41 protein-coding genes, 2 tRNA genes, 1 other RNA gene and 2 pseudogenes (1 of these 46 running past the window's edge) are annotated in these 57,671 nt (G+C 72.4%); 19 read left to right on the forward strand and 27 right to left on the reverse strand.

Annotation, left to right across the window (positions count from 1 at the left end):
* Positions 1–749, reverse strand: a 749-nt coding sequence (locus tag AB0N90_RS34555) for a glycosyltransferase (RefSeq protein WP_365203145.1), incomplete at its 3' end; no start/stop codon positions are given.
* A gap of 413 nt (positions 750–1,162) precedes the next feature.
* Between AB0N90_RS34555 and AB0N90_RS34560 the strand changes: the two genes are divergently transcribed.
* A tRNA-Cys gene (locus AB0N90_RS34560) sits at positions 1,163–1,237 on the forward strand.
* Between the two features lie 16 nt (positions 1,238–1,253).
* Positions 1,254–1,340: transfer RNA gene (locus AB0N90_RS34565), tRNA-OTHER, on the forward strand.
* Between the two features lie 24 nt (positions 1,341–1,364).
* Here the strand turns inward: AB0N90_RS34565 and AB0N90_RS34570 are convergent.
* The 7 genes from AB0N90_RS34570 to AB0N90_RS34600 form a co-directional block, all read right to left on the reverse strand.
* On the reverse strand, positions 1,365–2,525 hold the full coding sequence (locus AB0N90_RS34570; protein WP_365203146.1) for an SUKH-4 family immunity protein: 1,161 nt from the start codon (positions 2,523–2,525) through the stop codon (positions 1,365–1,367).
* Between the two features lie 148 nt (positions 2,526–2,673).
* A complete protein-coding gene (locus AB0N90_RS34575; protein WP_365203148.1) occupies positions 2,674–4,977 on the reverse strand; it encodes a molybdopterin cofactor-binding domain-containing protein in 2,304 nt (767 codons plus the stop codon).
* Positions 4,974–7,859: a 2Fe-2S iron-sulfur cluster-binding protein gene (locus AB0N90_RS34580; protein WP_365203150.1), complete on the reverse strand. Its 2,886-nt coding sequence runs from the start codon at positions 7,857–7,859 to the stop codon at positions 4,974–4,976. Before AB0N90_RS34580 ends, AB0N90_RS34575 begins: the two co-directional genes overlap by 4 nt.
* Positions 7,856–8,749: a xanthine dehydrogenase family protein subunit M gene (locus AB0N90_RS34585; RefSeq protein WP_086807616.1), complete on the reverse strand. Its 894-nt coding sequence runs from the start codon at positions 8,747–8,749 to the stop codon at positions 7,856–7,858. The genes AB0N90_RS34580 and AB0N90_RS34585 overlap by 4 nt, the downstream gene beginning before the upstream one ends.
* Positions 8,750–9,041: 292 nt before the next feature.
* Positions 9,042–10,739 carry a beta-N-acetylhexosaminidase gene (locus AB0N90_RS34590; RefSeq protein WP_365203152.1) on the reverse strand — a complete coding sequence of 566 codons (1,698 nt, stop codon included), beginning with the start codon at positions 10,737–10,739 and terminating at the stop codon, positions 9,042–9,044.
* Between the two features lie 201 nt (positions 10,740–10,940).
* Positions 10,941–11,234 (reverse strand): DUF3039 domain-containing protein, encoded by a 294-nt coding sequence (locus AB0N90_RS34595; RefSeq protein ID WP_037651876.1) that lies wholly within the window; start codon positions 11,232–11,234, stop codon positions 10,941–10,943.
* Between the two features lie 29 nt (positions 11,235–11,263).
* Positions 11,264–11,836 (reverse strand): YqgE/AlgH family protein, encoded by a 573-nt coding sequence (locus AB0N90_RS34600; RefSeq protein WP_361668741.1) that lies wholly within the window; start codon positions 11,834–11,836, stop codon positions 11,264–11,266.
* A gap of 271 nt (positions 11,837–12,107) precedes the next feature.
* On the opposite strand from AB0N90_RS34600, the gene murA reads away from it, so the two are divergent.
* Complete coding sequence (murA, locus tag AB0N90_RS34605) at positions 12,108–13,448, forward strand: UDP-N-acetylglucosamine 1-carboxyvinyltransferase (protein ID WP_085564978.1); 1,341 nt, start codon at positions 12,108–12,110, stop codon at positions 13,446–13,448.
* Between the two features lie 205 nt (positions 13,449–13,653).
* Here the strand turns inward: murA and AB0N90_RS34610 are convergent, their stop codons facing one another.
* The 5 genes and pseudogenes from AB0N90_RS34610 to AB0N90_RS34630 all read right to left on the reverse strand — a co-directional run bounded on the left by AB0N90_RS34610 (position 13,654) and on the right by AB0N90_RS34630 (position 20,606).
* Entirely contained in the window at positions 13,654–13,935 is a 282-nt protein-coding gene (locus AB0N90_RS34610; protein ID WP_014673024.1) for an HU family DNA-binding protein, read from the reverse strand.
* 309 nt (positions 13,936–14,244) lie between these two features.
* Positions 14,245–15,660: an NAD-dependent malic enzyme gene (locus AB0N90_RS34615; RefSeq protein WP_365203155.1), complete on the reverse strand. Its 1,416-nt coding sequence runs from the start codon at positions 15,658–15,660 to the stop codon at positions 14,245–14,247.
* 366 nt (positions 15,661–16,026) lie between these two features.
* A complete protein-coding gene (locus tag AB0N90_RS34620; RefSeq protein WP_365203157.1) occupies positions 16,027–18,384 on the reverse strand; it encodes a UvrD-helicase domain-containing protein in 2,358 nt (785 codons plus the stop codon).
* Between the two features lie 139 nt (positions 18,385–18,523).
* Positions 18,524–19,087 carry a CGNR zinc finger domain-containing protein gene (locus AB0N90_RS34625; RefSeq protein WP_365203158.1) on the reverse strand — a complete coding sequence of 188 codons (564 nt, stop codon included), beginning with the start codon at positions 19,085–19,087 and terminating at the stop codon, positions 18,524–18,526.
* A 105-nt stretch (positions 19,088–19,192) separates the two neighbouring features.
* Positions 19,193–20,606: pseudogene (locus AB0N90_RS34630) on the reverse strand (FAD-binding oxidoreductase).
* A gap of 120 nt (positions 20,607–20,726) precedes the next feature.
* Here AB0N90_RS34630 and AB0N90_RS34635 point away from each other — a divergent pair.
* Positions 20,727–21,551, forward strand: a complete 825-nt coding sequence (locus tag AB0N90_RS34635) for a class I SAM-dependent methyltransferase (RefSeq protein ID WP_365203160.1) — start codon at positions 20,727–20,729, stop codon at positions 21,549–21,551.
* On the opposite strand, the gene AB0N90_RS34640 is transcribed toward AB0N90_RS34635, so the two are convergent.
* From AB0N90_RS34640 to ftsE, 6 genes are all read right to left on the reverse strand, one after another.
* Positions 21,535–21,969 carry an ankyrin repeat domain-containing protein gene (locus AB0N90_RS34640; RefSeq protein ID WP_365203162.1) on the reverse strand — a complete coding sequence of 145 codons (435 nt, stop codon included), beginning with the start codon at positions 21,967–21,969 and terminating at the stop codon, positions 21,535–21,537. The two genes, AB0N90_RS34635 and AB0N90_RS34640, sit on opposite strands and share 17 nt — an antisense overlap.
* 135 nt (positions 21,970–22,104) lie before the next feature.
* Positions 22,105–22,473: a transfer-messenger RNA gene (gene ssrA, locus AB0N90_RS34645) on the reverse strand.
* 92 nt (positions 22,474–22,565) lie between these two features.
* A complete protein-coding gene (gene smpB, locus AB0N90_RS34650) occupies positions 22,566–23,108 on the reverse strand; it encodes an SsrA-binding protein SmpB (protein WP_365203255.1) in 543 nt (180 codons plus the stop codon).
* 57 nt (positions 23,109–23,165) lie between these two features.
* A complete protein-coding gene (locus AB0N90_RS34655) occupies positions 23,166–24,332 on the reverse strand; it encodes a S41 family peptidase (protein ID WP_365203164.1) in 1,167 nt (388 codons plus the stop codon).
* Positions 24,333–24,399: 67 nt separating this feature from the next.
* Positions 24,400–25,317 carry a permease-like cell division protein FtsX gene (gene ftsX / locus AB0N90_RS34660; protein ID WP_037651393.1) on the reverse strand — a complete coding sequence of 306 codons (918 nt, stop codon included), beginning with the start codon at positions 25,315–25,317 and terminating at the stop codon, positions 24,400–24,402.
* Between the two features lie 43 nt (positions 25,318–25,360).
* Positions 25,361–26,050 (reverse strand): cell division ATP-binding protein FtsE, encoded by a 690-nt coding sequence (gene ftsE / locus AB0N90_RS34665; protein WP_037651391.1) that lies wholly within the window; start codon positions 26,048–26,050, stop codon positions 25,361–25,363.
* Between the two features lie 284 nt (positions 26,051–26,334).
* Between ftsE and AB0N90_RS34670 the strand changes: the two genes are divergently transcribed.
* On the forward strand, positions 26,335–26,526 hold the full coding sequence (locus AB0N90_RS34670) for a hypothetical protein (protein WP_365203165.1): 192 nt from the start codon (positions 26,335–26,337) through the stop codon (positions 26,524–26,526).
* Positions 26,527–26,666: 140 nt separating this feature from the next.
* Here AB0N90_RS34670 and AB0N90_RS34675 read toward each other — a convergent pair whose 3' ends face one another.
* The 4 genes from AB0N90_RS34675 to AB0N90_RS34690 form a co-directional block, all read right to left on the reverse strand.
* A complete protein-coding gene (locus AB0N90_RS34675) occupies positions 26,667–27,560 on the reverse strand; it encodes a hypothetical protein (protein ID WP_365203167.1) in 894 nt (297 codons plus the stop codon).
* Between the two features lie 306 nt (positions 27,561–27,866).
* Positions 27,867–28,973 carry a peptide chain release factor 2 gene (gene prfB / locus AB0N90_RS34680; protein WP_037651385.1) on the reverse strand — a complete coding sequence of 369 codons (1,107 nt, stop codon included), beginning with the start codon at positions 28,971–28,973 and terminating at the stop codon, positions 27,867–27,869.
* A gap of 90 nt (positions 28,974–29,063) precedes the next feature.
* Positions 29,064–30,296 carry a serine/threonine-protein kinase gene (locus AB0N90_RS34685; RefSeq protein WP_361668765.1) on the reverse strand — a complete coding sequence of 411 codons (1,233 nt, stop codon included), beginning with the start codon at positions 30,294–30,296 and terminating at the stop codon, positions 29,064–29,066.
* A 112-nt stretch (positions 30,297–30,408) separates the two neighbouring features.
* Positions 30,409–32,127: a protein kinase gene (locus AB0N90_RS34690; RefSeq protein ID WP_365203170.1), complete on the reverse strand. Its 1,719-nt coding sequence runs from the start codon at positions 32,125–32,127 to the stop codon at positions 30,409–30,411.
* 436 nt (positions 32,128–32,563) lie between these two features.
* Between AB0N90_RS34690 and AB0N90_RS34695 the strand changes: the two genes are divergently transcribed.
* The 4 genes from AB0N90_RS34695 (at position 32,564) to AB0N90_RS34710 (ending at position 39,744) form a co-directional block, all read left to right on the forward strand.
* On the forward strand, positions 32,564–35,896 hold the full coding sequence (locus AB0N90_RS34695; protein ID WP_365203171.1) for an FHA domain-containing protein: 3,333 nt from the start codon (positions 32,564–32,566) through the stop codon (positions 35,894–35,896).
* A gap of 218 nt (positions 35,897–36,114) precedes the next feature.
* Positions 36,115–37,491 (forward strand): ABC transporter substrate-binding protein, encoded by a 1,377-nt coding sequence (locus AB0N90_RS34700; protein WP_365203173.1) that lies wholly within the window; start codon positions 36,115–36,117, stop codon positions 37,489–37,491.
* A gap of 7 nt (positions 37,492–37,498) precedes the next feature.
* Positions 37,499–38,842 (forward strand): sugar ABC transporter permease, encoded by a 1,344-nt coding sequence (locus AB0N90_RS34705; RefSeq protein WP_365203175.1) that lies wholly within the window; start codon positions 37,499–37,501, stop codon positions 38,840–38,842.
* Positions 38,839–39,744 (forward strand): carbohydrate ABC transporter permease, encoded by a 906-nt coding sequence (locus tag AB0N90_RS34710; RefSeq protein WP_365203177.1) that lies wholly within the window; start codon positions 38,839–38,841, stop codon positions 39,742–39,744. Before AB0N90_RS34705 ends, AB0N90_RS34710 begins: the two co-directional genes overlap by 4 nt.
* 56 nt (positions 39,745–39,800) lie before the next feature.
* Here AB0N90_RS34710 and AB0N90_RS34715 read toward each other — a convergent pair whose 3' ends face one another.
* A complete protein-coding gene (locus AB0N90_RS34715) occupies positions 39,801–41,051 on the reverse strand; it encodes a transcriptional regulator (protein ID WP_365203178.1) in 1,251 nt (416 codons plus the stop codon).
* Positions 41,052–41,305: 254 nt separating this feature from the next.
* On the opposite strand from AB0N90_RS34715, the gene AB0N90_RS34720 reads away from it, so the two are divergent.
* Genes AB0N90_RS34720 through AB0N90_RS34735 form a run of 4 tightly spaced genes read left to right on the forward strand, consistent with a single transcriptional unit; the run spans position 41,306 to position 44,753 of the window.
* Positions 41,306–42,109: a hypothetical protein gene (locus tag AB0N90_RS34720; RefSeq protein WP_365203180.1), complete on the forward strand. Its 804-nt coding sequence runs from the start codon at positions 41,306–41,308 to the stop codon at positions 42,107–42,109.
* A 12-nt stretch (positions 42,110–42,121) separates the two neighbouring features.
* Positions 42,122–43,657 (forward strand): radical SAM protein, encoded by a 1,536-nt coding sequence (locus AB0N90_RS34725; RefSeq protein ID WP_365203182.1) that lies wholly within the window; start codon positions 42,122–42,124, stop codon positions 43,655–43,657.
* On the forward strand, positions 43,654–44,313 hold the full coding sequence (locus AB0N90_RS34730; protein ID WP_365203184.1) for a dTMP kinase: 660 nt from the start codon (positions 43,654–43,656) through the stop codon (positions 44,311–44,313). The genes AB0N90_RS34725 and AB0N90_RS34730 overlap by 4 nt, the downstream gene beginning before the upstream one ends.
* Positions 44,310–44,753, forward strand: a complete 444-nt coding sequence (locus AB0N90_RS34735; protein ID WP_365203186.1) for an NUDIX domain-containing protein — start codon at positions 44,310–44,312, stop codon at positions 44,751–44,753. The genes AB0N90_RS34730 and AB0N90_RS34735 overlap by 4 nt, the downstream gene beginning before the upstream one ends.
* Positions 44,754–44,834: 81 nt before the next feature.
* Here AB0N90_RS34735 and AB0N90_RS34740 read toward each other — a convergent pair.
* Positions 44,835–45,303: pseudogene (locus AB0N90_RS34740) on the reverse strand (DUF6879 family protein).
* A gap of 294 nt (positions 45,304–45,597) precedes the next feature.
* On the opposite strand from AB0N90_RS34740, the gene AB0N90_RS34745 reads away from it, so the two are divergent.
* The 4 genes from AB0N90_RS34745 to AB0N90_RS34760 all read left to right on the forward strand — a co-directional run bounded on the left by AB0N90_RS34745 (position 45,598) and on the right by AB0N90_RS34760 (position 53,658).
* Complete coding sequence (locus tag AB0N90_RS34745; RefSeq protein WP_365203187.1) at positions 45,598–46,587, forward strand: hypothetical protein; 990 nt, start codon at positions 45,598–45,600, stop codon at positions 46,585–46,587.
* Between the two features lie 183 nt (positions 46,588–46,770).
* On the forward strand, positions 46,771–49,020 hold the full coding sequence (locus AB0N90_RS34750) for a bifunctional glycosyltransferase family 2 protein/CDP-glycerol:glycerophosphate glycerophosphotransferase (RefSeq protein ID WP_365203189.1): 2,250 nt from the start codon (positions 46,771–46,773) through the stop codon (positions 49,018–49,020).
* A 229-nt stretch (positions 49,021–49,249) separates the two neighbouring features.
* Positions 49,250–51,451, forward strand: a complete 2,202-nt coding sequence (locus AB0N90_RS34755; RefSeq protein ID WP_365203190.1) for a CDP-glycerol glycerophosphotransferase family protein — start codon at positions 49,250–49,252, stop codon at positions 51,449–51,451.
* A gap of 2 nt (positions 51,452–51,453) precedes the next feature.
* Positions 51,454–53,658 carry a CDP-glycerol glycerophosphotransferase family protein gene (locus AB0N90_RS34760; protein WP_365203192.1) on the forward strand — a complete coding sequence of 735 codons (2,205 nt, stop codon included), beginning with the start codon at positions 51,454–51,456 and terminating at the stop codon, positions 53,656–53,658.
* A 148-nt stretch (positions 53,659–53,806) separates the two neighbouring features.
* On the opposite strand, the gene AB0N90_RS34765 is transcribed toward AB0N90_RS34760, so the two are convergent.
* Positions 53,807–54,220, reverse strand: coding sequence for an organic hydroperoxide resistance protein (locus AB0N90_RS34765; protein ID WP_085564997.1), 414 nt, complete (start codon positions 54,218–54,220; stop codon positions 53,807–53,809).
* Positions 54,221–54,343: 123 nt separating this feature from the next.
* Between AB0N90_RS34765 and AB0N90_RS34770 the strand changes: the two genes are divergently transcribed.
* On the forward strand, positions 54,344–54,829 hold the full coding sequence (locus tag AB0N90_RS34770; protein ID WP_128790287.1) for a MarR family transcriptional regulator: 486 nt from the start codon (positions 54,344–54,346) through the stop codon (positions 54,827–54,829).
* On the opposite strand, the gene AB0N90_RS34775 is transcribed toward AB0N90_RS34770, so the two are convergent.
* The gene (locus AB0N90_RS34775; protein WP_365203257.1) at positions 54,774–57,011 is read right to left on the reverse strand and encodes a glycosyltransferase family 39 protein; all 2,238 of its coding nucleotides are present in this window, start codon (positions 57,009–57,011) and stop codon (positions 54,774–54,776) included. The two genes, AB0N90_RS34770 and AB0N90_RS34775, sit on opposite strands and share 56 nt — an antisense overlap.
* Positions 57,012–57,215: 204 nt before the next feature.
* Here AB0N90_RS34775 and AB0N90_RS34780 point away from each other — a divergent pair, with 204 nt between their 5' ends.
* Positions 57,216–57,671: the start of a glycosyltransferase 87 family protein gene (locus tag AB0N90_RS34780; protein ID WP_365203195.1), read on the forward strand. The gene runs 816 nt beyond the window's last position; the window shows 456 of its 1,272 coding nt (coding positions 1–456); the start codon lies at positions 57,216–57,218; its stop codon lies beyond the right edge, outside the window.

Consider the following 57,671-nt stretch of genomic DNA (forward strand, 5'->3'; position numbering starts at 1 on the left):
CCCGCCTCGTTCGCCGGGCCGCACTGATGGATGACGTTCGCCCGCCCCAGCAGCCACTGCACCGACTCGCCGACCAACTCGTTGATCTGCTGCGAGCCCTGCGCCCCACCGGTCACATACACGGTCGGCAGCCGCCGGTCGAAGCCCCACAGACCCAGCGCCTGGACGGCTTTGTCCGCCTGCCCGGACAGCACCTCGGGCCGCACCGGATTCCCGGTCACCACCGCGATCGCGCGCGCCGACTCCGACAGCAGCCCGAGCGTCGAATCCGACGACACGCAGATCCGCGCCGCCGCCGACGCGAGCTTCCGGTTCGCCAGACCCAGCCGCACCGTCTGCTCGTGCAGCACGAGCGGCCGGTGGCACATCCGCGCCGCCAGCCCGGCCGGAACCGCCACATAGCCACCCGTCGCGAGGACGACATCCGGCCGGAAACCGTCGATGGCCCGCCGCGCCTGCAGTACGCCGAGCGGCACCCGGGCCATGTCCCGCACGTTCGCCGGTGACGCCATCTTGAGCGGGTTCTTCGAACGGCGGATCTTGCCGGTCGCCACCGTGGTGAAGGCGATGCCCGCAGCCGGGGCGACGCGCGCCTCCAGGCCGTCGGCCGTCCCGATCCACAGGACTTCGAGCGCCCGTCCCTCGGCGGCGAGCCGGGCCTTCAGCGTGCGCACCGCGGTCAGCGCGGGATACGTGTGTCCACCGGTACCGCCGCCCGTGACGACAAGACGGAAAGGCGCGCTGTGCATCGGGCTGCTCCTCGGCGAAAGGAAGATCAGACGACGCCACGGTAGCGGCTACACGTGCCCCGCCCGCCTGGCTCGCACGAATCCACGCCACGCGGTCACCGCACCCAGGTCACCGTGCACACCGCGTGCCGCGTCGTCCCCGCCGGCACCTCCACCAAAATGTCCGTCGCCGTCGCGGTGCAGGCGTCTCCCGCCGACGTCCTCGCTCGCCCCGTCACCGCGGCCGCTAGGACCTCTCGTTTGGATCAAGTCGGGCCCGCGAGCCCCGGCATCGCGCCCTGATCCGGCCTGGTCCAAACGGAAGACCCTGGCTAGTCCGCCCTCCCATGAACGCCGTATGGCAGTCACATTGCAGCCACGCCGGATCGCTTGAGCACCCCTTCTCTCCCGGCCTACGGTCTTCTCATCAACACGGCCGTGTGCCCGAGTGGTTCAGGGGCTCGCCTGCAAAGCGAGTCACGCGGGTTCAATTCCCGCCACGGCCTCCAAACGCCAGCCGAGCGCGCCCGAGTGGTTCAGGGGCTCGCCTGCGCTGTATCCATCAGCGAGCTCCGCTCGCGGGGAGTCACGCGGGTTCGAATCCCGCCACGGCCTCTTTCAGCGGGCGGGGTGTTCTCAGAGCACCCCGCCCGCCTCGTCCTGGAAGGCGTCCGTCCAGTAGTGCCAGGTCGTGCCCGGGAGGGTGGCGGTGGGGTCGAGGGTGGTCAGGGTGTGGAGCATGGCGGCGGCCAGTTGGTCGTAGGAGGTCGTCGTCAGTTCGTGGGAGAGGTGTTGGTCGATGGTGCGTTCGTGGTGGAGGAGCCAGAGGGCGAACGCGAGGGTGGAGACGTCGGTGTTGAGGGGGTAGAGGGCGGCCTCGGGGGCGGAGAAGGTCAGTACCGCGCCCGTGCGGCCGTCGACGACCAGGCTGTGGTCCTCGACCAGGTGGCCGAGGCGGATCAAGTGGTCGCAGTGGGCCGGGAGTTCGGCGAGGGGGTAGTCGGCGCGCTCCTGGGTGAAGTACTCGCGCAGCGTCGGCAGCGGGGCGTCCGGGTCGGTGAAGAAGAGCACCGCCTCCTCGGGCAGCCCGGTCTCGCACAGGAAGCGGCGGGTCGGCTCATGGGTGAGCGTGGCCGGGAAGTCGACGTCCTCGAAGCGGGCCACCCTGCCGTGCCCGAACTCCTGGTCGAGGACGCGCGCGGGGATGTCCAGGGTGAGCCCGGACGTCGCGCCGGGGCCCGCGGCGAGCGCGAGCGGGCGGATCAGGGCCGCCGCCTTCCAGTACGGCGGCACCCGGCCGTCCGTGCCCTCCTCGAAGAGGGCGAGCAGCCGGCGGGACGCCTCGGCGACCGTCCTCGGTCCGTACTGCCCGGCCAGCGAGGCGAACCGGCCGCGCAGGCCCGCCAGTTCCTCGGTGACGGCGGCGAACCGCAGCAGCGTGTCGAGGGACGGCGCGAAGGGGCGCCATTCGGCGGGGTCGCGGAGATACGCCGTCGTGATCTCGCCCGTGTCGCCGTCGAGCAGGATCGACTCCCGCTCCATGCCGGCCGGATTGAGCAGCTCGCCTATCACCAGGCGGTCCCGCAGCTCCTCCGCCAGCTGGAAGGGGCCGTCCGCCGCGTCCGCGAGGGTGCGCAGACCGTGGGCGCGCAGCGGCGAGAAGGTCAGCACATCGGTGACGGCGGGCAGCCCGGGGCCCGCGAGCAGCCCGCGCGTCGCGGCATGCGTGACATGGCGGTCCAGCTCGGCCTCGGTCAGCGTGATCGCCGCTGTCCCGGCATCCGTCGTCGTACCCATCGCTCCCCCGCGATCGTGCCCGTGCGTGCCCAGGTACGGGCGCCCGCACCGGCGGCTCCCCCACCGCTGAGCACACTACGCCGCCCCACTGACAACGCCCCCGCGGTGGAAAGACGCCGGGCGGCCCCGGCGCGTTGCGCGGCGACGGTCAGCGGTCGGTGACCACGGCCGCCTGGGGGCGGATCGGGAGCCGGTTGACCGGGCGCCCGGTGGCCGCGCGGACGGCGGAGGCGATGGCCGCCGGGGACGTCACCACCGGCACCGCGCTGACCGACTTGGCACCGAACGGCGCGACCACGTCCCGCTCCTCCACCAGCTTGACGATCCGGATGTCCGGCACGTCCAGGGCGGTCGGCAGGGCGTACCCGGTCAGATCGGGGTGCCGGATCAGCCCGCGCGGGGTGCGCAGGTTCTCGGTGAGCGCGATGCCCACGCCCTGGGTGACGCCCGCCTCGATCCGGGCCGCCAGCTGGGCGGGGTTGAGCACCCGGCCCACGTCCTGGGCGACGGCCAGCTCCACCACCCGCACCGAGCCCAGCTCGATGTCCACGTCCACCACCGCGCGGATCGCGCAGAACGCCAGGCCCACGAACGCGTCGCCCTGCCCGGCCGCGTCCAGCGGCTCGGTGGGGTGCGGGCGGCACTGCGCGGTGGCCCACAGCTCCTTGCCGTCCAGCGCCTCGGTGACGGTGGTCGAGAGCACCCCGTCGTACGAGGTGATCTTGCCGTCGTCGATCTGGAGCAGCTCCGTCGACATGCCGAACTTGTGGGCCAGCGGCTGGAGAAGCTGGGTGCGGACCATCTTCGCGGCCCGCTCCACCGCACCGCCCGACACCCAGGTGTGCCGGCCCCGGCTGCCCGGTCCTGACGGCGGCTGGTCGGTGTCGACCGGGGCGACCCGGACCTCCTCGATGCCCAGGGTCTCCTGGACGATCTGCCGGGCCAGCGTGGTGAATCCCTGGCCGGCCTCCACGGCCGCGCACAGCACGGTCGCGATGCCGTCGTGGACCTTGACCGTCGCCGTGGACACCTCGTCGGCGCCCTCCCCGCCGAGCATGTGCACCATGCCGAGGCCGTAGCCGACGCCCCGGCGCACCGCGCCCGGCTCCCCCGCGCCCTCGGGTCCGCCGGGCAGCAGCCAGTCCTCCTCGGGGGTGTCCTTGGGCAGCTCCGGAAGCGGGAAGTCCCGTACGGCCTGGAGGAGTTCGGCGACCGGGGCCGGGCAGGTCACGGTCTGGCCGATGGGCAGCACATCGCCGGTCGCGAGCGCGTTGCGCAGCCGCAGTTCGGCCGGGTCCACGTCCAACTTGCGGGCCAGCTTGTCCATCTGGGCCTCGTACGCGGCACATACCTGCATCGCGCCCTCGCCGCGCACATGGCCGGAGGGCGGGTTGTTGGTGCGGACGGCCCAGCCCTCGATGAAGGCGTTCGGCACGACGTACGGCCCGCACGCGAAGGAGACGGCGGCCGCCAGCGCCTCGGCGGAGGTGTCGGCGTACGCGCCCGCGTCGAGGAGGATCTGCGCCTCCACCTTCACCAGGTTGCCCTCGGCGTCCGCGTGATGGCGGTAGCGCAGCAGGGTGGGGTGGCGGTGGGCGTGGCCGAGGAAGGACTCCTCGCGGCTCGCGGTGAGCTTCACCGGGAGGCCGGTGCGCAACGCCAGCAGGCCGAGCGGGAGTTGGAAACTGCCGTCCTCGCGGTCGGCGGTGGCGCCGGGCACCCCGGTGACCACGATCTTCACCCGATCCGGGGACAGTCCGAAGCAGGCCGCGGCGGTGTCGCGGTCGTGGTGCGGGTCGGTGGAGGCCAGGTACAGCTCCACCCCGCCGTCGGGGCGCGGCACCGCGAGTCCGGCCTCGGCGCCGATCGGGGCCGGGTCCTGGCGGCCGATCCGGTACAGCCCCTCGACCACGACCTCGCCGGCCGCGTCCGCGTCGCCGTGGCGCAGCGGGATGTGCCGGATCAAGTTGCCGTCGGGGTGCAGGGGTTCGGCCTCGAACGCCTGCTCGGGGTCGGTCACCGGGTCGAGGATCTCGTACTCGACGATGATCGCGGCGGCGGCCATCCGCGCGGTGTCCGGGTGGTCGGCGGCGACGGCGGCGATGGGCTCGCCGTGGTGCCGTACGACCTCGGCGGCGAACACCGGCCGGTCGGGGGTGCCCCGGCCGTGGCGGGGGGTGCCGGGCACGTCCTCGTGGGTGATGACGGCGCGCACGCCGGGCATCTCGCGGGCGTGGGAGGTGTCGATGGACACGATCCGGGCGTGCGCGTGCGGGGAGCGCAGGACGGCCGCCCAGAGCAGGCCCTCGGCCCACAGGTCGGCGGCGTACGGGAAGGTGCCCTCGGTCTTGGCGCGGGCGTCCGCGTGCGGCAGCGAGACGCCGAGGCCGTGCAGTACCTGCTCGGGCTCGGGGGCGGGTTCCGCGGTGGCGGTGGCGGCTTCGTCGCTCACGCCTGGCCTCCGTCCTGGCCGTAGTGCTGGTCGTACGGGCCGGGCGTGTCGCCGTAGCCGTCCGGGGTGGGTGGCGGCGTGTCGAAGACGCCCGGCGCCTCGAACACCGACGGGCCCGCGCCGCCGGAGCCGGGTCCCGCCTGGTGCGGTACGCGCGCGTCGTCGGCGTCCGCGGCCGTCTCCGCCTCGGGGGCGTGCGCGGTCTCGCGTTCGGCGACGACCTCCTGGACGGCCTGCACGACGCCCCGGTAGCCGGAGCAGCGGCACAGGTTGCCGCACAGGGCCTGCCGGGTCTCCAGCTCGGTCGGCGCGGGGTTGCCCTCCAGCAGGTCGTGCACGGTCATCGCCATGCCGGGCACGCAGAACCCGCACTGCACGGCGCCGCACCGGGCCAGCGCCCGCTGCACGTCCGAGGGGTGCCCGTCCTGGGCCAGCCCCTCCACGGTGCGCACCTCGGTGCCGGCCGCGGTGACCGCGGGCACCAGGCAGGAGGCCACGAGCCGCCCGTCGACCTGCACATTGCAGGCCCCGCACTCGCCCTGCGAGCAGCCGTCCTTGGCCCCGGCCAGGCCGAGCCGCTCGCGCAACACATAGAGCAGCGACTCCCCGATCCAGGCGTCGGTGACGGGCCGGTCGGCGCCGTTGACCCGCAGGACGTAGGAGGCGAGGGGGTGGTCGTCGTGGAGCGGGAGAGGTGCGGGCGCCGGCTCTTCGGGCGCCTCGGCCGCTTCGGGGGCCTCGGCCTGTTCGGGCTCGGCGTCGGCGTGTTCGGCCGCCTCCGGCGCGGGGGTCGGCGTGTCGCCGTCGTGCGCCGGAGCGGGCTCCGTGGGCACGGCGGGCGCGGGCACGGGCGTGTCGGACCGCTGCCCGGGAACGCCGGGCATGGCCGCGCCGGACCGCTGTTCGGGTACGACGGGTACGGCCGGGTCGCCGGTGGATGCCGGGGTGCCGTGCGCCGGCGTGGCGTCCTCGGGCGCCGTCTCCGGCCGCGCGGCGGTCTCGGGCGCGGCGTCCTGGCCCGTGGGTTCGGCGGGACCGTCGGCGGGAGGCGTGGCCGGGCCGTGCGCGTCCGGTCCCGCGGGGATGCCCGCGGGCGGCGTACGGTGCTCCGCCGCGTCGCCCCGCGGGTGCGCCGGGTGCCCGTCCGGGGAGGGGTACGACGGCTCGCCGGAGGGCGCGGGGAGGTGCGCGGCGGCGGGGTGGCCGCCGGGCCGGGTGCGGCCCGTCTCCAGGTCCGGGTCCCGCTCCGGGTCCGCTTCCGGGCGGGGCTCCAGCCCCTGCTCCGGGTGCGCCGAACCGGGGTGAACGGCCTGTTCCTGGCCCCCCTGGGCGTGCCCCATCCGCCCGTGCGCGCCCTGCTCGTGCGCGCCCTGCTCGTGTTCCGCGCCGCCGAGCGTGTCCTGCGGGTCGCCCGGCCGTTCCTGCGCGGGCTGCGGACGCGCGCCGGGTACGACACCGTCCCGCGGGTGCGCGCCGGGCGCCTGCCCCTGCGCGTGCCCCGCCTGCGGCACCTGGCCGCGCCCGGCGTCCGGGTACCCCTGCTGCCCGTGTCCGGCCCCGCCGAACGGGCCCTCTATGCGCCCGTCCCGGCCGTCCTGCCCGTCCTGGCCGTGCGCGGTGTGCTCCTGCGCCCCGGCCCCGTCCGGACCCGGTACGGCCGCGCCGTCCGCCTGCCCGGGCTGCTCGTACCCGCCCCGGCCGTACACGTCCTGCGCATGCCCACCGGCGTCGTGCGCGCCCTGCTCATCCGTGCCCCGCGCCTGCCCGGCCGGGTCGTACGCGCCCGGCGCCACCCCGGCGCCGCCCTGCTCGTACGCGTCGTGCCCCAGCGTGTCCTGGCCGTACGCGCCCGGCGTGGAACCGTTGTGCTCCGGCGCGCGGCCGGTCTGCTCGTGGGCGCCCGGGACGGGGCCGGTCTGCCCGTGGGCGGCAGGCCCGTAGGCGGCGCCCGGCTGTTCCCGCACGGCGTGTCCGTGACCCGCCGGGCCCTGCGCGGCCTGCTCGGGCCCCGCGTGCTCGTACCCGCCCTGCCCGGCCCCGGACTGGTCGTACCCGCCCGGTGCGGCCCCCGACTGCTCGTACGCGGCCTGGGCGCGGGCCTGGCGGCGCGCCCGTGCGCTGCCGACCCCTTCCGCCGTGCTCTGCGCGCGCCCGGCGCGGAATTCGCCGCTCCCGGGGTCGTACGCCTCGGCATGGCCGCCGGCCTCGGGGCCGAACGCCTCGCCCTCGGCGCGCGCTCCGGCCTCGGCGCCGTACGTCTCGTGCCCGTACGCCTCGCCGGATCCGTATGCGTCCGGACCCTGCGCGGCCTCTTGCGGCTCGCCCCACGGCTGGCCCGCGTTGGTCGCCCAGGGCGCCGGAGCGCCGCCCGGGAGGGTGGCGGGCGGGGTGCCGCCCCACTGCTCCACCAGGGACGACGTGGTGAACTCGCCCGATTCGTCCGGAAGTTCCCCACCGGCGACCGGGATGGACCACTGCCCGGTGACGTCATGGCCGGGCGCGGCGGGCGCGGGCTCCTCGAAGTTCCAGTGCTGGGTGGCCGCGGGGTCGTACGTGAAGCGGTCGCCGCCCTGCGTCGCCCCCTGCCCGGTGTCCGGGTCGGGCCACTGGCCGCCGCCCTGGCCGCCGTTCGGGTCGGGCCACTGGGCGGCGCCGTTCTCCGGCGCGGGCCAGCCGCCCTCGGCCGGGGCACCCGGGATGCGCGGCGGCACATAGCCGTGGCCCGGCGCGGCCAGCGGGCTGTTGCCGGACAGCAGGGCGTCTATGCCGCCCTCGGGGAGCTTGACGAAGGCGGTGGCGCCGTCGTCGTAGTCGCCCTGGGGCAGCGGGTTCCAGCGGCCGCCGCCCTCGGGCGCGCCCTCTCCGTGCCGGTCGTCGGTCACGACAGCGCCCTCCCCAGTGCTCGTCGGGCCAGCGCGGCGACGGTGCGCCGCAGGTGCAGTACGGCGGGCGGCAGCGACGGCACCGTGCCGTCCGCCTCCGGCGCCGGGTCGGGGATGCAGGCCGCGGCGACGTACTCGCCGAAGGCGCTGAGCGCCTCGGGGACGAGCGCGCGGTCGTTGTCCCAGTCGATGAGCCGCGCGACCCACTGCTCGGCCTCCAGCGGCCGCAGCGGCATCGGCGCGATGGCCCCGACCGCGCAGCGCACGCCGCGCCGGGCGGGGTCGAGGACGAGGGCCACGGAGGCGAGCGCGCGGCCGGGTCCGGTGCGTCCGGTCGCCTTCAGGAAGACCTGCGGGGCGTGCAGCAGCGGCACCCGCACGAAGCCGATGAGTTCACCGGCGCCCAGCATCTCCACGCCCGCCAGCAGGTGCGAGACCGGGACCTCCCGGCGCGCCCCGCCCGGTCCGGCGACGATCAGCGTCGCCTCCAGCGCGGCGAGCACCGGCAGCGCGTCCCCGGTGGGCGCGGCGGAGGCGATGTTGCCGCCCAGGGTGCCCGCGTTGCGGATGTGCGGCGGGCCCGCGGCGCGCGCGGCGGCGGCGAGCGCCGGGATCAGGGCCGCGAAGTCGGGGCGGCCCATGCGCGCGAGGGTGAGTCCGGCGCCGAGCAGCGCGTGGCCGTCCTGGTACTGCCAGCCGCGGATCTCGCTGATCCGGCCGAGGCCGACCAGGGCGGCGGGCCGCAGCTGCCCGGAGTTGACGGCGGCCATCAGGTCGGTGCCGCCCGCGACCGGGACCGCGGTGGGCATCGCGGCGAGTGCCGCCACCGCCTCGTCCAGCGTCGTGGGCAGCGTGACGGCCTGCCCCGCCTGCGGTGCGTGCGTGGTCAACCCGGCTGCCCCTTCCCGCTGCCCCACCTGGTCCCGCCTGTTGCGCCGTACGGTACGTGCTGACAGGGCGGACGTGGCAACTCTGGCACATCTTCGCAGGGCTCGAACGCGGGGGTCCGCTAGGAGGCATTCGCCCACCTCACCGAGGAGATGGTCCGGTTTCGCACCGCTTCACCGGTGCGCGCGAATTGCCACTCTTCGGTGAAACTGACGGGGTTTTCCACTATCTGTTCCATCCGCGTTGCGCGGCAGGCCCGTTGGGGTACATCTGGCGGGTTCCGGCCGTTCGGGATCACCTGTTGGGCGGCGGTCCGTCGAGCGGGCGGCCCGGCACGCCCGGTCGCCGCTGCCACGGCCGGGGTCCGGCCGGTGGCCGGTAGGCGACGCCCAGGGCGTCAAGTCGCCGGTAGTGCGCGGTCATCCGGCGCTCGAAGTCCGCGAAGTCCCGCTCCGGGGGCGCGGGCAGCCGGCTCCAGGCGACCTCCGCGAACGCGGCGAGCCGGGGAAACGCCTGGTAGTCCACGCGCCGGGCGTCCTCCAGGGCCTCGGTCCACACATTGGCCTGGGTGCCGAGCACATGGCGCGCCTCGGCCTCGGTGAGCGCGGCGGGAACGGGTTCGAACCGGTAGACGTCCTCCAGGGTGCGCACGAAGCCGATCGGCACGGGCTCCTCGTCGCCGGGGGCCTGCCGGTGGTCCAGGTACACGTGCTGCTCGGGGCACATGACGACGTCGTGTCCGGCGCGCGCGGCGGTGACCCCGCCCTCGTAGCCGCGCCAGGAGGAGACCGCGGCACCCGGGGCGAGCCCGCCCTGGAGGATCTCGTCCCAGCCGATCAGCCGGCGCCCGCGCGCCCCGAGCCAGGTGTCGAAATGCCGTACGAACCACGACTGGAGCTGGTCCTCGTCGGCGAGGCCGAGATCGGCGATGCGCTCCTGGGCGGCGGACGACTTCTGCCACTGGTCCTTCGGGCATTCGTCACCACCGATGTGGATGAACCGTGACGGGAACATCTCCAGGACCTCCTCGAACACCCCTTCGTAAAACCGGAGGGTGTTGTCAGTGGGGGCCAGTACGTTGGAGTTGATCCCCCAGGTGTCCCAGACGGAGAGCGCGGAGGTGTCGATGACGTCGGTGTTGCCGAGTTCCGGATACGCGGCGACGGCCGCCTGCGAATGCCCCGGCACATCGATTTCCGGCACGACGGTGATATGCCGCTCGGCCGCGTAGGCGACGATTTCCCGGATGTCGTCCTGGGTGTAGTAACCCCCGTGCGGCTTCTCCTCCCACAGCGGTGAGGCCCGGTGACCGAATTTCGTCCGGGCCCGCCAGGAGCCGGTCTCGGTCAGTCTCGGATAGCGCCTGATCTCGATCCGCCAGCCCTGGTCGTCCGTCAGATGCAGATGCAGCACATTGAGTTTGTGCGCGGCCATCAGATCGAGATAGCGCAGCACCCCGTCCTTGGGCATGAAGTGCCGGGCCACGTCGAGCAGCAGCCCGCGCCAGCCGAACCGTGGGCTGTCGTGCACGGTGAGCGCGGGGAATTCCCAGGTATCACGGCCGCTGACGGGGGCCCGCCGGAAGGCCTCGGGTCCGAGCAGCTGCCGGAAGGTGCCCGCGGCCCAGAACAGCCCGGCCTCGCTCGCCCCGTCCAGGGTGACCACCCTGTTTTCGGCGGTCAGCCGGTACGACTCCGGGCCGCCGAGTTCGTCCGCGAGCGCGGGCACGATCCGCAGCCGCACCCGGCCGTCCCGTATACGGCTTTCACCCTCGCGGTACGGCGCGAAGGGCAGCCCGGTCGCCGCGCCGACCGTCGACCGCAGCCAGCGGGCCACCCGTTCGGTGCCCTCGGCGGCCTCGATCCCGGTGTCCGCATCGACCACACAGCGTGCCCCGGCGGCCGCGCCGTCCGGCACCGAGATACGGCCCGGCGCCGGGATCAGCGCCGCCTCCCCGGCCGATGCCGTCTCCCCGCCGCCGATGTCACCCATGTGGCCTCCACGCCTCGCGTTGCACCCTGTGCAACAGCCGTTTCGTTCCGCACAACCAGTCGATCGGCAGGAAGGCTAGGACCCCCGGAACCGGCCCACAAGAGGTCTCGACCAATCGGGTATGCAATCGGGTACGCAAAGGGCCCCGGCGCACGCCGAAGCGCACCGGGGCCCTCGCGGGTCACAACGGGAGGCGGGGCCTTACTTGCCCTTGCCCTTGTCGCCGCCCTTGTCCTTGTCGCCGCCGCTGCCCATGGACTCGTAGATCTCCTTGCACATGGGGCACACGGGGTACTTCTTCGGGTCGCGGCCCGGCACCCAGACCTTGCCGCACAGCGCCACGACGGGGGTGCCGTCGAGGGCGCTCGCCATGATCTTGTCCTTCTGGACGTAGTGGGCGTAGCGCTCGTGGTCGCCGTCGCCGTGGGACACCTGCGGCGTCGGCTCTACGAGGGTCCCCGTACCAGTCCCGCGCTCGGGCTCAAGAGTGCTCATATTGCCCAGGGTACTGAAGCGGCCGGGCATCAGTTGAGCGAAGGGTCGTCCGGATACGTGGCCACCATCGCCAGTTCGCTGCGCTGGCGGCGCAGCACCTCGCGCCACAGCCGTTCGGGCTCCGGCGAGGACACGTCGCCGGGCTCGGACTCCACCACGTACCAGGCGCCCTCGGTCAGCTCCTCCTCCAGCTGGCCGGGCCCCCAGCCGGCGTACCCGGCGAAGATCCGCAGCGAGCCGACGGCCGGGGCGAGCAGCTCGGGCGGTGCCTCCAGGTCGACCAGGCCGATCGCGCCGTGCACCCGCCGCCAGCCCAGCGGGGCCTCTTCCCCGTTCGCCCCGCCCGGGATGACCGCCACGCCGAGCGCGGAGTCCAGCGAGACCGGTCCGCCCTGGAAGACGACGCCGGGCTCGCCGGTCAGCTCGGCCCAGCCCTCCAGGATGTCGCCGACGCCCACCGGGGTGGGGCGGTTGAGGACGACGCCGAGGGAACCCTCCTCGTCGTGGTCGAGGAGGAGGACCACCGCGCGGTCGAAGTTCGGGTCCGCCAGGGCGGGGGTGGCCACGAGCAGCCGTCCTGTGAGCGAGGACACCTCGGTCATGCCAGACATGATCCCGCATCTTCCCCCGGAGTGGGGAGCCAATCGGAGTGCCCGGGTGAACGCAGCTCAGGGTGCGTGGAAGCAGGCCCGGCGCACGCTCACGGTCGGTGACCCCATGTGTCCGATTGCAAACGGTTCGTGTTGTGACACACCCATGACGCGACAGGGCGGTACGCGGACTTACGGACGGGGGGTGATCGGCGATTACCCTGTCCCACGGCCCGCCCGTGATCGGCGGCCCCCATGCCCATCTGATCGGAACGCGAGATTCATGACCGTCAACGACGATGTCCTGCTTGTCCACGGCGGAAACCCGCTTGAGGGCGAGATCCGTGTCCGCGGTGCGAAGAACCTCGTGCCGAAGGCCATGGTCGCCGCGCTGCTCGGCAGCGCGCCGAGCCGGCTGCGCAATGTTCCGGACATCCGTGACGTACGCGTCGTGCGCGGGCTGCTCCAGCTGCACGGGGTGACGGTCCGTCCGGGTGAGGAGCCCGGCGAGCTGGTGCTCGACCCGACGCGCGTCGAGAGCGCCAACGTGGCCGACATCGACGCGCACGCCGGCTCCAGCCGTATCCCGATCCTGTTCTGCGGCCCGCTGCTGCACCGGCTCGGGCACGCGTTCATCCCCGGCCTCGGCGGCTGCGACATCGGCGGCCGGCCCATCGACTTCCACTTCGATGTGCTGCGGCAGTTCGGCGCGACCATCGAGAAGCGCGCGGACGGGCAGTACCTGGAGGCGCCGAAGGGCCTGCGCGGTACGAAGATCACGCTGCCGTACCCGTCGGTGGGCGCGACCGAGCAGGTGCTGCTGACGGCCGTACTGGCCGAGGGCGTCACGGAGCTGTCCAACGCGGCCGTCGAGCCGGAGATCGAGGACCTCATCTGCGTGCTGCAGAAGATGGGCGCGATCATCGCGATGGACACCGACCGGACCATCCGCATCACCGGTGTGGACCAGCTCGGCGGCTACACCCACCGGGCCCTGTCGGACCGTCTGGAGGCCGCGTCCTGGGCCTCGGCGGCGCTGGCGACCAGCGGCAACATCTACGTCCGGGGCGCCCAGCAGCGCTCGATGATGACGTTCCTGAACACCTACCGCAAGGTCGGCGGCGCCTTCGAGATCGACGACGAGGGCATCCGCTTCTGGCACCCGGGCGGCCAGCTGAAGTCCATCGCGCTGGAAACGGACGTGCACCCCGGTTTCCAGACCGACTGGCAGCAGCCGCTGGTGGTGGCGCTCACCCAGGCCACGGGCCTGTCGATCATCCACGAGACGGTCTACGAGTCCCGGCTGGGCTTCACCTCGGCGCTCAACCAGATGGGTGCGCACATCCAGCTCTACCGCGAGTGCCTGGGCGGCTCCGACTGCCGCTTCGGCCAGCGCAACTTCCTGCACTCCGCGGTCGTCTCGGGACCGACCCGGCTGCAGGGCGCCGACCTGGTCATCCCCGACCTGCGCGGCGGCTTCTCCTACCTGATCGCGGCCCTGGCCGCCGAGGGCACCTCCCGGGTCCACGGCATCGAGCTGATCAACCGCGGCTACGAGAACTTCATGGAGAAGCTCGTGGAACTGGGCGCCAAGGTCGAACTCCCGGGCAAGGCCCTCGGCTGACCCCGAGCAAACAAGCAAACAGGGCGGTCCCCCTCCTCGGAGGGGGACCGCCCTGTTTGACGTCGTCGGCCCTTTCGGCGCGGCCCACCGGGCCGCGCCCCAAAGGGGCGCGGGGAACTGCGCGACCAGCCACGACGGACTGTCAGCCACCCACGGCGCTCACCTCGAACGGCGCTCCAGTGGACCGGCGCTCAAAGCGGAGCGCTTACTTGCCCTTGGCCGCTTCCTTGAGCTTGGAGCCCGCGGTGACCTTCACGCTGAACCCGGCGGGGATGTTGATCGGCTCGCCGGTCTGCGGGTTGCGCGCGGTACGAGCGGCACGGTGGGTGCGCTCGAAGGTCAGGAAGCCGGGGATGGTGACCTTCTCGTCGCCCTTGGCGACGATCTCGCCGACGGTCTCGGCGAACGCGGCCAGCACGGCGTCGGCGTCCTTGCGGGTCACCTCGGCACGGTCGGCCAGCGCGGCCACCAGCTCACTGCGGTTCATGTTGTTACTCCCGTGTTTTCTTGCCGTTGGGGTGTGCCACGCGGCGGTTATGCCCGTGGCACTGCGATGCCGATGCGCTCGCGCCCAGGGACGCATCCTGCCCCTACCTGCGGCGGGAAAGCCAATCCGGCACCCGTAGGAGTCGTGAGAACACCCTGGGGAGTCACACGAAAAGCGCCTGATCGGCGTCACCCTAGAGGGCGCCCGGCGCCAGGTGGTTCCACGACGCGCCGGTGCGGGGGGCCACCGTGGTGATCCTCACAGCCCCCGGCACCGTACGACACGCCGTGGTCGGGCGATCCGCCCTGGTCAGATCGTTGCGCCGACCGCCTTGGCGGCCTCGCGGACCGCACCGGCGACGGCGCCCGCGACCTTGTCGTTGAAGACGCTCGGAATGATGTAGTTGGGGTTCAGCTCGTCCTCGCTGACCACATCGGCGAGTGCCTTCGCGGCGGCGAGCATCATCTCAGTGTTGACGGTACGGGACTGCGCGTCCAACAGGCCACGGAATACACCCGGGAAGACCAGCACATTGTTGATCTGATTGGGGAAGTCCGAGCGGCCGGTGGCCACCACCGCGGCCGTCTGGCGGGCGATCGCCGGGTCCACCTCGGGGTCCGGGTTCGCGAGCGCGAAGACGATCGCGCCGTCCGCCATGGCGGCCACGTCGTCGCCGTCCAGGACGTTCGGGGCCGAGACGCCGATGAAGACGTCCGCGCCGCGCACGGCCTCCTTCAGGGTGCCGGTGAGGCCCTCCGGGTTGGTGTTGTCGGCGATCCAGCGCAGCGGCGAGTCGGCCGGGGCGTTCACCAGGTCCTCGCGGCCCGCGTGCACCACACCGTGGATGTCGGCGACGACGGCGTTCTTCGCGCCCGCCGCGAGCAGCAGCTTGAGGATCGCCGTACCGGCCGCGCCGGCGCCGGACATCACGATCCGGATGTTCTCGATCGCCTTGCCGGTGACGCGCAGCGCGTTGGTCAGCGCGGCGAGCACCACGATGGCGGTGCCGTGCTGGTCGTCGTGGAAGACCGGGATGTCCAGGGCCTCGCGCAGCCGGGCCTCGATCTCGAAGCAGCGGGGCGCGGAGATGTCCTCCAGGTTGATGCCCGCGAAGCCGGGGGCGATCGCCTTGACGATCTCCACGATCGCGTCGGTGTCCTGGGTGTCCAGGCACAGCGGCCAGGCGTCGATGCCGGCGAAGCGCTTGAAGAGGGCCGCCTTGCCCTCCATCACGGGCAGCGCGGCCTTGGGGCCGATGTTGCCGAGTCCGAGCACCGCGGAGCCGTCCGTCACGACCGCAACCGAGTTGCGCTTGATGGTGAGGCGGCGGGCGTCCTCGGGGTTCTCGGCGATCGCCATGCACACGCGGGCCACACCGGGCGTGTAGACCATGGAGAGGTCGTCACGGTTGCGGATGGGGTGCTTGGACTGCATCTCGATCTTGCCGCCGAGGTGCATCAGGAACGTACGGTCGGAGACCTTGCCGAGGGTGACGCCCTCGATGCCGCGCAGCTTCTCGACGATCTCCTCGGCGTGGGCCGTGGAGGTGGCCGCGATGGTGACGTCGATACGGAGCTTCTCGTGCCCGGACGCGGTGACGTCGAGGCCGGTCACCGAGCCTCCGGAGGACTCCACGGCGTTGGTGAGCTGCGAGACGGCGGTTCCGCTCGCGGGCACCTCCAGCCGGATGGTCATCGAGTAGGAGACGCTGGGCGCCGTTGCCATGGCCGACTTCCTCTGCTTTCACCGTGTCGCTAGTTGTGCCGTCCGATCGTCGCACCTACCGATCAGTACGTGGTAGTCGCCCTCGGTTGCGGACGTTTTGTTCATGGACGACTACCGAGCGGTGCGCGCTTTCGGAAAACGACTTCCACCATACGAGAGTTGGCGGGCATAAGAAAGAGGCCCACGTCACTCTCGTGACGTGGGCCTCCCACGTTGATGACACCGACCCGCCATGCTCGCCTCGCGGCAAGTGGTCCCTCGAAGGGACGAAGGTTGGGCCCGGGGGCTTGGATCGAGCCGGTGCCGTACCCAGGCTAACAAACGGATGCCGGATGCCATTCCCCGCGCGGGGAGTTCGTCGAAAACTCAGTCGCGCAGCAGATCCGGCACCCCGTCCGCATCCGGCTCGTCCCGCTCCCCCGACACCACCGTGAGCTGCTGGGTCGCCCGGGTGAGCGCCACGTAGAGCACGCGCAGCCCGGCCGGGGACTCGTCGGCGATCTCCGCGGGCGAGACGACGACCGTCGCGTCGTACTCCAGTCCCTTGGCCTCCAGGCTGCCGAGCGCCACCACCCGGTCGCCGAGCCCGGCGAGCCAGCGTCTCGCCTCCTCGCGCCGGTTCATCGCGACGACCACGCCGACCGTGCCGTCCACGAGGTCCAGCAGCCGCTCCGCCTCGGCCCGCACGGTGGCCTGGAGGGACTCCTGTACGACGGTGAAGCGCGGCGCGACACCGGTGGACCGTACGGCGCGGGGCGACTCGGAGCCGGGCATGGCGAGCGCGAGCACCCTGGCGGCCAGCTCGGCGATCTCGGCGGGGTTGCGGTAGTTCACGGTGAGCTGGAAGCGGCGCCGGGGGCGGCTGCCCAGGGCCTCGTCGCGGGCCTCGGCCGCCTCGTCCGGGTCGGACCAGGAGGACTGGGCCGGGTCCCCGACGACCGTCCAGGTGGCGTGCCGGCCGCGGCGGCCGACCATCCGCCACTGCATCGGGGTGAGGTCCTGTGCCTCGTCCACGATGACGTGCGCGTACTCGGTGCGCTCCTGCGCGAGGCGCTCGGCCCGCTCCCGCTGGGTCTCCTCGCGCACCGGCATCAGCTCCTCCAGACCGGTGAGCTGGTCCAGCGGGTCGAGCTCCCGCTTCCTGCGGGGCCGGGCGGGGACGCCGAGGATCGCCTGGAGCTCGTCCAGCAGGGCGATGTCGTGCACCGTGCGGCCGTCGCGCTTGAGTGCACGGGCCACCTTGCGCACCTCGCCCGGGTTGAGGATCCGGCGCGCCCAGCGGCCGAGCCGCTTCTCGTCGGCCATGGCGTCGAGCACCCGCGCCGGGGTCAGCTCCGGCCACCAGGCGTCCAGGAAGCCGATGAAGGCGTCCTCGCCGGTGATGTCCTCGTCGAAGGAGGAGCGCAGCTCGGCGGCCAGCTCCGGGTCGGAGTGCCGGGACCCGGCGCCGGACTTCGCCCACAGGGCGTCCAGCAGCAGCTTGCGGGCGCGCGGGCGCAGCAGGTTGACGGGGGCGGTGCCGCCGAGGGCCGTATGGCGGATGCGGTCCAGCTCCTCGGCCTCCAGTTCGAGCCGGCGGCCGAAGGCGACGACGCGGAGCCGGGCGGGGTCGACGGCCTGGCGCGGCGTGTCGTCGTCGTCCTCCTCGTGGCCCGCCTGGACGGTCGCGCCCAGCTCCAGGGCTCCCCTGGCGGCCTTCCGCAGCACCTTGAGCATCCGGTACGAGCCCTTGGCGCGGGCCACGGACGGGGAGTCGTACAGCGTCGCCGTCACGCCGTCGACCAGCGAGCCGATCGCCCGGATCGCGACCTGGCCCTCCTCGCCGAGCGAGGGCAGCACGCCCTCGGTGTAGGCGACGAGCAGCGGGGTCGGGGAGACGATCAGGATGCCGCCCGCGTACCGCCTGCGGTCCTGGTAGAGCAGGTAGGCGGCGCGGTGCAGGGCGACGGCGGTCTTGCCGGTGCCGGGGCCGCCCTCCACGTACGTGATCGAGGCGGCGGGGGCCCGGATGACCAGGTCCTGCTCGGCCTGGATGGAGGAGACGATGTCCCGCATGGTGTGGCCGCGGGCCTGGCCGAGGGCGGCCATCAGGGCGCCGTCGCCGATGACGGCCAGTTCCCGCCCGTCGAGGCGGGCGGTGAGCGCGGGCCGCATCAGGTCGTCCTCGACGCCGAGCACCCGGCGTCCCTTGGACCGGATGACACGCCGGCGCACCACCCGTCCGGGCTCCACGGGGGTGGCCCGGTAGAAGGGCGCGGCGGCGGGGGCGCGCCAGTCGATGACGAGCGGGGCGTACTCCGCGTCGAGGACGCCGATCCGCCCGATGTGCAGGGTCTCGGCGATGTCGGCGGTGTTGTCCTCGCGCACGGCGCCCTCGGCCGGCTCGACCGCCGTGTAGGCCCCGTCGGGCCCCTTCTTGCCGTCCTTGCCGAGCAGCAGGTCGATGCGCCCGAAGAGGAAGTCCTCGAACTCGTTGTTGAGCCGGTTCAGGTGGACACCGGCGCGGAAGACCTGCGCGTCCCGTTCGGCGAGCGCGCCGGGGGTGCCGACCTGGCCGCGCTGGGCCGCGTCGTTCATCAGGAACTCGGCCTCGTGGATCTTCTCCTCCAGCCGCCGGTACACCCGGTCCAGATGTGCCTGTTCGACGCTGATCTCTCGGTCGCGCACAGAGTCCTGTGCGTCGTGTTCCGAGCCGACCGCGGAATGCTGAACCTGAGCGGCCACCGGGCCCCCTTCTGACGTGCTGGGCAGCCGTCAACCGTACGCGAAGGAAGGCGGGCGAGGCTACGGGACCCGGGCGCTTTGCCGGATACGGCGATCTTGTATGTGCGGGTGCCGACGGCTCACCCGCGGGCCCCAGGGCTCACGCGCGGGTCAGGGCGGCGGCGCGGCGGCGGTGGCGGGCCACTCGCTCCCGGTTGCCGCAGACCTCGCTGGAGCACCAGCGGCGGCGGCGGCCCCGGGAGGTGTCGAGGTAGAGGAGCGGGCAGTTGTCCCCCTCGCACTCGCGAAGGGCGGCCCGCGCGACGGGGTCGGTGAGCAGTTCCACGGCGTCCCGGGCGAGGAGCGCGAGCAGGGCCGCGGGTCCCGGCGGCGCGACCAGCTCCCGGACGAGCAGCCCGTCGCCACGCCGTACGGCACAGGGCACCGGCGGCGTCCCCCGGGCCACCTCGTTGACCCGCCCGAGCGCCCTCCCGTACGACACCGTCCCGCCGCCGCGCCGTACCAACTGCCCTATGTCCTCCCGCACTTCCCTGAACCGCAGGACCCAGGTCTCGTCGGCGTGCCCGAGACCCGTGCCGGCCGGCACCAGCCCGGCCTCCTCGATCCAGCCGCACAACGCCCGGACGGAGTCGAGCCGTTCACCCGGATGACCGGTCGCCAACAGATCCAGACAAACCCGTCCGGCATCGAACCGCAGCGCCATGTGCCTGTCACCGCCTAGGCATACGGGGAGTCGTACAGCCGTCTCCCTCCCACAGTGCCCGCCCGGCCGCCTCCCCGGAACCCCCCGCACCGGAGCCGGTCGTGCTCAGGCCGGTGGGATGTTCTGGTTGGCCCGGAAGAAGTTGGCCGGGTCGTAGGTGCGTTTGACCTCGGTCAGTCGGTCGTAGTGGGCGCGGTAGGTGCTCCGTACGCGGTCGGTGGGCTCTTCCTCGCCCAGGAAGTTGAGGGTAGCCGCCGCCCATGGAGTGGGGGTGCAGATCGCTCCAGTAGTCGACGCACCAGCGGCGGATCAGGGCGGCGTTGGCGGGGTCCGGGTCGATGCCCGCGATGACGCCGGACCACAGGGCGTCCCGGTAGGCCCAGGCCGTCTCGTCGGGGCCGGGGCGGTGGGCCGCTCCGTCCACCGGGTACAGGTGCATGGTGGACAGGCCGGTGGGGAGGTTCCGGCCGTACTTCTCGTGCACGGCGATGGCGTCGTCGGAGACGGCGTCGAAGAAGTCCCCGCGCCAGTACCACTGGAGCCCCGTGGGCAGCAGCTGGTCGAACATGGTCTGGAGGGCGGGGTAGGGCATGACCGTGGTGAAGTGGAAGGCGGGCGGCCCGGCGGCGGCCACGGCGGCGACGGCCTTCTCCAGCCGCGCCTGTTCTTCCTCCGCGGACACCTCGGGGCGCGCCGGTGTGTGGCACCACACCACCCCGCACATCTTCCTCCCGTGCAGCGGCTCGGGGAACGGCGGTCCGGGCGGGACCGTCAGCAGCGCGAAGAACCCGCTCAGCTCCTCCGGCGCGGCGGGCAGGAACTCCCGGTACCAGCACAGCACTTCACGCACCTGGTCGACGGGCCAGAGGGTGATCGCGACCCCGACGGTGTCCACCGGGTGCAGCCGGAAGGCGAAGGACGTGACCACGCCGAAGTTCCCGCCGCCGCCCCGCAGCGCCCAGAACAGCTCGGGGTGCTGGTCGGCGGAGGCGGTGACGAGGCTCCCGTCGGCGAGCACCACGTCCGCGGCGAGCAGACTGTCGATGGTCAGGCCGTAACGGCGGGTGAGATGTCCGTGCCCACCGCCGAGGGTGAGCCCGCCGACGCCGGTGGTCGACATGATCCCGGAGGGCACCCCCAGCCCGAAGGTGTGCGCCGCGTGGTCGAGATCGCCGAGCTGGCTGCCGCCGCCGACCCGGGCGGTCCGGGCCTCCGGCTCGATGTGCACCCAGCGCATGGGCGTCAGATCAAGGGTGAGCGCACCGTCCACCAGGCACAGCCCGGGTCCGCTGTGCCCGCCCCCGCGCACGGCCGTCGCGACGCCTTTGTCCCGCGCGAACGCGAGCACGGTCCGTACGTCCGCCACGTCCACGCACCGCGCGAACGCGGCAGGACGCCGGTCGATCATGGCGTTGTAGATGCCGCGGGCCCGGTCGTACCCGGGATCCGCCGGTCCTACGACGCCTCCCCGCAGAGCCCCCCGCAGAATGTCCAGAGCGGTCTCGTCGATGACGCTCATGGCCGAACACCTCGGTTCGCGCAGCGGAACCCCTGCCAAACGCCGCAAACATTGTCCGCCCGGGGCGGGGTCTTCGCACGCCGGGGCCGAGGGCGGCACGGGAAGCCGTAGGTTCGGGGGATGACGAGCAGCGCTGTGCAGGAGGAGTTCCTCCGGTCCTTTCACGCCGTCCGGCCCGCCGTGACCGCCGAGGCGTTCGGGCGGGGGCGGGGGCCGGACGGGCGGTCCAGTTACGAGCTGCTGCGCGACCGGGTGGCCGGGCACCGGCGGGTGCTCGATCTCGGCTGCGGGGACGGGCTGTTGCTCGAACTGCTCGCCCGGGACGGCGGCCGGGAGCTGGCCGGGGTGGACCTCTCGCCCCGGTCGCTGGCCCTCGCCCGGCTGCGGCCGGCGCTCTCCGCGGCGCGGCTCCACATCGGGCGGGCACAGGAACTGCCCTTCGCCGAGGGGAGTTTCGACGCCTGTGTCTCCCATCTCGCGCTGATGCTCATGGGCGACATCGAGCAGGTCGCGGCCGAGGTGGCGCGGGTGCTCGTACCGGGTGGGGTGCTCGCGTGCGTGATGGGCGGCGGGGCGGTCGGCGGGGAGGCGTACGAGCGGTTCGTGGGGCTGTTGCGGCGCGCGGGCGAGGAGACCCCGGCGCGCATCCCCGCGTTGGGGGACAAGCGGGCGCGCAGCCGGGAGGGGCTTGCGGAGGTACTGCGTCCGGTGGGGTTCGGGGAGGTCGAGTGGGAGACCGTGCCCATCGACATCGGCGGGACCCTGGAGCAGGTGTGGGAGTCCATGTCCGGGCTCTACGATCTCGCGCCGATGACGGAGGAGGCCGTCGCCCGGCTCCATCGGGACTTCCTCGCCGAGGTCGCGGACCTGGTCACGCCGGAGGGCATCGTGCCCTGCGGGTTCAAGGTGCACCTGGCCTCGGCGCGGCTCACCCGGCCGGTCTGACGCACACGGCTCCCGCCGCGGTCAGCCGGTCGGCGGTCTCGGTGTGCGGGCCGATCAGCGCCCATTGCAGAGGCGTACGGCCGGTGCCGTGATCCTCGCGGAGATTCGGGTCGGCGCCGTGGGCCAGCAGCGCGCGCACCGTCTCGGTATGGCCCCAGCACGCCGCCGCGCACAACGGCGTCCCCTCCGCTCCCGGCCCTGCGCTCTCGGTGTCGGGGCGGGCGCCGGCCGTCAGCAGGAGCAGGGCGATCTCGGCCTCGCCGTTCACGGACGCCGTGTAGAGGGGGGTGGTGCCGTCGCCGTCGGCGCCCGCGGGGTCGGCCCCGGAGCGCAGGGCCGCCCTCACACCGCCCGCGTCCCCCATCAGGATCGCGGTGAACAGGCGTCGGGAGAGCTTCTTGCGTCGCCGCTGATTCATGGGGGCAACGGTTGAGGCCACCCGCCGTGCGGTGCCTGCGATAAAGCGGTGCCGGCGATAAAGGCGCATGACAAAGGCCCCGCCGCGTGAAGCGACGGGGCCTTTGCCCACATGGGGTTACCTCCCGGAGGAGGTTCGTGGAGATGGCGGGAATCGAACCCGCGTCCAACGGTGCGGAATCAGGGCTTCTCCGTGTGCAGTTCGCTGTGATTTTCTCAGCCCCGGCGATCACGCGAACAAGTCGCCGACGGGCTCAGTCACTGTTTGATTTCCCTCTTCACCCCGTGACCGGGATCAAGGTTTAGTCCCCTAGCTGATGCCAGGATCCGGGTCGGGAACAGCCCCGGGCTGACACTTCGCAAGTCGCTACTTAGGCAGCGAGGGCGAAGGAATCGCGCTTGGTGTTGGCGATTATTGTTTTCGGCCTGTGGTTTACGAGATCATGGCCGCTTCCTCGACACGCTTCCCCTGCTTCGACATCCGCTGTCGAAACCGATCATCCCCATGTTGTTTTTTCAAGGTGCGCACCGGGCTCACGTCCGATGCTGCCGCCATCGTACGGGAACAACGCGGCTCCGTGCCACCGTATTCCCGGGCTACCCGCCGCGCTGCTTCCGCTTCGCCGCGGCGATGGCACGGTCCGACTCACGCCGGTCCTGCTTCTCCCGCAGGGTCTGCCGCTTGTCGTACTCCTTCTTGCCCCGGGCGAGCGCGATCTCGGCCTTCGCGCGGCCGTCCCGGAAGTACAGGGCGAGCGGCACGATGGTGTGACCGGTCTCCTGGGACTTGGACTCCAGCTTGTCGATCTCCTCGCGGTGCAGCAGCAGCTTGCGCTTGCGGCGCGCGGAGTGGTTGGTCCAGCTGCCCTGGTGGTACTCGGGGATGTGGGCGTTGTGCAGCCACGCCTCACCCCGGTCGATCTGGACGAAGCCGTCGGTCAGCGAGGTGCGGCCCTCGCGCAGCGACTTGACCTCGGTGCCGGTGAGGACGATGCCGGCCTCGTAGGTGTCGATGATCGCGTAGTCGTGCCGGGCCTTCTTGTTCTGGGCGACGATCTTGCGCTTGCCGCCCTTCTCACCGTCCCTGGCCTTGCCCGCCCCGCCGCCCTGCTTGGGCTGGGACTCCTTGGGTACGTACATTCCCTTGCTCATAGTGCCGTCCATTTTCGCACTACGCGGGGGGCTCGGGGCCAGCCCTTATTCGGCGTCGCCCAGGCCGGTGAGCACGGTCTCGGCGCGTTGCAGGACGCCGTCCCCGGCCTCCAGGTCGGGCGTGATGCCCCGGCCGTCGACCGCGTGCCCGGACGGGGTGCGGTAGTGGCCCACGGTCAGCTCGGCCACCGAGCCGTCGGGGAGGTTCGTCGGCATCTGGATGGAGCCCTTGCCGAAGGTGCGGGAGCCGATCACGACCGCGCGGCCGCGGTCCTGGAGGGCGCCGGTGAGCAGCTCGGCCGCGCTCATGGTGCCGCCGTCGACCAGGGCGACCAGGGGGCGGGCGGTGTCCCCGCCGGGCGTGGCGTGCAGGGCGCGCGGGGCGCCGTCGACGTCGTAGGTGGCGACCAGGCCGCCGTCGAGGAAGGCGGAGGCGGTGGCCACGGCCTCGGTGACCAGGCCGCCGGAGTTGCCGCGCAGGTCCAGCACGATCCCGTCGCCGGGCGGGGCGGCCCGCAGCGCCTCGCGGACCTGGGCGCCGGTGCCCTTGGTGAAGGCGGCGATCCTGATCAGGGTGGCCCGCACGGACAGCCGCCGGACGCTGACCGAGTCGGTGGTCAGGGTCGCCCGGCGCAGGGTCTCGGACCAGGCGCGGGTGCCGCGTTGGAGGCCGAGCGTGACGGTCGTGCCGGCGGGCGCGTCGTCGGCGTCGCCGCGCAGCCGGGCGACCACCTCGGTGACCGGGAGGCCGTCGGCGCGGGCGCCGTCGACGCTGCGCAGCCGGTCGCCGGTGCGGATGCCGGCCGCGGCGGCGGGTGAGCCCGGCCGCACCCCGGTGACCTCGATACGGCCGTCCTGCTCGCGCGCCGCGGAGAGGCCGACGCCGGTGTAGCGGCCGTCGAGGGAGTCCTGGAACTCCTGGTACTCGCCCTCGGAGTAGACGGCGCCCCAGCGGTCGCCGCTGCGGCTGACGGCCCGCTCGGCGGCCTCCATCGGGGACGTGCCGTCGGCCATCGCGCGGGCGGCGGCCTCCCGTACGTCCTCCTTGCGTACGGCACCCACGGGCACAGTCGTCGTACGGCGGGCCGGATGGTCCGGGTCCGGGAAGGCCCCGGTGATCGCTCCGGCGGCGAGGACTCCGGCGAAGACCAAGGTCAGCGCGGCCCCTTGGCGGGCGCGCCGAGGCGGACAGAGCGGGTCTCGGCCGGACATGGCGGTGAGTCTAGGACAACGGGCCTCTCGTCACGGCCCGTTGCCCCGCCCACCGTCTTGGTTTGCGTCACACCTTCAGGTACTTGCGCAACGCGAAGAACGCCGCCAAGGCCGGCATCAGCACGCTGGTCGCGAGGATCAGCGGCAGCTTGGTCAGCACCGAGTCCCAGCCGACGAAGTTGATCAGCGTCAGCTTGTGCGAGAGGTCCATGCCGTGGTCGATGGTGAAGTACCGGCCGACCACCAGGAAGACGCAGGCCAGGCCACCGCCGATGAGCCCGGCGACCGCGGCCTCGGCGATGAACGGCGCCTGGATGTAGAAGCCGGAGGCACCGACCAGGCGCATGATCCCGGTCTCACGCCGACGGCTGAACGCCGACACGCGCACGGTGTTGACGATCAGCAGCAGCGCCACGAACAGCATCAGCGCCATCACGCCGAGCGCGCCGCGGTTCATCAGGTTGAGCAGCTGGAAGAGGTTGTCCAGGATGCCCTTCTGGTCCTGCACCGACTGCACGCCGTCACGGCCGTTGAACGCGGTCGCGACCACCTGGTACTTCTGCGGGTCCTTGAGCTTGATCCGGTACGACTCCTGCATCTGGTCCGGCGTCAGCGAGCCGGCCAGCGGGGAGTTGCCGAACTGCTCCTTGTAGTGCTTGTACGCCTGGTCCTGCGACTCGTACGACACCTTCTCGACGATCGGCATCTTCTGCAGGTCGGAGAGGATCTGCTTCTTCTGGTCCTCGGTGACCGCGCCCTTGGCGCAGTGCACGTCCTGCTCGGCGTCGTGCTTGTTGCACAGGAAGATCGAGACGTTGACCTTGTCGTACCAGTAGCCCTTCATGGTGCTCACCTGGTCGCTCATCAGCAGGGAGCCGCCGAAGAGGGCCAGGGACAGGGCGACGGAGACGATGACCGCGAAGGTCATCGTCAGATTGCGGCGGAGACCGACACCGATCTCCGACAGGACGAACTGGGGGCGCATGGCGTCGGGTTGTGCCTTTCCGTGGACGAACTGGGGCGCGAGGTCAGTGCTGGTAGCCGTAGACGCCGCGGGTCTGGTCGCGGACGAGGCGGCCCTTCTCCAGCTCGATGACGCGCTTGCGCATCTGGTCCACGATGTTCTGGTCGTGCGTCGCCATGATGACGGTGGTGCCCGTCCGGTTGATCCGGTCGAGCAGCTTCATGATGCCGACGGAGGTCTGCGGGTCGAGGTTGCCGGTGGGCTCGTCGGCGATCAGCAGCTTGGGCCGGTTGACGAAGGCGCGCGCGATGGCCACGCGCTGCTGCTCACCACCGGACAGCTCGCCGGGCATCCGGTCCTCCTTGCCACCGAGGCCGACGAGGTCGAGCACCTGGGGCACGGACTTGCGGATCTCGCCGCGGGACTTGCCGATCACCTCCTGCGCGAAGGCCACGTTCTCCGCGACCGTCTTGTTGGGCAGCAGGCGGAAGTCCTGGAACACGGTCCCCAGCTGGCGGCGCATCTGCGGCACCTTCCAGTTGGAGAGGCGGGCGAGGTCCTTGCCCAGCACGTGCACCTGGCCGTGGCTGCACCGCTCCTCACGGAGGACCAGCCTCAGGAAGGTGGACTTTCCGGAGCCGGAGGACCCCACGAGGAAGACGAACTCGCCCTTTTCCACTTCCAGTGAGACATCCCTGAGTGCGGGACGGGTCTGCTTGGGGTAGACCTTGGAGACATTGTCGAATCGGATCACGGATGCACCACGGGTCGCCGGGGGTAGATGAGCGTGACCATACGCGAACCGGGTGCGCAAGCGCAGGCGCAGGCAGAGGTTGGGCAAGACTTGTACGCTTTTGCACCGGTCGCCGGTCCGGGCACGGAGAAGGGCGCGGCGACGGGCGCGGCGACGGCCTTCCCCGGCGCCGCGACACGGGCCCCGCGCACGGTGCGGCGGAAACTGGCACAGTGGGAGGGGAACGTTCGCGTTCCTGTGAGCGTTGTACGAAGTGATACGGCCGGTGCGAGGAGGGCGAGCGCATGACGTACGACCGGTTGGTGTGCGCGAACTGCGCGGCGCCCGTGAGCGAGGGCCGGTGCCCGGTGTGCCGTGCCAATCGCCAGCGCCTCCAGCAAGAGGGCTTCCTGGGCGGGATCAATCCGATGGCGCTGATCGCGCTGCTGGCGGTGCTGATCGCCGCGGTGGCGCTGCTGGCCCACCAGACCGTCTGACCGCGTAAGCCCGGCCAGGTAAGAGACGGTCGCGTAAGAGGCGGCCGAGAAAAACCCCAGAAACACGTCAGGGCCCGGAGCGCGAGCTCCGGGCCCTTGTGCGTACGCCGGGTACGCGGGCGGCTACCGCCCGGTCACCGTCAGGCGGCCGCGCCGCCCCGGCCCGCCAGGCGCGGCAGGACGCGGAAGCCGATACCGCCGGCGATCATCGTCGCGGCGCCGATGATCAGGAACGTGGTCTGCCCGGCACCGGTCTCGGCGAGCTGCTTGCCGCCGGTCTGCGGCTGCGGGTTGTCCGACCCGGTGTCGGTGAGGGCCGAGGAGCCCTCCTCCTGGGTGGCGTTGTCATTGCCGCCGCCCTGGGGGCTGTCGCCACCGGTGCCGGAGCCACCGCCGGTGCCGCCGCCGTGGTGACCGCCACCGCCGTTGCCGCCGGAGTTGCCACCGCCGGTGCCGTTGCCGCCGGAGTTGCCCTGGCCACCGCTGTTGCCCTGGCCGCCGGAGTTGCCGTTGCCGCCGGTCGTGGAGGGGTCGCCGCCCGTGGTGGACGGGTCCCCACCGGTCGTCGAGGGGTCCCCACCGGTGGTGGACGGGTCGCCACCGGTGGTGGACGGGTCCCCACCCGTGGTGGACGGGTCGCCACCGGTCGTGGACGGGTCACCGCCCGTCGTGGAGGGGTCGCCGCCCGTGGTGGACGGGTCCCCACCGGTCGTGGACGGGTCGCCACCGGTGGTGGACGGGTCACCGCCGGTCGTCGAGGGGTCGCCGCCCGTGGTGGACGGGTCCCCACCGGTCGTGGACGGGTCACCGCCCGTCGTGGACGGGTCACCACCCGTCGTGGAGGGGTCGCCACCGGTGGTGTCACAGACTCCCACCGGGTCACAGCCGTCGGCCTTCACACCGAGGCTGATCGGGCCCGCCTGGACATTGAGGTCCAGGGCGGAAGCCGCACCGGCGGCCGTCAGGGACGCACCGGCCGCGATCACGGCGCCCGCGGCTATCCGCGCGACCCGGATCCGCGTCTTCTTCGTCATATGGTTGCTACCCCCAGTAGCTGTTCGTCAGTGAGGCCGCGCGGTGGGGCTGGCCGTGATCGACGGAGGCAGCCGGCGAAGCCCGAATCAAGGTCGAGCGATTCGGCACCCCCGGTTCACATGCACCCCAGATACACGCATGCCGCGCTCACCCTTCCGATTTTTCAAAGCAACGTCAAGGGCGTTCTATTCGCTTTGCCCGAACCGGAGGGCATTCAGGGGGATTTGAAACGTGTGACTGTGATGTAAAAGCCGGACAAAACAACAACTGCCGCCACGCGGGCGGCAGTTGTCATGTCGACAAAGTTACTTCTCCTGCTGCTTGCGCCAGCGAATGCCGGCCTCCAGGAATCCGTCGATCTCGCCGTTGAAGACGGCCTCGGGGTTGCCGACCTCGTGCTCGGTACGCAGGTCCTTGACCATCTGGTACGGGTGGAGCACGTACGAACGCATCTGGTTGCCCCAGGAGTTGCCGCCGTCGCCCTTGAGGGCGTCCATCTTGGCCTGCTCCTCCTGGCGGCGGCGCTCCAGCAGCTTGGCCTGGAGGACGTTCATCGCGGTGGCGCGGTTCTGGATCTGCGACCGCTCGTTCTGGCAGGAGACCACGATGCCGGTGGGCAGGTGGGTGATGCGGACCGCGGAGTCGGTCGTGTTGACGCCCTGGCCGCCGGGGCCGGAGGAGCGGTAGACGTCGATGCGCAGCTCGGACTCGTCGATCTCGACGTGGTCGGACTGCTCGACCACGGGCAGCACCTCGACACCGGCGAAGGACGTCTGGCGGCGGCCCTGGTTGTCGAAGGGCGAGATGCGCACCAGGCGGTGGGTGCCCTGCTCGACGGAGAGGGTGCCGTAGGCGTACGGCGCCTGCACGGAGAAGGTGGTCGACTTGATGCCGGCCTCTTCGGCGTACGACGTCTCGATGAGCTCCGTCTTGTAACCGCGCTGCTCGGCCCAGCGCAGGTACATCCGCTGGAGCTTCTCGGCGAAGTCGGCGGCGTCGACGCCACCGGCCTCGGCGCGGATGTTGACCAGGGCCTCGCGGGAGTCGTACTCGCCGGACAGGAGGGTACGGACCTCCATCTCGTCCAGCGCCTTGCGTACGGCGGCCAGCTCGGACTCGGCCTCGGCGCGGGTGTCCGGGTCGTCCTCCTCCTCGGCCATCTCGAAGAGGACCGAGAGGTCGTCGATGCGACCACGCAGCGCCTCCGCCTTCCTGACCTCGGCCTGGAGGTGGGAGAGCTTGCTGGTGATCTTCTGCGCCTCGTCCGGGTTGTCCCACAGGGACGGGACCGCCGCCTGCTCCTCAAGCGCGGCGATATCTGCCCTCAGCTTGTCGAGGTCCAGGACGGCCTCGATCGACTCCATGGTCGAGGAGAGGGACTTCAGCTCTTCGGATACATCGACGACTGCCACGGTTCAAGCGTAACGGCTGTGGCAAGCGACCTCCGCCGCGCTGGTCCCGGCCGGGTCTCGCCCATCCGCCCACCCGACTCGGTGGGCGGGTCAGGGGGTCGAGGACGTCGATGCCGGGGGCGGAGTGTCCTGCGGGGAGTCCGACGTGGCCCACCACGCGCCGACCGACACCAGGGCCGCCACGGCCACGCCCGCCACCCCCAGCGTGATCCGCCGCCGCCGTACCGCCGCGCGGTGCTTCGCCGAGCCCGGCCGGGGGGCTCCCGCGGGGCGCGGTGCACGTGCCGTGCCGTGCGCGCCGCCGGCCAGCTCGTCGGGCGCGGGCACCCGCATCGACGTGTGCGTGTCGCGGTTGGAGTCGGGCCGGGCGCCCTGGACGAGGGAGACCGCGCCCCGTCGTCGTACCGGCTCGCCCCCCGCCGGAGCCGCGGGCGCCGCCGGTTCCTCCTCGGCCGCCTCCTCCGAGAGGTCCGGCTCGTCCACGTCCAGCGGTGGCAGCCCGGCCAGCGTGGGCAGCTGCTCCCGCAGCCGGGCCGCCAGCTCGGACGCCCGCAGCCGGGACGCGGGCGCCTTGGCGAGGCACTGCACGATCAGCTGCCACAGCTCCTCGGGGATACCGGGGAGGGGGACCACCGTCTCGGTGACATGGCGGCGCAGCACCGCGCCCGGGTGGCCGCCGCCGAACGGCGTGAAGCCCGCCAGCAGCTCGTACAGCACCGTGGCCAGCGCGTAGATGTCCACGGAGGCCCGCGGGGGCAGCCCCTCGACGATCTCGGGGGCCAGGTAGTCCGGCGTACCGATGATCTTCGTGGCGCGGGTCCGCCGGGGCGCGTCGATCAGCTTGGCCACCCCGAAGTCGGTCAGCAGCGCCGGATGCGCCCCGCCGGGGCCGAGCGGGCCCTGCATGTCGAGCAGTACGTTCTCCGGCTTGACGTCCCGGTGCACGACCCCCGCCGCGTGCGCCGCGGCCAGCGCGTCCGCGACATCGGCGACGATCGCCACCGCGGCCTCGGGCGCCAGCCTGCGCTCCCGCTCCAGGCGGGTGCGCAGATCGGTGCCGCGCACCAGGTCCATCACCAGGGCCAGGTCATTGCCGTCGACGACGAGGTCGCGCACGGTGACGATGTGCGGGTGCTCCAGTCCGAGCAGCGCGGTGCGCTCCTGGACGAAGCGCCCGACCAGCTCCTGGTCCGAGGCGAGGTCCTCCCGCAGCAGCTTGATCGCGACGGGTCCCTCGGGCCCCTCGCCCAGCCACACCGTGCCGGCGCTGCCCCGTCCCAGGATCTGGTGCGCGGTGTACCGGCTGCCGATCTTCCGTGCCAAGACTGCTCCTACAGACGCGTGTTGTCGTTAAAACTACGCGTCCGGGGAGCCAACCTTCACCGTGGAGGCGGAAATCACCCGTCAGATGTCGACAAATCCCCTACCTCGTTGATCAGTTGTTGCCGCCCAGGTCCTTCACCCAGCCGCTCACCTGGCCGGCCCAGTGGGACAGCTCGTGCCAGTAGCCGCGGCCCTGGCCGACCCAGGTGTGCAGCGGCGTCAGCTCCCAGATCAGCCAGCTCGCCACCACCAGGATGACGATGGTGAACAGGCAGCCCTTCAGACAGCCGAGCCCGGGGATCTTCATCGGGTTGGCGCTGCGCTGCCGCGGCGCCCTGGGCTCCCGCGCGGGTCGCTGCGGCTGCTGGGGCTGCTGCGGCGGGGCGTACTGCTGGGGCTGGCGCTGAGGCTGGTGCTGCTGAGGCTGCTGGGTCGCGTAGCCGTACCCCTGCTGGTAGCCCTGCTGACCCTGCCCCTGCCCCTGCTGTCGTCCGCGCTGCTGCGGCTGCTGCGGGCGCGGCTGCGGCGCCTGCCGCGGCTGGTGCTGCGGGCGGGCCACCTGCCGCTGGGGCCGGTGGTGCAGCGGGTCGTCCTCCGGGGCGAGGTACTGGATCTGCGTCTGCTCATTGCGGTCCCGGGCGGCCCGCAGCTGGTTCTGCCAGGGGTGCGGCTGCTCGGGCCCGGGACCCTGCGGCCCGGCTCCCTGCGGTCCGGTGTTCGGCAGCACGGCCGTCGGATCGGCCGCGCCGGTGTGCGGCAGTACGGCGGTGGGGTCCGCGGCACCGGCGGGCCCCGCGGTATGCGGCAGGACGCTGGTGGCGCCGTTCGGGTCGTACGAGCCCTGCGGGGCGCCCGTCGGCAGTATGGCGGTGGGATCGGCCGCGCCGACGATGCCCGGCTCGCCCGGCACCGAGGCCGGGGCCGGGTCGGGGGCGAGCAGCGCGCCGACGCCCTCGGCCGCCGCGATCTGGGCGGAGTTCGCGTGCACCCCGATGCCCTCGGCGACGACCCGCAGGCCGCGCGCGAGGTTCTCGGCGCTGGGCCGCTCCAGGGGGTTCTTGCGCAGACAGCGCTCGATCACCGTCCACAGCGGGTCCGGCACGGTGGAGGGCCGGCGCGCCTCGGCGCTGAGGTGCTGGTGCAGCACTTCGAGCGAGGTGGCGCCGGAGAACGGCGGACGGCCGGTGACCAGCTCGTACAGCAGGATGCCGGCGCCGTACACATCGACGGCGGAGGTCTGCGGGCGGCCCTCGGCGGACTCCGGCGCGACGTACGCGGGCGTGCCGACGAACTCCTGGGTGCGGGTCAGGCCCGGGGAGTCGGCGAGGCGGGCGATGCCGAAGTCGGTCAGCATCGGGTGCATCTCGCCGTCCAGCTGCCGCAGCAGCACGTTGGCGGGCTTGAGGTCGCGGTGGACGACGCCGTCGTGGTGGCTCGCGGCGAGCGCGTCCGCCACCTGTGCGGTCAGCAGGGAGGCGGCGACCGGCGTCAGGGGGCCGTTCTCGCGCAGATAGCGGTGCAGGTCGGGGCCGTCGACCAGGTCCATGACCAGCGCCAGCAGCTCGCCCTCCACGACCAGGTCGCGGACCCGGACGATGTTCGGGTGGGTGAGCCGGAGCAGCACGGAGCGCTCGCGCAGGAAGCGCATCACGATGTCCGGGTCGCTCGCCAGCTCTTCCTTCAGGACCTTGATCGCGACCGTCTCGCCCGGCTGGCCGGCGACGGCCGCCTCCGCGCCCGCGGTCTCGCGCTGGCGGGCACGCCAGACGGTGCCTGTGGCGCCGCGTCCGAGCGGCTCCTCAAGCAGGTACTTGCTGCCGACTGGCCGCACGTCACGCGCTCCCTGCTGCTTGCTGATGCTGCTTGCCTGCATTCCGGATGTTCCGAACCACTGTAGTGGTGCCGGGTGGGACGCCACGTAAGCGTTCCCGGGCAGGCTCGATGGAAAGACGCGCGTCTTTCGTCCGTGGTTGCCCGAAGCCGGACGCAAGCCGACGGAAGCAGCCGGAAGCTGCCGTAAGCAGCCATCGGAGGGTACGGAAGCCGCCATAAGAGGGGACGTGGCCGATCTCAACCGATCGCCTTCGTGGTCCATGTCAGGCACTTTTGGGGTCAGAGCCGACCAATCAAGATCACTTCGCACCGGGTGGCGGGCACGGCGTCGGCGGCAGGTGCGAGGATGCTCCCCGTACTGGCCGACGTGCTCGTGTGGGGTGGGGGGTAGTCCGCGCCCGCGCAGACCCGCGCAGAAGGGACCGCTGACGCCGATGCAGATCCGGCTGACCGTCGTAGACCCGCCGGGCCCGCCCCCACAGCGAGGCGGGAGCCGCGACGTGCTGGTCACGGCGCCCGTGGGCACCGACCTCGCCGCGGTCGCGTCCGCGCTGGCCGGGGCGGTCACCGGGGAGGGCGCGGGCCGCGACACCGGGGGCGCCGCGGTCGTGCTGTACGCCGGCGGTGAGCGGCTGGACCCGCGCCGCGCCGTGCTCGGGGAGCCGCCGCTGGTCGACGGCGCCGTACTGGCCCTGGGCGCGCCCCTGGCCGCCGAACCGCATCCCGAACCGGCCGACGCGCCCACGCAGCTGCATGTGGTGGCGGGCCCGGACGCGGGCGGGGTGCATCTGCTGCACGGCGGCCGGATCACGGTCGGGCGCTCCGCGGACGCGGACGTACCGCTGGACGATCCCGATGTCTCACGGCTGCACTGCGCGGTGACGGTGGGCGCGGACGGCCGGGTGTCCGTGGCGGACCTGGGTTCCACGAACGGTACGACGCTGGACGGCACCCGGATCGGGGAGCGGGCGGTGCGGGTGCCCGCCGGGGGTCTGCTGCGGATCGGGGAGTCGGCGCTGCGCCTCGCGCCCGGCGGCCCGCGGACGCGGGTGCCGGTGGTCGCGGACGGCGAGGGCTGTCTGCGCGTCGGACCCGGCGCGGATGCCGCGCCGGACACCGGTCTCCCCCCTGCGCCGCCCGCACCGGGCGGGGCCTGGACCGCTCCCCTCGGTGCGCAGCCGCCGTCGGGCGCCGGAGTCGCGGAAGACACCGGGCACGCCTACGGCTCCGCCTCCTGGGGAACCGCGGACGAAGGACTCACCGGACGCGGCGGCGACACCCACGCGGGCCGGTTCGGGGTCGGCGACGGGGCGCAGAGCGTACGGCGGCGTGGGCTCGGTGCCTGGGCCCGGCGGCTGGCCGGCGGGCGCGGGGAGCAGCCTGCGGACGGCGCGGCGGCCTCGGCCGGTGCCGCCCCGGACGCCGGGGTCCCGCTGCGGCCCGACACCTGGCCGGATCCCGCAGCGCTGCTGCTCACCGCGCTCGGTCCCGGGCCCCGGCTGTGGGAGCGCGGCCCCGGCCACCCGGAGGCGCTGACCCTGCGGCTCGGCACCGCGGACCGGAGCGCGCCGGACGGCTCGGGCCTGCTGCCCGCCGTACCGGTGACCGCCGCGCTGCGGGAGACGGGCGCGCTGGGCCTCGCCGGTCCCCGGCCCCGGCTGTCCGGGCTGGCCCGCGCGGTGCTGGCCCAGCTCGCCGCGCTGCACTCCCCCGAGCTGCTGGAGATCGTGCTGATCAGCGCGGACGGCTCCCGCCCTGTGGAGGAGCGGGCGGCCGAGTGGTCCTGGCTGGGCTGGCTGCCGCATGTCCGTCCGAACCACGGCCAGGACTGCCGCCTCCTGCTGGCCTACGACCGCGAACAGGCCGCCGCCCGCACGGAGGAACTGCTGCGCCGGGTGGACGACCTCACGGCACGCGGCGCGGGGACCGCCGTCACCCGCTCGATCCCGGCGCAGAGCACGGGGGATTCCGGGCGTTCCAGAGGTTCCGGGGGCTCCGGGGGCTCCGGGGGCTCCGGGGGCTCCGGAGCACGGTCGTACCCGACGCCGTACGACACCCCGCTGATCCCCCACCAGAGCCAGGCGCCCGGCACGCCCGGCACGCCCGGCACGCCCGTCGGCGCGCTCGGCGCCCCGGGCTCCGGCACCCTCTCCCCCGCCTTCGGCGCGCCGCCCCGGAGCCCGCGTCGCCCGTCCTGGGCCAAGGACGAGGCCGACCTGGGCGGCACCGGTTTCCCCGGCCCCTACACGGTGGTCGTGGTCGACGGCGACCCCGGCGGGACCGGTCTCCAGGAGGCCCTGGCCCGGCTCGCCGCGGTGGGCCCCCGGGCCGGGGTGCATGTGCTGTGCCTGGCGGAGGTCTCCGCGTCCTCGGCGTCCTCCCCGGTGGCCCGTACCTACGACACCGCGTGCACGGTGACCCCGACGCTGCGGCACTGCGGGGCCGTGGCCCTGCTCAGCGGCGATGTGGCCGGCACCCTCCAGCTGATGCGGGTCGCCCCCGGCGGGCCGGTGACGCCCGGGGTGCTCGCCACGGTGGACGCCGTGTCCCCGGCGTGGGCGGAGCGGTTCGCGCGGGCACTGGCGCCGCTGCGGCCGGACGGCACGGGCGGCGCCGGGCACGCGCGGGTGGCGGCGCCGCTGCCGCAGTCGGCGCGGCTGCTGGACGAGCTGGGCCTGGCCCGGGCCACCCCCGCCTCGCTGATGGCCCGCTGGGCGGACGCGGCCGACGATCCGGAGGCGCTGGGCGGCCGGGCCCGTGCCGTGCTCGGCGCCGGACCGCACGGCCCGGTCACCGCGGACCTGGTGGCCGACGGACCGCATCTGCTGATCGAGGGCCCGGCGGGCAGCGGCCGTACCGAGCTGCTGCGGGCCGTGGTGGCCTCGCTGGCCGCGGCCGAACGGCCGGACCGGCTGGGCATGGTGCTCATCGACGGCCGGGACGGCGTCGGCACCGGCAACGGGCGCAACGAGGGCCTGCGGGTCTGCGTGGAGATACCCCATGTGACGACCCATCTGATCGCCAACGACCCCGTGCGCATGCGGGAGTTCGCGCAGTCGCTCAGCGCGGAGCTGAAGCGGCGCGCGGAGCTGCTGGGCCGGACCGACTTCGCGCAGTGGCACGCGGGGCGGGCGGCGCCCGGCCGGGTGATCGCACAGCGCACCGCGCCCGGCGCGGCGGACATCGAAGCGCCGCCCAGCTCCACGCTGCGGCTGCGGCCCGGCGCGGCGGCACGTCAACGCGCCGAGGCGGTACCGCCGTTGCCCCGGCTCGTGGTGGTCGTCGACGATCTGGACGCGCTGGTCTCCCCCGCGCTCGGCGCCCCGGGCCGGCCCGCCGCCGGTTCGGTGACGCGGGCCCTGGAGGCGGTGGCCCGGGAGGGCGAGCGGCTCGGCGTGCACCTGGTGGCGGCCGGCACGGACGGCCGTACGGCGGACAGCGAACCGGCCCGCCGGGCGACCCTCCGCATCCGGCTCGCGGCCCCCCAGCAGGGGCCGGACGAACCGGCCCCGGGGCGCGGCGAGTTGACCCATCCGGGCGCGCCCGCGGTGGAGTTCCAGGGGGGCCGGGTCACCGGCCGTATCCCGCGCACCGCGACCCAGCGCCCCACGGTCGTCCCGCTGGACTGGCACCGCATGGGCGATCCCCCCACCCGCCGCCCCGTCCGCGAACTCGGCAACGGCCCCACCGACCTGGCCCTGCTGGCCAGTGCCGTGGAACGCGCCGCCCGCCAGGTCGCGGCCGCCCAGGTGCCCTCGCTGCTGTAAGCGCCGGAAAGCCCCAACTCGCCCTGGATCAAAGCGCATACACGGCCGATCACGACCCGGTCACGATCACCCCTTCCCGGACGCAGGCGCTCTTGCCCCGCCTCCGCGGCCCGCGTACACCGGAGCGCACGGACAGCGTTCCGGCGTTCACGGTGCACGGACCTTGACGGTGCACGGACGTTCACGGGGCGCGGCGGAGAACGACGAACGGGGAAGTGATGCACAGCAGGAGCAGCACCATCCGGACCGGCAGGGCCGTCGGCGCGGTCGCCGCGTTGCTCGCGGGGGGCCTTGTGCTCGGCGCGTGCTCCAGCGGGGGCGGCGACGGCAAGACGGGCAAGGAGAGTTCGCCGTCCGCCGGCGGCTCCGTGTCGCTGCCCAGGCTGGACGGCGCGCATCTGGAGATCGCGGCCGTGTGGACCGGGCAGGAGCAGACCAACTTCAAGAAGGTGCTGGCGGAGTTCGAGAAGCGGACCGGCGCGCAGGTCACCTTCGTGCCCGCGCAGGACCCGATCATCAACTTCCTCGGATCGAAGATCGCGGGCGGGCAGCCGCCGGACATCGCGCTGCTGCCGCAGCCGGGCGCCATCAAGCAGGCCGTGGACAAGGGCTGGGCCAAGCCGGTCGGGCCGGACGCGCTCAAGGAGGTCCGGAAGAACTACTCGCAGGGCTGGCAGGACATCGGGAAGGTGAACGGCAAGCAGTACGGCGTCTATTACAAGGCCGCCAACAAGTCGCTCATCTGGTACAACGCCAAGGTCTTCGAGAACGCGGGCGCCAAGGAGCCCACGACCTGGAAGGACCTGCTGACGACCGCGCAGGCCGTCTACGACTCCGGGGTCACGCCCTTCTCGGTGCCGGGCGCGGACGGCTGGCCGCTGACGGACTGGTTCGAGAACGTCTATCTCTCGCAGGCCGGGCCCGAGAAGTACGACCAGCTCGCCCAGCACAAGATCAAGTGGACCGATCCCTCGGTGAAGCAGGCGCTTCAGACGCTGGCGCAGATCTGGGGCAAGAAGGACTATCTGGCGGGCGGGCAGGACGGCGCGCTCCAGACCGAGTTCCCGAACTCGGTCACCCAGACCTTCACCGGCGGCGACCAGCCGAAGGCCGCGATGATCTACGAGGGCGACTTCGTGCAGGTCAACATCGGTGAGACCAAGGCGAAGGTGGGCACGGACGCCAAGGTGTTCCCGTTCCCGGCCGTCGGCTCCACCGCGCCCGTGGTCTCCGGCGGTGACGCGGCGGTCGTCCTGAAGGACTCCAAGGCGGCGCAGGCCCTGATGACCTTCCTGGCCTCCCCGGACGCGGCCACCATCCAGGCCAGGCTGGGCGGCTATCTCTCGCCGAACAAGAACGTGCCGATCTCGGCGTACCCGAACAGCGTCCAGCAGAAGATCGCCAAGTCGCTGATCGCGTCCGGCGACGACTTCCGCTTCGACATGTCCGACCAGGCCCCGCAGGCGTTCGGCGGTACCCCCGGCAAGGGCGAGTGGAAGGACCTCCAGGACTTCCTGAAGAACCCGGGCGATGTCGCGGGCGCCCAGGCCGCGCTGGAGAAGGACGCGGCGGCCGCGTACGGAAGCGGGAGCTGAGCCGGCGATGGCGTCGGCAGCGGCGGCCGGGGCCCCACCGGGTCCCGCCGCGTCCCGCGCGCGCAAGAGCGTGACCGGCACCCGCAGGACGGTGGCGGTGCTGTTCCTGCTGCCCGCCCTGGTGCTGCTGGGCGCGCTCGTGGTCTACCCGATCGGGTACTCGGTCGTCCGCAGCTTCGGCACCAACTCCGGGCACGGGTTCGCCGGGTTCGACAACTACAAGACGGTCTTCACGGACGACGGCATCCTCACCGCCCTGAAGAACAACGTCATCTGGGTGGTGTTCGCGCCCGCCGTCTCCACCGCACTCGGACTGATCTTCGCGGTGCTGACCGAACGGGTGCGCTGGGGAACGGCGTTCAAGCTGGTCGTCTTCATGCCGATGGCGATCTCGATGCTCGCGGCCGGGATCATCTTCCGGCTGGTGTACGACCAGGACCCGGGCAAGGGCGTCGCCAACGCGGCGTGGGTGTCGGTGCACGACACGTTCGCGCGGTCCTCGGCGTTCCCGATGGCCCACCCGGGCCGTGAGTCGCCGCTCGTCCCGCAGAGCGGCGGCTTCGTCACCAAGGCCGCCGTGCACACCGGGCAGCCGGTCGCCCTGCCGCTCGTCGGGGTCGCCCCGGACAAGATGCCCGGCGACGCGCACCGGGCGGCGGCCGCGCACGCCGAGCCGGGCAAGGTCACCGGCACCACCTGGCAGGACTTCACCCGCGGCAAGGGCGTGGGCCGGCTCGGCGTGCCCGATCCGTCCGAGCTGGGCTATCCGGGGATGCGGATCGAGGCGGTGAAGGACGGCAAGGTCGTGGCCTCGACGAAGGCGGCGGCGGACGGCACCTTCACGCTGCCCGCCGCGGCTGACGGAGCCCGACTCAGGCTGCCTGCGGGCAACTTCCGGGAGCCGTACAACGGCGTCGAATGGCTCGGCCCCTCGCTGGTCACCCCGGCGATCATCGGCGCGTACGTCTGGATGTGGGCGGGCTTCGCGATGGTGCTGATCGCGGCCGGACTCGCGGGCATGCCACGGGAGTTGCTGGAGGCCGCGCGGGTGGACGGCGCCAATGAGTGGCAGGTGTTCCGCAGGATCACCGTGCCGCTGCTCGCGCCGGTCCTCGCGGTCGTCGCCGTCACCCTGATGATCAACGTCCTCAAGGTGTTCGACCTCGTCTACATCATCGCCCCCGGCTCCTCCCAGGACGACGCGAACGTCCTCGCCCTGGAGCTGTACCGCAGGGGCTTCGCGGAGGGCCAGCCGGGCGTGGCGAGCGCGATCGCGGTGTTCCTGCTGGTGCTGGTGATCCCGGTGATGCTGTTCAACATCCGACGGCTTCGGCGGGAGGTACGACGATGACGGCACTCGCCACCGATACCCGCGGGACGACCCCGCCCGCATCCCCGGCCCGCCCCTCACTCGGCGCCCGGATCACTCACGCGCTGGGCGGCCCCCTGGTCCGCGTCCTCCTCGTCCTCGTCGGCCTGTTCTGGCTGGTGCCGACCATCGGCCTGCTGATCTCCTCGCTCCGCTCCCCCGACGACATGAGCGCGAGCGGCTGGTGGACGGTCTTCACCAAGCCCTCCCAGCTGACCTTCGGCAGCTACCAGAAGCTGCTGGAGAACGGCGACATCACCCACTCCCTGCTGAACACGGTCCTGATCACGGTCCCGGCGACCGTCCTGGTCGTGGTCATCGGCTCGCTCGCCGGATACGCGTTCGCCTGGATGGAGTTCCCGGGCCGGGACTGGTGGTTCCTCGGCGTGGTCAGCCTGCTGGTGGTGCCGGTGCAGGTGGCACTGATCCCGATCGCCGAACTCTTCGGCAAGATCGGCCTGTTCGGGACGATCTTCGGCGTGGTCCTGTTCCACACCGGCTTCGGACTGCCGTTCGCGGTGTTCCTGCTGCGGAACTTCTTCGCCGAGATCCCCCGCGAACTGCTGGAGGCCGCCCGCCTGGACGGCGCCGGCGAACTGCGCCTGTTCGCCCGCGTGGTGATGCCCCTGGGCGGCCCGGCCATCGCGAGCCTCGGCATCTTCCAGTTCCTGTGGGTCTGGAACGACATGCTGGTCGCCCTGGTCTTCACCAAGTCCGGCACCCAGCCGATCACGGTCGCCCTCCAGACCCAGGTCCGCCAGTTCGGCAACAACATCGACGTCCTGGCCCCCGGCGCCTTCATCTCCATGGTGATCCCGCTGGCCGTGTTCTTCGCGTTCCAGCGGCAGTTCGTGTCGGGGGTGATGGCGGGGGCGGTGAAGTAGGGGCTCTTGGAGACCGGGCAGAGACGTACGGCACGTCAGTTCTCGCGGAGCCCCTATCAGGCGAGAACCTGGCCGAGGACATCTCGGGGACGGCCACCGAGGGCTTGGTGCAGGGCTTCGGCCCTGGACCGGATCAGGCCGTCACGGTAGGGGCCTGGGAGGCGGTCGAAGATCCCGACCGCCATCTCGGCCGCCGTCGAGGGATCACCGTCGAGGCGCAGACAGGTGGCGGTGTCCATCGCGATCAGGGCCCGGGTCATCACCGAGGGGGAGGCTGTGAGGTCGAGGGCGTCATCCTGGGCCGAGTAGGCGGCCTCGGTATCCCCGAGAAGGGTGTACGCCTGGGAGAGATGCACGAAATGCTTCTGGGCCGGGTAGCCGAGCCATGTGTCGGCTGCCTCGTTCTCGTCGAGACGCTCGATCAAGGACCGCACATCCGCGACCGCCGTCCGGGCTCCCTGGCGGTCGCCGATGGCGGCGAGGGAGCGGGCAGTCACGGCCGCTGCTAGTGCTCCGGCCGCGATGGGTGTCCGGCCGGCCGCTCTGCGGGCTCGGGCGGCGATGCGTACGGCCACTTCGGGGGCACCGTAGTTCAGCGGCACCATCGCATGCCGTGCCAGCACCCAGGCGGTCATCCTGCGGTCACCAGATTCCCGGGCTGCCTTCTCCGCTGTCGCGAACCAGCGGAAAGCATCCTGTTTGTCGCCCCGGTCATGCTGAACGATGGCGACCAGACCGGCGATCCCTGCGGCGGTGCGGGCGAGATCAGCACGTGCGCGGGCCAGGTGGGGCTGGTTGAGGACTTGTCCGAGGAGCACGAGATCCGCCTGCATCTCGGCCAGGACTTCGTCGGGGGCCCGGCCGCGGTAGCCACCTCGATGCCGCTCGAACGCCGACTCCAGGTAGGCCAGGTCACCGGTCCCGGTCTCCATGAGAGCCCCGTCGATGCCCTCGCGGGCCTGTGCGATGCCAGGCAGCGCCGTCACGCCTGCCGCAACGGCGGCCACTCCGAGAAACCTTCGTCGTTCCACGTCCTCTTTCTCCCTGCGCCGGCTGCGTCGGTGCTGTCGCGATGCGGCGACTGCCCGCTGCACATCCGCGACGCTCAACCCGAATGCTCGGGCGATCGTCTCGTGCCAGTCCGGGACCGGTAACCGCTTCTCCAGTTCCCACCGTTTGATGTTTTCCCAGTCGAACCAGCGCCCGCCCTGGGCCTGTTGAACGACCTGGGCCTGTTCGTCGCGGGTGCGTCCGGCGTCTTCGCGGATCGTTCGCAGTAAGACGCCGATGCCGTCCGGGGCCACCATGGCACTTTCCCTCCGTCGCCGTCGGGTGAGGACCTCATCCTGGCCCCCCGGAGCGGCCCCCTGCCGGAAAGCGCACCCCTTCCTGGCCCCTCATTTCTTGTGTTCCCCGGCAGTTCAATGGGCGAACGCCGCCGAAGCACATGGAGCAGCTGCCGACGTCGAGCGTTCGGGTCTCGATTCCGTGGCTTCGGTACGTCGTACGGCCGTGACGCGAGAGGCTGGGCCAGCACTACCGGTACACCGAGGAGCAAACGATGAGCAACGTGCTGACCACCGATCACCCCGCCTGGCAGACGTACGAGGACGGTACCCACGCGCGTGCCGTCCGTACGGCCTCCGGCATCTGGATCGTGTCCCATGATCGGGACGGCCTGCACATGGCGTGCGTGGACGGCACCGAAGACGTCAAGCCCGAGTTCGTCGCCACCGATCCCGCGCACCTCCCGTCGGCCGCCCCGGTGTCCCTCCGTGAGGGCCTCATCGGGCTCGGCGTCACCCAGCGCCTGGCGAACCCGTCACTGTGGGACGCGATCAGCACGGCGATCCTGCGGCAGGTCGTCCGCGCCGACCAGGCCCGGAAGCTGTACCGCAACTGGTGCAGCGTCTACGGCACCGCCGTTGCAGGCCCTCACGGGCCGCTCGCCGTGGCGCCTACTCCTGACGCCGTACTTGCCCTGACCGGTGAGCAGTTCGCGGAGGTCGGGGCGAAGTTCCACCGCAATGCCCTGCTGGCGGCGGCAACGGAGTACAAGCGGAACCATCGCGACTGGGAGTGCCTGAGCGCCGGTGCCCTGGCCATCAGCCTCACTCGCATCTCCCGCGTCGGCCCCTGGACCGCTGCCGCGGCGGCGGCGGACTTCACCGGCGACTTCAGCGTCTACCCGCATGACGACCTGGCCGTGCGCACCTGGGCCGCCAAGATCGCCCCGGCCTTCGCCTGGCCCGGCAAGAAGGACAAGGCCTTCGGCCCGCTGTGGACGGGCTGGGCCGGTACCGACCGCGCCGCCCTGCACACCCTCACGCTCGCGACCCTCTCCTGGGGGACGCACGCCCGATGACATGGAGGACCGATGCAGCAGTTACCGCTGATCGCGGGCGCCGACAACCTGCACACGCTGGACGCCCTGTTCATCAACGCGCCGCTGCGTGACTACACCCTGCGGCCTCGGACCAACGACTACACCCTGCCCGTGCTCGGCATGGCGTACATCGCCACCTACGCCCAGCTCAGCGGCTTCAATGTGGGCGTGCTCGACGCAGAGGCGCACGGTCTGGGTCTCGAAGAGACCGCCCGGATCGTCAACGAGGCCGCGCCCCGCTGGGCTGCCATGAACCTCCTCGCGCCCACATACGAGATGTCCGCGAAGATCGCCGCCCTGCTCGATCCGGGTATCGCCCTCATGGTCGGCGGCCATCATGCCAAGGCCATGCCGGACCGCATCCTCGCCGACCCTCGCATGCGGCACCTGCGCGCACTCGTCCTCGGTGAAGGAGAACTCCGAGTCACCGCCCTCCTGGAGGACGAACGGAACCGGCGTGCCCTGCCGGGCGTCCTGTGGCGCGACCCTCTGCTCGGTACCCGGGCCGCCGGTATCACCGACCCCAAGAGCGGCGCGACGCTGCTGGGTCCCGACATCAACAGCCTGCCGTACGTCAACCGTGCCTTTCTCTCCCAGGATCCCTACCAGGCCGCGCCGACGCCGGATCGCCCGGTGGCCGGCACGCAGCCCTGGATCGCGCGGCGCCATACCGCCAGGCGTTGGGAGGCAAACATCGTCGGAAGCCGTGGCTGTCCCTACAACTGCACGTTCTGCGGTGCTGCCGTGTCCGCCAACCCGGACGTCGCGATCCGCGTGCGGTCCCCCGAGAACATCATCGGTGAGCTGGACCAACTGCACGAGGAGTACGGCGTGACCGCCTTCCGCTTCGTGGACGACCTGTTCCTCGGCGCGGGCCGGGTCATCGATGAGCAGATGCGAGCTTTCACCCACCACAAGATCGGCGACCGGTACGTGTGGGACGCCACCGGCCGGATCAACGTCCTCGACCGACTCACCGACACCGACCTGGACCGTCTCGTCACCAACGGGCTGCGCGAAGTCGCCCTCGGCATCGAATCCGGCAGTGACCGCGTTCTGGCCGCGATGGACAAGCGCATCACCGCCGAGATGACCGAACGCGTCGCACGTCGGCTGGTCTCCCACGGCATCGGGGTCAAGGGGTACTTCATCCTCGGCTTCCCCGGCGAGACCAGAGCGGACCTGGGTGCCACTGTGCAGCACATCCGCAACCTGTGGGCCATCTCCGATCAGTACCCCGGCGACCTCCGCGCCAGCGTCTTCGAGTTCCGCCCCTACCCGGGCACGCCGGTGTGGAAGACCCTCACCGAAGAGGCCGGCTACCAACCGGATGATCTGCTTGCCTACGAGGACGTCGACCTCACCCACAACGGCGCCGACGAGTCCATGCGTCAGCGCGACGAATTCAACTTCAGTGTCGGCATCCAGTTCGGCGACGTTCCTCTGAACGAGGTCCGTGCCACGCTCGCGATGCTCACCCGAGAACAGCACGAACGGAACCGGTCCGGGATGGAGACAGCCGCATGACCGGAGACCGCACCGGCTTCTTCATCAGCATCGACGGCCCGAGCGGCGTGGGAAAGTCCACCACTGTCCGGGAGCTGCGCGCCCTGCTCTCCGCGCGGGGTGTCCCTGCTCAGTGGACGGTCGAGCCGCCCCGTGGTGACTTCCTCGGGGACTTCACCCGTACACACGGTCCGCAGCTTCGGGGCATTGCCCTGGCCTGCCTCGTCGCATCCGCCCGGTACCGGCACGTCGAGACCACCATCGACCCGGCGCTCACCAATGGTCGGCTGCTCATATCCGACAGGTACGTCGCATCGTCCCTCGCCCTCCAGCGGCTCGACGGCGTACCGGTGGAGTTTCTGCTTCTGCTCAACGAGGAGGCACCGCATGCGGACTTGGCAGTGATCCTCACCGCCTCCCCCGGCACGATCGCGGACCGCGTCGCCAAGAGCGGCCTCACCCATCGCTTCCGAGCCGACCCCGAAGCACCAGTCCGTGAGGTCGAGCTGTACGACGACGCTGCGGAAATCCTCGAAACCCTCGGGTCCAAGGTGCTCGTCATCGACACCACTGAGATACCTCCATCGGAGGTCGCGCGCCGAATCGCCGACGCGATCCCCGCCCTCCCACTACCGTCGGGGGCCTCAACCACCACCCCGACCCCCCAGGAACCATGAGCGGACAGCCGGCACAGCCCATCATCGACACTCACGTTCTTCTCCTCGACGGTGAGAAGATCCTGCTCTCGCAGAGAGGCGGCCCCTACGGCTACCGCCGGTGGCACCTGCCTTCCGGGAAGCTCGACCGGGGCGAAACCCTCACCGCCGGGGCGGCCCGCGAGCTCTTCGAGGAGACCGGCGTCACGACCGACCCCGGCCACCTGGAACTCCGGCATGTCGTGCAGCACCGGCAGGAGGACGGTTCGGAGCGGATCGGGTTCTTCTTCGTGGCCACCGAATGGACGGGAACACCCGTCAACAAGGAGCCCGAGAAGTGTCTCGCCCTCCAGTGGTTCGCCACCCATGACCTCCCCGAGGACATCATCGAGTACCCCTACGCGGGCCTGCACGGCTGCCTCGATCCGTCCAGCGCCCTGACGCTGCACGGGTGGCAGTAGCCACCACACCAGCCGATTGGCTCTGATGGCCCACCGTGTGGAAGGCATCGGCGAGTGATACGCAGTCCGAGCCGACTCTCGTCAGATCTCGTACAGGTGGTGCGGGATCCGCCCGCTCCCAGACCGCTTCGAAGGCTGCGGAGCACAGCTTCACGGCTTCCGGGTCCGCGGTGATCTCGTCGTCCACCACCACGCCGTCACCTGAGAAGTGGTGCACCCGAAGCAGCGCACCGCCGAACAGCAGCCACCGCACTTCCTCACCGGCCGTGACATTGGCACGGGTGACGAAGTGCTCCCACCGGATGTAGTCCGATACCGGCTCCGAGATCACCCGGGCCCGGCGAATCGTCACGCCCCGGGCCACGGTGTCAGTGATCAACTGATCGTAGGGGTGCCACCAGGACTCACGGTCCTCCCAGTCGATCCGCTCACCCCGCTTCCACGCCTCGAAACGGTCCGTGGACGCGTAGGAGTCACGCAACTCCATGTGGACGGCGGACCGCTCGCACTGGCCAAGCAGCTCAGCGAAGCTGGGAACGCTCAACGGCATCACTTTGAACGCCCCCCTGTCTGTCCATGGCCATGGTGACGTGCCGCCCGAATCGCTCGAAGCCCGAACTTGATTGCCCGATCAGGTAGTTACCTGAGGCCGAAACAGTGGCGGCTCGCACACAGGCCGGGCCTCTCCTTCCCCGAGCAGCCTCGATCCGCGACAAATTCGAGGGGACGTTCCTCATGAGCCCCCCCCGAACACCGACCCCGTGCATATGCCGATATCCAACAGAACGTCACGCCATCGCGTGTGACAGGCCACATGCCGCCCGCCGAGTGACAGGCTGGCTCCGTGATCAAGACCGAGGATCTGACGCACCGGGCCGTCCGCGACTTCGTGGCGGCGTTCAATGACCAGGACGACGACGCGCTGCGGTACGCCGCCCCGCACTTCACCTGCACTGTCGGTGATCTGCGTGCGCTGCGGTCGCACTTCACCGCCTTCGTCGCCGTCGAGGAGCAGGACGAGGGGCTCACCCTCGACGGGTTCGCGGCCCATGGAATCCAGCCGATGTCGGCACGGTGGGCGTTCACGGTCGGCGGCGGCCGTGTGGAGCGGCTGGAGGTCACCCCGGACGTGCCGGTCTCCTCCCCGAGGATGGGCGAGGTCCTGGCCGAGCTGCGCGAGAACATTCCCGCCCGGGCCACCGCCGCCAAGTTCGCCCGCGTCCGCGACAAGGACGGGCACACGCATCCCAAGGGCACGGCCCGCCGTATGCGCCTCGGAGACCACCTCTTCGTGCACGAGTGGGACACGGGCGCGGCCGGGAGCGTCGACTGGATCGTCACGGGCGAGAAGGCCGACGACGACGTCTTCCGGTCCGTACGCAGCCCCTCCTCCGGCGACCACGACGACCGCGGCGGCGGTCACCGGAAGGTCGCCAGCGTCTCCTCCCACCTGAAGCTGGAGCTCGGCTGGGACGGCGACGGCTACCAGAAGGCCACGGTGTCCTACTGGGCCAAGCCCTACCACTGGGACGCCGTCAAGTGGTGCACGGAGCGGCTCACCCTGTCCGAGGAATACATTCCGAGGATCACCGGAACGCTGACCCTCACCGGCCCCGACGACACCGCCGTCAGCACCGAGGAGATCACGATCAGCGGCGGCCGGCCACCGTACGAGCGCACCTTCTCCCGGGAGTTGGAACTCAGAGACCTGATCCCCGGGACGTACACCCTCGCCTTCGCCGAAGCGGCCAAGAGCGGCGGCACGGGGGCCAACAGGGGCCAGGACCACGTCGCGCTGACGGACCACACCGTCACCTTCACCGTCGGCGGCTGACCGGCCAGCCGCCGCACCCTTCCTGACCGGCGCTCATGGGTACGCGCGTCGGCGGTCACCGGACACGGGACGGCCGCCGCGCGTTCACCGGGCATCCCCCGAATGCCGTACGGCCCGTAACCCCGTCACCCTTTCGGCCGTTCCCGGGCAGAACGCCCGCGCCGTCAGACCCATGGATGTCCCGTGCCCAGGTTCAGTGTCATCGTCCCCGCGTACCAGGTCCAGGCGTATCTCCCCGAGTGCCTGGACTCCGTGCTGTCGCAGTCGTACCCGGATCTCGAAGTGATCGCGGTGGACGACGGTTCGCCGGACGCGTGCGGCGAGATCATCGACGAGTACGCGGCCCGGGACCCCCGGGTCAAGCCGTTACACCTGGCCGAGAACCGGGGGCTCGGCCGGGCCCGCAACGCCGGGATCGCGCAGGCCACCGGGGAGTACCTGGTCTTCCTGGACAGCGACGACACCCTCACCCCGGGCGCGCTCGCGGCGATCGCCGAGCGGATCGAGGCGACCGGTGGGCCGGATGTGCTGGTGTACGACTACGAGCGCACGTACTGGGACGGCCGGCGGGTGCGCAACCATCTCGCGGCCGAGCTGAGCGAGTGGGGCCGGGCGCCCTTCCGGCTCACGGACCGGCCGGGGCTGCTGCGGGTGCTGATGGTGGCCTGGAACAAGGCGTACCGGCGGGAGTTCGTCGCGGCCGAGGGCTTCACCTTCCCGCCCGGCTATTACGAGGACACCCCCTGGACCTTCCCGGTGCTGATGGCGGCCGGTTCGATCGCCACCCTGGACCGGGTGTGCGTGCACTACCGGCAGCGCCGCCAGGGCAACATCCTGTCCACCACCAGCCGTAAGCACTTCGATCTGTTCGACCAGTACGAGCGGGTCTTCGCCTATGTCGCCGACCACCCCGAACTCGCCTCGTGGAAGCCCGAGTTGTACCGGCGGATGATCGACCACTACGGCGTGGTGTTCACCCGTCCCGGACGGCTGCCGCGCGGCAGCCACGGGGAGTTCCTGCGCCGGGCCCGCGACCACCACCGCCGCTACCGGGTGCCGAAGGCGCGGCTGCGGCGCCGGCATCTGCTGATCCGGTTCGGGCTGCACCGCACCTTCCGCGCCCTGCGGTACGTCGCCGCCGCCCGCCGCCGTCTGCGGAGGCTCGTACTGGGCCCGGCGCGCGCCGTGCGCTCCGCCGCGCTGCGGCTGCACTACCGGATCCAGCTGCGGCTGCCGCTGCGGCCCGAGCGCGCGGTGTTCGCCGTCGAGGGCGGGTACGGCGGCGACCCGGCCGCGCTGGAGGAGGCGATGCGCCGGTACGCCCCGCATGTGCGCTCCACCTGGATCGCCGACCCGGCGCACCCGCGCCCGCTCCCGGCAGGCCCCCGCCTCGTCGTCCCCGGCACGGCCGCCCACTGGACGGCGCTCGCCCGCTCCACCTACCTGTTCGGCGACGCCCACCTCACCCGCGGACTGCGCAAACGGGAGGGGCAGATCCTCGTGCGCACTTTTGGTGGAACACCCTTGGGTCATACGGGACTTGACCTGGTGGAGCGGCCCGCGGCCGTCCCCGGCGCCGACCCCGTGGGCCTGCTGCGGGACGTCGACCGGTGGGACCACGTCATCTCCGGCAACCGGCACTCCACCCTGACCTGGCAGCGGGTCCACCCCGGCCGCTGGACCACGCTGGAGTACGGCAGCCCGCGCACCGATGTCTTCCAGCGGGCCACCCCGGACGACGTGGCCCGGCTGCGCGCCACCCTGGGCATCCCCGCGGGCGCGGTCGCGATCCTCTACGCGCCCGCCCGCCGCGACCACCGCCGCACCCAGCACCTCCCGCTGGACCTGCCGAGGCTCGCGCGCGGTCTCGGCTCGCGCTTCGTGCTGCTCGCCCGCACCCACGGGGGCGTGCCGGTCGAGGGCCCCCGGGTCATCGACGTCTCCGCGCATCCCTGTCCCGAGGGCCTGTGCCTGGCCGCGGACGCGCTGCTCACCGACCAGTCGCCGCTCATGTTCGACTACGCCGGGCTCGACCGGCCGATCGTGCTGCACACCGGGGACTGGGCGGCGTACACAGCGGTCCGCGGCGCCTATGTGGACCTGCCCGGCGCCCCGCCCGGCGCGATGGGACGCGACGAGGACGAACTGATCGACGTGTTCACCGAGGGCCACTGGAACGGCGCGCGGGCCGCGCTGCTGCGGGCCGCGTTCCGGGAGCGGTTCTGCCCGTGGGACGACGGGCGGGCCGCCGAACGGATCGTACGGCACATCGTGCTGGGCCGCACCGAGCCGTCCCCGGTGGTGCCGCTCGGCGAGCGCCGCCCGGTGCGCTCCGCCATGGCGAACACCCCGTACCCGGCGCGGTCCCCGCTGGCCACCGTGCCGCATCCGACCGGCCCGCGCCCCGTCACCAGGACCGCCGAACACCGTTGACCCCTCCGGGAGTTCCCCTGCCCCTCGGCTCGACACGGCCCGCCCCGAGCCGCCCGCCCACCTGGCGCCCGGCGGGCCGACCGGGCCGAGGGCGCTTGGTGGGCCGGGCAGGGGGCCCGGTGCGCGCCGCGGGCCGGGCAGGGGGCCGAGTGCGCGTGGCGGGCCGGGTGCGCGCGGCGCCGTAGAGACACGTCCGCAGGACGACAGGAAGAACGACAGAAAGAGCAGTATGCCCCGCTTCAGCATTATCGTCCCCACCCATGGGGTCGCCGGCCGGCTGTCCCAGGCGCTGGACTCGGTCCTCGGCCAGTCCTTCGGCGACCTGGAGCTGATCCCGGTCTCTGACACACCCGACGCCCCGGCCGCCGAGGTGGCCGCCGGGTACGCCGGGCGGGACCCCCGGGTGAAGCCGGTCCACTCACCGCCGTCCGCCGGGCTCGGCGGGGCGCGCAACGCCGGGCTGCGGGCGGCGAGGGGGGCGTATGTGCTCTTCCTGGACGGCGACGACCTGCTGCTGCCGGGCGCGCTGGCCGCCGTGGACGCCCGGCTGACCGGGACCGCCGGGGTGGATGTGCTGTACGTGGAGCACGAGCGCGCCCCCTGGTGGGAGGGCGATCCGGTGAACCCGGTCGGGCCGCTGTTCGCCGGTGCCCCCAAGGGCGCCTTCGCCCCCGCCGAGCTGCCGGGGCTGACCGGCGCCGCGCTGCCGGCATGGAGCGCGGTGTACCGCCGCGCCTTCCTCACCGAGCACGAACTCACCTTTCCCGAAGGGCACTTCACGGACCTCGGCTGGGGCGGCCTGGTCACCGTCGCCGCCCGGCGGATCGCCGTACTGCGCCGGGTCGTGGTCCGGCACCGGCTGCGTCGGCAGGGCAGCCGGCTGAATCTGCCCGGCGCATGCCAGCACGCCCTGCTCGACCAGGTGGAACTGGTCCTCGCGCGGGCCGCCGAGTGCGCCCTGCCCGCCGAACGCACCGGCCCCCTCTTCGACCAGTTGTTCGCGCTGGTCCTGAAGAGCGCGGCCCGGCCGGAGCGGCTGGCCCGCGGGCACCGGGCGTTCTTCCGCCGCGCGGCCCGTCTGTACCGGCGGTTCCGGCCGGCCGGGCACCGGATGCCGCGCGGCAGCCTCGGGGTGCAGCACCGGCTGCTCGCGGTCGGCGCGTACGACGCCTTCCGCGCCCTGCGCGACGCGAACCGGCTCGCGGGCCGGGCCGTCGAGACCGTGCCGCGCCCGCACGCGGTCCGCACCCGGCTGCGCTACCGTGCCGCCCTGCGCCGCCCGCTGGACCCCAACCTCGCCGTGTACTGCGCCTATTGGGGCCGCGGCTACGCCTGCAACCCGGCCGCGATCCACGCCAAGGCCCGCGAACTCGCCCCGGGGCTGCGCCAGGTGTTCCTGGTGGAGGCCGGGCAGGAGCACACGCTGCCGAAGGACGTGGAGTACGCGGTGCTCGGCTCGCACCGCGCCTGGGAGCTGCTGGCCCGCGCCACGTATCTGGTCAACAACGCCAACTTCGCGGAGGGCGTGGTCAAACGGCCCGGCAGCGTCCACCTCCAGACCCAGCACGGCACCCCGCTGAAGACGATGGGCGTGGACCAGTCGACGTACCCGGTGGTGGCCGCGCGCTCCGGCAGCTTCACCCGGCTGCTGGGCCGGGTCGACCGCTGGGACTTCAACCTCTCCGCCAACCGGCACTCCACCCGCATGTGGGAGCGCGCCTTCCCCGGCTCCTGGGAGGCCCTGGAGTACGGCTATCCACGCAACGACGTCTTCTACACGGCGACCGCCGCCGATGTGGCCCGCATCCGGCGGGAGTTGGGCATCCCCGAGAACCGGCTCGCCGTGCTCTACGCCCCCACCCACCGCGACCACCACTCCGGCTTCGAACCCGGCCTGGATCTGGAGGAGTTCTGCGCGGCCGCCGGCGAGGACGTCGTCGTACTGCTGCGCGCCCACTACTTCTACGACCAGGGCCGCACCCGGCACTCGGACCGGATCATCGACGTCACCGCGCACCGCAGCACCGAGGATGTGTGCCTGGCCGCGGACGCGCTGATCACCGACTACTCGTCCATCATGTTCGACTACGCCAACCTGGACCGGCCGATCGTGGTCTACGCCGACGACTGGGAGGTCTACCGGCAGTCGCGGGGCGTCTACTTCGACCTGATGGCCGAGCCGCCGGGACCGGTCGCCCGCACTCCCGAGGAACTGGCCGCCGTCTTCCGCGAACGCACCTACGCGGACGCGGAGTCGACGGCACTGCGGGCCGGATTCCGGACGCGGTTCTGCGAGTTCGACGACGGCCGGGCCGCCGAACGCGTCGTACGGCGGGTGCTGCTGGGCGAGCCGCCGCAGGCGCTGCCGCCGGTGCTGCCGCTCGCCGAACGCGTCCCCGCCCCCGCCGCCGTGACCCTCGTGAGGAGCTGACCGTGCCCCGTTTCAGTGTGATCGTGCCCTGCTACCGGGTGCAGGCGTACCTCGGCGAGTGCCTGGACTCGGTGCTGGCGCAGTCGTACGGGGATCTGGAGGTGATCGCCGTGGACGACCGCTCGCCGGACGACTGCGGCAAGATCCTCGACGAGTACGCCGCGCGCGACCCCCGGGTGAAGGTGCTGCACCTGCCGGAGAACGTGGGCCTCGGGCGCGCCCGCAACGCCGGGCTGCCGCACGCCACCGGGGACTACCTCTTCTTCCTGGACAGCGACGACACCCTCACCCCGGGCGCGCTCGCGGCGATCGCCGACCGGCTGGCGCAGAGCGGCGACCCGGATGTGCTCGTGTTCGACTACGCGCGCACGTACTGGTGGGGCGGCACCCGGCGCAACGCGCTCGCGGAGGTGCTCGCGGAGGCCGGCCCGGACACCTTCACGGCGGCCGGGTACCCGCGGATCCTGGATCTGCTGATGGTGGTGTGGAACAAGGTCTACCGGCGGGAGTTCGTCACCGCGCAGGGCTTCACCTTCCCGCCCGGCTACTACGAGGACACCCCCTGGACCTTCCCGGTCATGCTCAGCGCCGGGCGGATCGCCGCGCTGGACCGGATCTGCCTGAACTACCGCCAGCGCAGGCAGGGCAACATCCTGTCCACCACCAGCCGCAAGCACTTCGACGTGCACGACCAGTACGAGCGGGTCTTCGCCTTCCTTGACTCGCGTCCCGAACTCGACTCCTGGCGGCCCTACTTGCACCGCAAGATGGGCGAGCACTGCCTGGACGTCCTGGCCAAGCCGGACCGGCTGCCGCCCGCCGACAAGGCCGAGTTCTTCCGCCGTACGGCCGACCTGTTCCGCCGCCTGAGGCCCGAGGGCGCCCAAGTGGACGGCGAGGTCGCCCTGTTGGAGGGCGGCTGGGCGGGCTACCGGCTGCGGCGGCAGGCGGCCCGCGTCGGGCGGGGGGCGGCACGGCGGGCGGGCGCGGTACGACGGGTGGCGGCCGGGCGGGCCCGCAGCGGCTGGGCCGCGCTGCACGCCCGCCGTCCGCTGGACCCGGAGCTGGTGGTGTACTCCGCGTCCGCGCACCGGGGCCTCCTCGGCGACCCGGCCGCCGTCCACCGTGCGGCCCTGCGGATCGCCCCGCAGCTGCGGGGGGTGTGGGTGGTGCGGGACGCGGAGACGGCGGCGGGCCTGCCGCCGGACGTGGAGCATGTGATCGCGGGCACCCGGCGCTGCGCCGAGGTCATGGCGCGGGCGAAGTTCCTGGTGAACGACGTGCCCTGGACCGGGGTCCCGGCCAAGCGGCCCGGCAGTGTGCACATCCACACCCATCAGGGCACCCCGCTGAAGTACCTCGGCGCCGATCTGCTGGACAAGCCGGGCGCCCGGCTCGGCGTCGACGTACCGCAGCTGCTGCGCCGCGCCGACCGCTGGGACCACAGCCTGGTCGCCAGCGGCTACGCGGAGCTGGTGTACGAGCGTGCCTACCCCTGCCACTTCGCCTCCGCGCGCACCGGCAGCCCGCGCAACGACGTGCTGGTGAACGGCGGTTCGAGCGACTTCCGCGAGCGGCACGGCATCCCGGACGACCACACGGTGGTGCTGTACGCGCCGACCCGCCGGGACTACCGCAGGGGCGGTCATGTGGACCGGCTCGACGTGGCCCGGCTCGCGGCCGGTCTCGGCGAGGGCCACACGCTCGTGGTGCGGCTGCATCCCGCGCTGGCGACCGGTCCCGCGCGCGGCCTGGGCCTCACGGAGCTGGCCCGGCGCGGCACCGTGCTCGACGCGACGGACGAGCCCGACCTGGCGGACGTGCTGCTCGCGGCGGACGCCCTGATCACCGACTACTCGTCCGTGATGTTCGACTACGCCAACCTGGACCGGCCGATCGTGATCCACGCCGACGACTGGGAGGTCTACCGGCAGACCCGGGGCGCCTACTTCGACCTGCCGACCGAACCGCCCGGCCATGTCACTTACTCCCAGCGGGAGTTGACCCGGCTGTTCACCTCAGGACGCTGGCAGGACGCCGACTCGGCCCGTCTGCGCTCCCGGTTCCGGGCCCGCTACTGCGAGTTCGAGGACGGCCGAGCCGCCGAACGCGTCGTCCGCACCCTGCTGCTGAACGAGCCGATGCCGGGCACGGTACGGCTGCCGGGCCAGGCGACGGCGGGACGGGACGCGCTGACGTCGGCGTGAGGGCCGTACGACCGCAGCGCGAAAGCCGTACCGGCCGGTGGCGGGGGACCACGGCCGGTACGGCGGCTACGGGACCTGCTCGGTCCTGCTCGACCCGCTCGACTTACCGGGTCTGCTCGGCTTACCGGGCCTGCTCGCCTTACTCGACTTACTCGACGACGAGGTCGACCTCGATGTTGCCGCGGGTCGCGTTGGAGTAGGGGCAGACCTGGTGGGCGGCCTCGACGAGCTTGCGGCCGGTCTCCTGGTCCACGGTCTCGGGCAGCTCGACCCGCAGGGTGACCTTCAGGCCGAAGCCCTCGCCCACCTTGCCGATGCCGACCTCGGCGGTGACGGCGGCGTCGGTGACGTCCACCTTCGCCTTGCGGCCGACGACACCGAGGGCACCGCCGAAGCAGGCCGCGTAACCGGCGGCGAAGAGCTGCTCGGGGTTGGTGCCCTCGCCGTTGCCGCCCAGCTCCACCGGCGGGGCCAGCTTGACGTCGACCTTGCCGTCGGAGGAGACGGCACGGCCCTCACGGCCGTGGGTGGCGGTGGCGACGGCGGTGTAGAGCGCGTCCATGACGAACCATCCCTCTCGATGTGTCCTGCGTCGTGTTGCTTCGTTGGCGTCCTGCCACCACAAGTAGAGCACACAATTTAGTTGCACACAATCAAATGCCGGACGAAGAGCTACCCTGGACCCATGACCGCTACTCCCGCCGAGACCGAGACGGACTGGCTCCGCCTGGACAACCAGATCTGCTTCTCGCTGCACGCCGCGTCCCGCGCCTTCAACGGCGTCTACCGGGTGGTCCTCAAGGACCTCGGCCTCACCTACCCGCAGTACCTGGTGATGCTGGTGCTGTGGGAGCAGGGCGAGCTGCCGGTCAAGAAGCTCGGCGAACAGCTGCGGCTCGACTCCGGCACGCTGTCCCCGCTGGTCAAGCGGCTGGAGGCGGCGGGCCTTGTGCGCCGGGAGCGCAGCGTCGAGGACGAGCGCTCGGTGCGGGTCCTGCTCACCGAGGAGGGCACGGCCCTGCGCGAGCGGGCCCTGGAGGTGCCGCGCCGCATCATGCGCTCCACCGGCTTCGACCGCGCCGAGATCGCCGATCTGCGCGCCCGTCTCGACCGGCTCACCAGCGCGCTGGACGCGGCGGCAGCGACGGAGGCCGAAGACTCGCGGGGCTGAGGGGCCGTACATAGAGCCGTACGACGGTCCGCCCGCGCACGGCCTCGCCGCGCACGGTGAACTCCCGCTGGAGCAGGTCGAGTTTGGCCCGCTCGCTCGGGTTGCGCGGTGTCCAGCGCCCCGCCAGCACGGCCCGGTCGGCGACGACCCACACCCGCTGGACCCCGGCCATCCGGCTCCGCACCTCCGGGGCCGGGACCTCCACTCCGTACAGGGTCCCGGACACGTCCCCGGCCCGTGCGAGCACGAGATCCCGCGTCCCGCGGAACGCCCCGGGGTACGCCAGCTCGGTGTTGCGCGTGTATGCCGGCAGATACAGCACCGCGTCCCCCTTCCGCACCCCGTGCGCCGCCGCCCGCGCGATCGCCGCGAGGTCGTCCGGACGCCGGGCGGGGTCACGGTCCTGCTGGAGGAGGGGGAACTGCTGGAGGGGGACGAGGGCGATGGCGAGGAGACCGAGGAGAGCGGCGGAGTGCGTCCGGAGGGTCCGGCGCGCCGACGCCGGCAGCCTCGGGCCCGGCTCCGGCCGACCGTCGCTGTGCGGGCGGGGATTCGGCGGGGCGAGAGGGGTGCCCTCGCGGGGACAGGGCTGGGCCTGGACGGCGGGGGCCTCCCCACGCGAGCGCGGCCGGGCCGGGGCGGCAGGGGCACCCTCACGCAACCGGAACCGGGCCGGGTCGCTGGAAATACCTCCACGCAAGCGCAGCCAGGCCGAGGCGACAGGAGCACCCTCACGCGACCGGAGCCGGGCCGGCGCGCTGGAAATACCTCCACGCAAGCGCAGCCAGGCCGAGGCGGCAGCGGAAGCCCCGCGCAACCGTAGCCAAGCCGGGGCGGTGGCTCCCTCACGCAGGCGTAGCCAGACCGCGGCGGCAGCGACTCCCTCGCGCAAGCGAAGCCAGACCGAGGCGGCAGCAGCCCCCTCGCGCAAACGAAGCCAGACCGCAGCGGCAGCGGCTCCCTCACGCAGGCGAAGCCAGACCGAGGCGCAGGCACCCCCGCTCGGTCGAAGCCCGGCGGGCACGCGAGCGGGCGCGCGCCGGGCGCCGGGCCGGAGGCGCCCCGCGATCCCCGCCACCCATTCACCCCCCGCCGCGACCAACAGCGGCGCCCCCGCCAGCGCGTACAGCACATACCGGTCGACGTACAGCGGCGGCGAGGACTGCGAAGCCAGCATCAGCACCCCCGGCGGCACCACCACCAACGGCGCCGCCACCCCCGCGAGCGTGACCTGCCCCGTCCGGCCGCCCCTCCCCGCGAGCGCGACCCGGCCCATCCGGCCGCCCCTCCCCGCGAACGTGACCCGGCCCGCCCGGCCCTCCATCCCCGTGAGCGCGACCCGGCCCGCCCGGCCCCCCATGCCCGCGAGCGTGACCTCGGCCTTGCGCGCGCCCGTCCCCGCGAGCGCGATCTGCGCCGGCCGCGCGCCGCCCCCGCCCCTCCGCCCGGCCACTCCCGCCAGCAGCCCCGCCACCGCGAGCCCCAGGCAGACCCAGTACACGCCCTCCGACGTGCCGAAGAACTGCCGCGCCAGCCCGGCCACCGTCTCCCCCGTCGGTCTGCGCAGCCATGCCACCTGTGCCGCCTGCGCCCGTGACACGACCACCATCGGCAGCAGGGAGAGCAGGACCGCCCCGGCCGCGCAGCCCCATCCCCGCCAGACCCGTCCCCGCACCCGGGCCAGCGCCAGGGACAGGCCGTGGGCCAGTACCACCAGCACCGCGAACTCGTGCAGCCAGCAGGTGACGCCGAGGACGAGGCCGTACCCCCACCACGCCCCACGCTCCACCCCGCGCAGGAGGAGCAGCGTCGCGCCCATCACCCCGGCGGCGACGAGCGCGTACGACCGGCCCTCCTGCGCGTAGTGGCCGACCATCGGGTTCACGGCGTAGAGCAGCCCCGCCCAGAGCCCCACCCGCGGCCGGGCCAGCCGCGCGCCCACCTCGGCCACCAGAGCCGTGGCCAGCACCGCCCCGGCCACCGACGGCAGGCGCAGCACCACCTCGTCGGCGTGCACAGCGAGCACGGCGTGCAGGAGGACGTAGTAGAGCCCGTGCACCGCGTCGACCCCGTGCACCAGCCGCCAGATCTGCGGCACCGTCCGCCCCGCGACCTGGAACGTGACCGCCTCGTCGCGCCACATCCCGCCCCGGTCCACCCCCCACAGCCCGAGCGCCAGCATCACCGCCGCGGGCACCCCCACCACGACCCCGCGCCGCGCCCGCCCCCCGGGCGGATTCCACAACGGCGCCGGCACAGCTTCGACAGCTTCCACAGGGAGCCCGACGTTCACCACGGCCCGATCTTTTGCGATGAGACGATGTTTGTGGGTGATTGCGGCGTATCGCCGCCGATACTCCATCCACCCGGCTTAGGCTCCAACGCGATGAACGGTCCCCGTGTCACCCCCGGCCCCGTCCTCAAGCTCACCCTCGGCTGGTTCGCCACCCGGGGGTTGATGCTGTGGCTGCTCGCACACGACAGTTCGCCGCTGCTCAGCGGGGGTTCGGTGGCGCGGGAGGTGGGGCGGCTGTACATCCACTGGTACGGCGTGCTCGAACAGGGGTCGTACCCGGTGCACGACACGCTGTGGCAGTACCCGCCGGGCGCGGGCGCGGTGCTGCTGGCGCCGGGGCTGGTGCCGGGGTTGTCGTACGTGCAGGCGTTCGTGACGCTCACGCTGGCCGCGGACGCGCTGATCGAGGTGGCGCTGGTGCGCGCGGGGCGGCGGCCGGGGCGGAGTCTGCTGGGCGCGGCGCTGTGGACGGGCGGGCTGCCGCTGCTGCTGCATCTGCCGCTCGCACGGTACGACGTCCAGGTCACCGCCCTCGCCGTCCTCTCC

This window comes from Streptomyces sp. NPDC093018, from assembly GCF_040684035.1.
GTDB lineage: Bacteria > Actinomycetota > Actinomycetes > Streptomycetales > Streptomycetaceae > Streptomyces > Streptomyces murinus.

What these genes read in the sequence shown, in the direction of transcription:
- AB0N90_RS34570 (WP_365203146.1), bottom strand. Translation starts at nt 2,525, where the DNA reads ATGGGTACGACGACGGATGCCGGGACAGCGGCGATCACGCTGACCGAG.
- AB0N90_RS34590 (WP_365203152.1), bottom strand. Translation starts at nt 10,739, where the DNA reads ATGGGTGACATCGGCGGCGGGGAGACGGCATCGGCCGGGGAGGCGGCG.
- AB0N90_RS34595 (WP_037651876.1), bottom strand. Translation starts at nt 11,234, where the DNA reads ATGAGCACTCTTGAGCCCGAGCGCGGGACTGGTACGGGGACCCTCGTA.
- AB0N90_RS34600 (WP_361668741.1), bottom strand. Translation starts at nt 11,836, where the DNA reads ATGACCGAGGTGTCCTCGCTCACAGGACGGCTGCTCGTGGCCACCCCC.
- murA (WP_085564978.1), top strand. Translation starts at nt 12,108, where the DNA reads ATGACCGTCAACGACGATGTCCTGCTTGTCCACGGCGGAAACCCGCTT.
- AB0N90_RS34610 (WP_014673024.1), bottom strand. Translation starts at nt 13,935, where the DNA reads ATGAACCGCAGTGAGCTGGTGGCCGCGCTGGCCGACCGTGCCGAGGTG.
- AB0N90_RS34615 (WP_365203155.1), bottom strand. Translation starts at nt 15,660, where the DNA reads ATGGCAACGGCGCCCAGCGTCTCCTACTCGATGACCATCCGGCTGGAG.
- AB0N90_RS34625 (WP_365203158.1), bottom strand. Translation starts at nt 19,087, where the DNA reads ATGGCGCTGCGGTTCGATGCCGGACGGGTTTGTCTGGATCTGTTGGCG.
- AB0N90_RS34635 (WP_365203160.1), top strand. Translation starts at nt 20,727, where the DNA reads ATGACGAGCAGCGCTGTGCAGGAGGAGTTCCTCCGGTCCTTTCACGCC.
- AB0N90_RS34640 (WP_365203162.1), bottom strand. Translation starts at nt 21,969, where the DNA reads ATGAATCAGCGGCGACGCAAGAAGCTCTCCCGACGCCTGTTCACCGCG.
- smpB (WP_365203255.1), bottom strand. Translation starts at nt 23,108, where the DNA reads ATGTACGTACCCAAGGAGTCCCAGCCCAAGCAGGGCGGCGGGGCGGGC.
- AB0N90_RS34655 (WP_365203164.1), bottom strand. Translation starts at nt 24,332, where the DNA reads ATGTCCGGCCGAGACCCGCTCTGTCCGCCTCGGCGCGCCCGCCAAGGG.
- ftsX (WP_037651393.1), bottom strand. Translation starts at nt 25,317, where the DNA reads ATGCGCCCCCAGTTCGTCCTGTCGGAGATCGGTGTCGGTCTCCGCCGC.
- AB0N90_RS34670 (WP_365203165.1), top strand. Translation starts at nt 26,335, where the DNA reads ATGACGTACGACCGGTTGGTGTGCGCGAACTGCGCGGCGCCCGTGAGC.
- AB0N90_RS34675 (WP_365203167.1), bottom strand. Translation starts at nt 27,560, where the DNA reads ATGACGAAGAAGACGCGGATCCGGGTCGCGCGGATAGCCGCGGGCGCC.
- AB0N90_RS34695 (WP_365203171.1), top strand. Translation starts at nt 32,564, where the DNA reads ATGCAGATCCGGCTGACCGTCGTAGACCCGCCGGGCCCGCCCCCACAG.
- AB0N90_RS34700 (WP_365203173.1), top strand. Translation starts at nt 36,115, where the DNA reads ATGCACAGCAGGAGCAGCACCATCCGGACCGGCAGGGCCGTCGGCGCG.
- AB0N90_RS34705 (WP_365203175.1), top strand. Translation starts at nt 37,499, where the DNA reads ATGGCGTCGGCAGCGGCGGCCGGGGCCCCACCGGGTCCCGCCGCGTCC.
- AB0N90_RS34710 (WP_365203177.1), top strand. Translation starts at nt 38,839, where the DNA reads ATGACGGCACTCGCCACCGATACCCGCGGGACGACCCCGCCCGCATCC.
- AB0N90_RS34715 (WP_365203178.1), bottom strand. Translation starts at nt 41,051, where the DNA reads ATGGTGGCCCCGGACGGCATCGGCGTCTTACTGCGAACGATCCGCGAA.
- AB0N90_RS34720 (WP_365203180.1), top strand. Translation starts at nt 41,306, where the DNA reads ATGAGCAACGTGCTGACCACCGATCACCCCGCCTGGCAGACGTACGAG.
- AB0N90_RS34725 (WP_365203182.1), top strand. Translation starts at nt 42,122, where the DNA reads ATGCAGCAGTTACCGCTGATCGCGGGCGCCGACAACCTGCACACGCTG.
- AB0N90_RS34730 (WP_365203184.1), top strand. Translation starts at nt 43,654, where the DNA reads ATGACCGGAGACCGCACCGGCTTCTTCATCAGCATCGACGGCCCGAGC.
- AB0N90_RS34735 (WP_365203186.1), top strand. Translation starts at nt 44,310, where the DNA reads ATGAGCGGACAGCCGGCACAGCCCATCATCGACACTCACGTTCTTCTC.
- AB0N90_RS34755 (WP_365203190.1), top strand. Translation starts at nt 49,250, where the DNA reads ATGCCCCGCTTCAGCATTATCGTCCCCACCCATGGGGTCGCCGGCCGG.
- AB0N90_RS34765 (WP_085564997.1), bottom strand. Translation starts at nt 54,220, where the DNA reads ATGGACGCGCTCTACACCGCCGTCGCCACCGCCACCCACGGCCGTGAG.
- AB0N90_RS34770 (WP_128790287.1), top strand. Translation starts at nt 54,344, where the DNA reads ATGACCGCTACTCCCGCCGAGACCGAGACGGACTGGCTCCGCCTGGAC.
- AB0N90_RS34775 (WP_365203257.1), bottom strand. Translation starts at nt 57,011, where the DNA reads ATGCTGGCGCTCGGGCTGTGGGGGGTGGACCGGGGCGGGATGTGGCGC.